Source organism: Corallococcus sp. AB011P (genome assembly GCF_003611605.1).
GTDB classification, from domain to species: Bacteria; Myxococcota; Myxococcia; order Myxococcales; family Myxococcaceae; genus Corallococcus; species Corallococcus coralloides.
In genome coordinates this window covers 284,143-341,813 of record NZ_RAVX01000004.1, presented here as the reverse complement: position 1 = coordinate 341,813, position 57,671 = coordinate 284,143, and the positions used below count along the sequence as shown (strand labels likewise).

Genomic DNA, 57,671 nt, shown 5'->3' with positions numbered 1-57,671 from the left:
CTGGTCCACAGGCACCGCGCTGACAGGGAGGGAGAGTGTGCGGGGCTCGCCGTCCCGCGCGCTTCAGGGAGGGGTGAGCGCGAAGTCCGCGTACACCGCGCCGTGGTCGGAGCCGCCGTAGCCGCCGGTGGGCTCACGGGCCACGCGGAAGGAGCCCGGCACATAGCTGCCGCCCTCGTTGGGCGCGAGGTAGAGGTGGTCGATGGCCTGGCCCCTGCCGGAATAGAAGTACGTCCAGGTGTCGCTGACCGGCCGGTCCCTGGCGACGCGCAGCAGGGCCTGGTCCAGGGCGTTGATGGGATCCGAGCCGGGGATGTCGTTGAGGTCTCCGCCGAGCACGATCAGCGCGCCGGGGAACTCCTTGGCCGATTCGAGGAGAATCTCCCGCGAGGCATTGGCCTCCGCCATGCGGCGGCCCGGATCGTCGTCCACCTTGGAACGGAAGTGCGCCGCGAAGACGATGACCCGCGAGCCGTCCATGTCCACGTGGACCTCGAGCAGGTCGCGCGAGAAGCGGGTGGCGGAACCATCTGGCCTGTAGATGTATTGGTTCCGGTGGCTGCGCACTTCCGTGATGGTGTGGCGGGAGAGGACCGCCACGTCCACGGACGCCTTGGTGTAGGTCTCCCCGAGCTTTGAATGGGGGAACTCCGGGACCTTCTTCAACAGCCCATCCAGCGAGTTCTGCGTTTCGACTTCTTCCAGCAGCACGATGTCCGCGTCGAGCGCGGTGATGGCCCGGCCGAGCTGGCCCACCTGCGCTTCGAACTCCGCCTCGGTGGGCAGCTCCTCGTAGTTGGAGCCTCCGCAGGAGCCCGTGTCGCAGACGGTGTCGAAGAGGCGGTGCACGTTGAACGCCGCGATGCGCACGTGGGTGCCGGACTGGACCGGCGCCGTTCCGCTGTCGGGCTGCGGGCAGTTGCCCTGGACGCAGGACCCGGCGTCCGGAACCGGCGGGGTTTGAGAAGGCAGACCGTCACAGCCCGCGAACGCGAGCACCAGACCGCACAGAACGAGGGTCGAGCGGGGACGGAAGCGGAAGGGGAGCCGCGGCGGGGGGGCCATCGGGGCGGCAACCTAACATCGGGGCGCTCCCGGGTGCTGCGCGGACCGCCCTGGAGTGTCCGCCGACGCGGTGCGGCTCGCGGCTTCGTCCAGGGGGGCGGACTCCCGGTCCCGGTGATGCGGACCCCGGGTGGGGCTGTCCCGCCGCTCCAGGCCCGGGCCGTGCCGACCGGCCACGGAAGGGCCAGCGCCGTTCGGCGTGGCTCCGCGACCGCTCGCCCCCGAGGCCCCCAGACGTGCCACCAGGCGTGTGCATCCTGCCGTCGTTCCGGGTGCTGACGCGCCCGCGAGGTGCCGACGCCATGACCCCGTCCGTTCCCCTGTCTCCGCTTCCTCCTTCTCCCGCTTCCACTGTCGCGGCCCCGGTCCGGCCGCTGCTGCCGTGGGTGCGCGCCCCACGCCGGACGCTGGCGGCTTCGCTGGCCCTGGGTGTGCTCGCGGAGGTCCTGTTCGAAAAGGCGCGCTGGGGCCTGGGCTTCCCGTTGCTGGTGGCGGCCCTGGTGGGCGCGCTCGCGTGGCTGGGCGGACGTGAAGGCTGGCAGCGCGCGCGGCCCAACGCGTGGCTGCTGGCGCCGCTGGGGTTGGTGAGCGTCTTCGTGGCGGTGCGGGACAGCTCCTGGCTCCTGTCTCTCAACGTGATGACCGCGGCCGTGCTCCTGATGATGCTGTCGCACTTCTGGGCCGCGGGCCGCGTGGAGCGGCTGGGTTTCGCCGACTATGTTGTCGTCTTCTTCGGCTCCGCCGCGCAGAGCCTGCTCTACCCGCCGGTGCTCGTCCGGGACAGCGTGGACGTGCGCGGGCTCAAGACCCACTCGCGCCTCCTGGGGGCGCTGTCGCGAGGCCTGCTGCTGGCGCTGCCGGTGCTGCTGGTGTTCGGGCTCCTGCTGGAATCAGCGGATGGGGTCTTCTCCTCCACCCTGCAGCGGTTCCTGTCGTTCGACCTGGACCTGGGCACGCTGATGTCGCGCGGCCTCGGCGTGGCGCTCGGCGCGAGCGTCGCGGCGGGCGTGCTGGGGCATGCGCTGCGCCGCCGCGCCATGAAAGAGCTGGGGGACGCGGAGGTGGCTTCAGCCACGCCGCGCCTGGGGCTCATCGAGGCGCTCACGCTCATCTTCGCCGTGAACGCGCTGTTCTTTGTCTTCGCGGCCTTCCAGGTGGCGTACCTGTTCGTCGGTGACGCGTCGTCGCCCGCTTCCGGCTACACCTTCGCGGAGTACGCGCGGCGCGGCTTCTTCGAACTTGTGGTCGTCGCCTCGCTGACGCTGGCGCTGGTGATGGCCCTGACGCGCTGGACGCGGCGCGAGACGCGCGTGGCGCAGACCGTCTTCCGCGCGAGCACGTCGTTGATGGTGGTGCTGACGCTGATCATCCTCGCGTCGGCGATGCGGCGTCTGTCGCTGTACGAGGACGCGTTCGGCTACACGCTGCTGCGCGTGCACACGCATGTCTTCATGGTGGCGCTGGGCGCGGCGCTGGCCTGGCGCGCGGTGACGCTGTGGTGGAAGCCGGAGCGCTTCGCTGTGGGCGCCTTCGCCACGGCCCTGGGCTCGGTGCTCGTGCTCAACTTCCTCAACCCGGAGGCCTTCATCGTCCGCCACAACCTGGAGCGGTATGCGCGCACCGGTTCGTTGGACACCGAGATGTTCTACGACCTGTCCGCGGACGCCGTGCCCGGGCTGGTCCTGGCGGACTCCATCATTGAAGAGGCGTCCCAGTGGCGGCTGGCGCCCGTCCTGAAGGAGCACCGGGAGCGGCTGTCCCAGGAGGACTCGGTGCTGGAGTGGAATGTCTCCCGCTTCCTCGCTCGCCGGGCGTTGCTGCGGTCAGGAGCCTGGAGCGCGCCCGGCCCTGACGGGTCAAATTGACAAAAAATGCGTCCGTTGTCACAGTGTCCGCATGGTGACGACGATGACGGAAGACGAGACCGCCGCGCGCCGAGCGAAGATCCTGCTCGCCGCGCGGTGGTGTTTCCTCAACTTCGGCTTCGCGAAGACGTCGTTCGAGGACATCGCCAAGCGGGCGCACCTCTCGCGCACGCTCCTCTACCGGGTCTTCAAGGACAAGGAAGACATCTTCAAGGCTGTCTTCGTGGACTGGCTGGTTTCGCGCCATCCCCTCGCGATGCAGGCGGCGAACGCACCGGACCGCACGCCGTATGAGCGCTTGCTCGACGTTTGCCGCGTGATGATGATCGAGCCCTGGGCGGAGATGGTCGGTACGCCGATGGGAGGCGAGTTCCTCGCGGCCTGCGAGCGGATCGATCCCGAGACCGATGCGCTCCATCGCAAGATTGCGCTGCGGTGCGTGGCCTCCATCCTGGGCGATGAGGCGAGCGCCGAGGTCTTCCTGCTCGCGCTCGACGGTCTCCTCGCGGACGAGCCCAAGGCGGCGGTGCTGGAGAAACGAACAGAGCTCCTCGCGGCGCGCTTCGCCCCTCCCGCGAAGGAGAAGGGGAGGCGGAAATGAAAGTCATCATCTTCGGTGCGACCGGAATGGTTGGAGCGGGCGCCCTGCGCGAAGCGCTCAGTGCCCCTGAGGTCGAATCCGTGCTGAGCATCGGGCGACAGCCGTGTGGCGTCGAGCACCCGAAGCTGCGCGAGCTGTTGCTGAACGACCTCTTCGAGTTCGCCGCCATCGAGGACCAGCTCGTTGGCTACGACGCCTGCATCTGGGCGATTGGCGTCAGCTCGATGGGACTCGACGAGGCGGCCTACGCCCGATTGACCGAGGAGCTGACGCTCGTCTGGGCGCGCGCGCTCCTCCGGCTCAACCCCGGACTCTCCTTTTGCTACTGCTCCGCAGGGGGCGCTGGCGGGCGCTCGATGTGGGCGCGCGTCCGGCAGCGCGTGGAGGGCGCGCTGAAGTCCATGCCGTTCCGGCATGCCGGCGCCGTCCGCCCTGCATTCATCCGGGCGGGGCCCGGGATCCGGAGCCGCACGCGGGCCTATCAGGTCGGAGTGGTCCTGATGAAGCCCCTGAACCCGATCATTCCGTTCTTCATCCGGGTCTTCCCGTTCTTGTTCACCACTTCCGAAATCCTCGGCCGCGCGATGCTCCGTGTCGTCGAGGGGAAGGCCGATCGCTTCATCCTTGAGTCGTCCGACATCAACAGGGTCGGCGCATGAGCGCGACGACTCGCTCGCTGCGAGTCGCGAGGCTTGGCGTCGTCGCGCTGGTGCTCCTCACGCTCGCGGGCGCCTGGTACTCCGACGTCTTCGCATGGCTCTCCGAGCCGAAGGTCCTGGCCCACACGCTCATCGAGATGGGGATATGGGGCTACCTCGCGTTCATCGTCGCGTACACGGTGCTCCAGCCGTTCGGTGTCCCCGGGTCGATCTTCATCGTCGCGGCACCGTTGATCTGGCCGTGGCAGACAGCCTTCGCGCTCTCGATGATCGGGACGATGTCCGCGAGCGTCGTCGGCTTCTCGTTCGCGCGCTTCGTGGCGAAGGACTGGGTTTCCGCGCGCATTCCCGCGCGGTTCCGCAAGTACGACGACGCACTGGAGAGGCGCGCCTTCCAGACCGTCGTGGTCCTGCGGTTGGTTCTCTGGATGCCGCAGGTGCTCCACGGGTTCCTTGGCGTCTCGAAGGTGGGGTTCTGGACCCACTTCTGGGGCTCGCTGGTGGGCTACGTGCCGCCGCTGCTCCTCGTGAGCTACCTCGGCAACGAGATGTTCGACGCGTCGGGGCGGATGCAACCCGGCGCGTGGCCCATCCTCGCCGGCCTGCTCGTCGCTTCAGTTCTCTTCGCCGCGCTTGCCCGGGCCTGCGAGCGCGGGCGTCACCTACGCAAATTCTGGAGCAACTCATGACGCAGGACCTCGCAGGCAAGGTGATTCTCATCACCGGAGCGACAGACGGAATTGGCAAGGCGGCGGCGACGGACTTCGCCAGGCGCGGAGCGACGCTGACCATCGTCGGTCGCAACAAGGAGAAGACCGCGCAGGTGCTCGCGGAGCTGAAGGCCGTGAGCGGCAACGACAACCTCGGCTTCCTCCTCTGCGACTTGTCGCGGATGGCCGACGTGAAGCGTGCCGCCGAGGAGTTCAAGGCCAGGCACGACCGGCTGGACGTCCTCGTGAACAACGCCGGCGCGACCTTCAAGGCGCCGGTGAAGGGCCCTGACGGCTTCGAGCTGACGTTCACCCTGAACCACCTCGCCTACTTCCAACTGACGACGTCGCTGCTGGAGCTCATCCGGAAGACTCCAGGCGCGCGCGTCGTGTCGACGTCGAGCTCCATGCAGGCGCGCGGGGTGCTCGACCTCGAGAAGACGCCGACCTCGCTGGAGGGCTCGGGCCCACGGGCCTACGCGGCGTCGAAGCTCGCGAACGTCCTCTTCACGAAGGAGCTCCAGCGGCGCCTGGAGGGCACGACGGCGACGGCGAACTGCTTCGAGCCGGGCATGGTGCGCACTCAGTTTGGCGGCTTTGGCTCGGACCAGGGGTTTCTGCTGAATGTCGTCTACACACTCGCGAAGCCCTTCTCGAATACGCCAGAGCAAGGCGCCGACTCCCTCATCTGGCTCTCCACTTCGCCGGAGGCGGCCCCGCTCAAGGGCGAGTACGTCTCGAAACGACGGCCAGTGAAGCCGCAGAATCAGGCTCTGGACCCGAAGCTCGCGGCCGGCCTGTGGATGCTGAGCGAGAAGCTCTGCGCCGAAGCCTCGGCTCGCGCGGCGGTCGTGTGAGGTCCAATCGCAGGGTGCACTCGCCGGTTTAGGGGACACGCTCTAGATTGCCGCGCCATGAGCGAAGTCGCCGGACGCCGTGTCTCCGCCTTGCCCCCCATTCCCGCGGTCCTCATCGCCGTGGTGAGCGTGCAGGGGGGCGCCGCGCTCGCGAAGGGGCTCTTCCCCGTCCTGGGCTCGGTGGGGGCCGCGGGCCTGCGGCTGGTGCTGGCGTCGGTGATGCTGCTGGCCTACTTCCGCCCGCCGCTGTTGCGCTACACGCGGGCGCAGTGGGCGGCCGTCGTGCCGTATGGCGTGGCGCTGGGCGTGATGAACCTCACGTACTACCTGGCCATCGCGCGCATCCCGCTGGGGCTCGCGGTGACGCTGGAGTTCGTGGGGCCCTTCGTGCTCGCGGTGGTGGGCTCGCGCAAGGTCTTGGACTTCGTGTGGGTGCTCTTCGCGGCGACGGGCATCGTGTTGATTACCCCGTGGACGGCGAAGCCCGGCGGGTTGGATCCGCTGGGCGTGGTGCTGGCGCTGACGGCGGGCGCGTGCTGGGCGCTCTACATCCTGGCGGGCGGAAGGCTGTCGCGCCGCGTGCCGGAAGGGCAGGGCGTGGCGGCGGGCATGGTGGTGGCCATGCTGACGGTGCTGCCCTTCATGCTGCGTGAGGGCCACCTGGAGCGGATGACGCCGGGACTCTTCGCCGCGGGCGTGGGCGTGGCGCTGTTGTCCAGCGCGCTGCCGTACTCGCTGGAGATGATGGCGCTGGGCCAGCTCTCCAGCCGCACCTTCGGCATCCTGATGAGCCTGGAGCCCGGCGTGGCGACGGTGGTGGGTTGGTTGTTCCTGCGAGAGCAGCTCACCCCCCTGCAATGGCTGGCGGTCGCTCTGGTGAGCGTGGCATCCGCGGGGGCGACGCTGACGGCGAAGCGGCCTCCTCCGCCCGTGGAGGTGTGAGGTGGTAGGTTTTCGCGGATGCGATGGCTCTCCGCGTTGAAGGTGCGCCTCATTGCTCGGCGGGCGCCGTGGTGGGCGAGTCCCTAACGCTGTTGAGCGACGATGAGTCCGCGTCGCACATCGACGGCGTAGAGCCCTCCGGCATCCGAGGCTGTGTCGTTCGGGTCGCAGACTTCGGTGTGCGCGTAGATGCCGACCAGGACGATGCCGTCCGGCAGCTGCTCCACCGACACCTGGTAGATGTCGCGACGGAAGAGGCACAGCTCGACCGGCGTGGCGTCCTTGGGGGGCTTGCGGTCCAAGGGGAGAAAGTCATCCATCGCGAGTTGGACGGCGGTCGCGATGTCCCCATTGAGCAGTGTTGTCCGGCCCTCCTGAAAGGGGAGGGCAGGGAAGACGAATTTCTGGGCCTCTTCGGGAGGCGCATGCGGTGGGCGCGTCGAGCGCTGGAACAGCGAGCACCCGCTCAACGCAACGAGCGATAGAACGAGGAGCGAGGCCCGACTCATCGGGAGCCCTCTGGCACGGGCTGAATGATGCCGTTCACTTTGTCCATGACGCGCCCGATGAGCACCCAGCGGCGACCCTCTCTCATATAGACCTCCCCAGGGCGTTCCTGCTCAAGGTACGGAATGTACATCTGCACGGAGCATGTGGCGTCCATCTGCACGCGGAACGAGTATCGCTGGCGAGACTTCCAGCGGTCTTGGATGGAAAGCGGCGAGTAACGCCACGGGTGGGTGTGGTAATCCGCGAGGATTGCCGTCCGCCCCCGCTCATCCACCACTCTTTTCGGCACGCGGCAGTCCTTGAAGTCGCTGTTCTCAGCGCTGGGGCGCCGCGTCTCCAGCGCAGCGGGCCAGGATGCATAGTAGCGACCCTCATAGGAGTAGATGACCCCGCAGTACTCCTGGCCATATTCGCCTCGCGGTGGCGCAGCGGCGGGCAACTCCATGAGCGGGGCGCACAGTTGGTCGATGATGGCATCTGCTTCGACGGAAGAGTCGATGACAGGCCACGGCCCGCGGACCCATGGAGTCTCGCGACCGTCGCGGGCCTCAATCCCGAAGTATGTCCCGTAGCCATCCCGGAGATAAGAATAGCCGCTGCACGCCGCGAGCAGCGTGAGCGCCACCAGCCAGCGCAATGGCGCCATGCCTTTCCTGGTTCCCTCTGCGCCGTGGGGAGCGCTCGCGTCGTGCAAGCGGTGGCGGGAGTCCGGCATGGGATGGCATGTCATCGAGCACAAAGAATCAAGTCAACCCAAGCAAGACATTCGCGACTGCAATCAGGACGTGTGTCCGGCTCGTGCTTCGCCGACTCGAGCGAAGAACCTGAGCCGAGCCCCGCCGCCCTTTCTGTCCGAGCATGGATAACGCAGCAGGCGGAGACTCCGGGCGGTGCGAGGTGCGGCTGATGCTAAAGCGAAGGCGCCCCGGAAGTGGCTGGCGGACCTCGCGACGCTCGCGGTGAGGCGGGGTCGGGCGGGTGGCGACGCTGACGGCGAAGCGGCCTCCTCCGCCCGTGGAGGCGTGAGGTGGTAGGGTTTCGCGGATGCGATGGCTCTCCGCGTTGAACATGCGCCTCTCCTGGATGCTCGGCCTGGCCAGCGTCCTTTTCGCGTCCAGGGCCTGGGCCCGGGGGGATGCGGACGGTCCGGGGCCGGCCTTCTTCGTGGGGGCCGCCGTCGTGGTGGTGGGGCTCGTCGCGGGAGGGGTGCTGCTCTTCCTCAACGTCACCGGCCGTCAGCGCAGGTACTCCCCCATCCTGGGGATCCTCACGGGGATTGGGACGGTGGTGCTGGGGATGGGATTGAGCGAGCCGCTCCTGTCGGGCGAAGACGATGGCGTCATGGAGGTCGCCCTCTGGGGCATCGTCATCGGCGGCGTCTGCGAAATCATCGCGGCGGGATGGGCGATGCTGCGCCCAGGCCGTGACCCGGGCGCAGCGCCGAAGAATCCTCAGAGCTGATGGAATGCTAGAGCGCGCAGGCGCCGTCGTACTTCAGAATGACGAGCCCAGCGTTGCCGCCGCCGATCGAGGACCGGCCCGCTTCCGCCGGCAGCGTCGTGGCGTTGGACCACGTATTGGCGCCCAGGCCTGCTGAACTCGCTCCGCCATTTCCGCCCGAAGAACCTCCAGAGGCTTGAGCCGCGGGGCCCGAACCTCCGCCACCTCCGCCGAAGCCACCGCCGCCTCCCGCGATGTTCTCGTGTCCCGCTCCACCCGCCAGTCCCGTTCCTCCTCCGGCGAGGTCGGTCGAGCCGCCCGCGCCCGCGCTGCCCGGCTGGGCCGGAAAGGCGCCGAAGAAGTCGGCTCCCGCCTCGCCGCCTCGATTGCTGCCACCTTCGGCTCCAGAACCGCCACCGTTTCCCCCCGCGGCGAATGCGACCAACTGGCCGGCGCTCAGAATCGCGCTGCTGCCACCACCGCCACCACCTCCCACACCATTGGGGGAGGTGCCTCCTCCTCCGCCGCCGAAGTACCCCGCGCCACCACCGCCCCTGCCTCCCGAGAGCCAGTATCCATACCCCCCGCCGCCTCCGACGAAGACCTCCAGGTTCTCCCCGGCGCCCCACGTGAAGCTGCCCGCCGCCGCGGCACCGGTGCCACCGGTCTCCAGGGTCACCCCTCCGCCTCCGCCGCCCACCATGCCGTAGGTCACATTCAGGGGCGTGGAGAAGTCATTCGTCGTCAAGAGATGGGAGGTGACGGCCTGGATGCAGATCTCCACCCGGACCGTGAACACCTGGGTCGTCCGCTGGCCGCTGGCGTCCTCGACCGCCAACGTGAGGGTCATGTCAGCACCTCCCGTATTCGCCGGAGGCATCCAGACGATCTCGCTTCGATTCGCGGTGGTGACGGGCGTGGCCAGGGTGCCTCCGCTGGCGCTCCAGGTGAACGTCAGGGCCGCTCCCTCCGGATCCGTCGCGGTGGCGAACAGGCGCAATGTCTCTCCGAACCGGGTCACGGCCGCTGACTGGAAGACCTGTCCGATGACGGGCGGCAGGGTCGGCACCTGGAGCTGGATGACATTGAGCCGCAGCGTGCCCGCGGTGCTACCGCCGCGGCCATCCGTCACCGCGACCATCACCTTGCACTGACCGCCCGTGGGCTCGGAGGCTGGCGCCGTCCAGACGCTGTGCGCAGCCGTGGTGGTGCTGAAGCCGCCGCCGCAGTCATCGCTCCAGGCGTAGGTGAGCGCGTCGCCATCCGCGTCCGTTGCCGTCACGTCCAGCGTCACGGTGCCACCGGGCGCCACCTGCCCGAACGGCGTGCCCTTCACCTGTGTCACCACGGGCCAGGTATTGAACGAGACCGCCACGTTCGCGTTCCCTGTGTCCTGGAGCACGGCGATCCGCAGCGTCACGCCGGACTGCGCGTCCCGGCCGTCGGAGACGACGACATCGAGTGAGTAGTTGCCAGGTGTCGCGGGCGCGGTCCAGGTGGGGTTCGCCACGGAGGCATTGCCGAAGGCGCCGCCATCCGCCGTCCAGGCATAGGTGAGCGCATCGCCGTCCGCATCCGAAGCCGAGAGGCTGAGCGTCACCGTCTGGTTCGCGCGCACCTGGTAGGTGGACGCGGAGATGCCGCCGATGCGAGGCGCGCTGTTCTCGAAGGGCGTGGGGGCGGTGCGCTGTTGGAGCAAGAGCACCACCACCGCCGTCTGGCCTGACTGGATGGTGACACCCGTCGCCTGGCCCTCATAGATGGCGGTGCCGCTCGCGTCGAAGGCCTGGGCGCTGAAGGTCCGGTCCGCGCCCGCGGGGATGTTGCCAATCACCCCGGTCCACTGAGAACCCGATTGCTCCAGCGTGGCGTTGAGGGGCGTCATGCCCGGCCCGGTGATGGCCAGTTCCACGCGAGCCACGTCGGAGGACGCCAGGTCCTGGGCGAGGGTGCTCACGTGGACGCTGCCCGTCGCAACCGGGCGCGTCTCCGAGGCGCAACCGGAGAGCAGGGCAAGGAAGGGCAATGCTACGCAGAGCAGCCAGGAACTGCCTTTTTGTTGCATGGATTTCTCGTGCGCCGTGGGGTGAGGCGAATCACTCTACCGGTGGTTTCGAGAAATACAATGCGGGTGAGTCAGGTCCTTGGTGTGTCTGGTTTGACTCTGGCTGCTGTCTACAGGCTGATTTCAAGGAAACGAATCCAGCGCCGCGAGCAGCCGGCCCACGTCCTCCGCCGTGTTGTAGTGGAGCAGCGATGCGCGCACCGCGCCGTCAGGCATGAGCCCCAGCGCCTCCGCGGCCATCGTCGCGTAGTAGTGCCCCGCCGCGACGCCCACGCCCTGTTCCGCCAGATGCTCGGCCACGGTGCGCGGCGACACGCCGGTCACGTTGAAGCAGAAGGTGGCCACGCGCCCGGCGGACGTCTTCGGTCCGTAGAGTTGCACGCGCGGGTGCCGGGACAGTTGCTCCAGCGCGGCCTCCAGCAGTGGCTGCTCCAGTTGCTCGATGCGCTGGAAGGCCCGCGTCAATCCCTCACGTCCCGGCTGGCCACCGCCCAGCACTTCACGCAGGTAGCGCAGCGAGCCCAACCATCCGGCCCAGCCTTCGTGGTTCGCCGTGCCCGGCTCGAACTTCTGCGGACCGTCATCCGGCATGAACCACAGCTTGTCCGCCGGAAGCCCCGCGAGCAGCTCGCGCCGCACGAACAGACAGCCCAGGTGTGGACCGAAGACCTTGTACGGAGAGAACACCGCGAAGTCCGCGCCCCAAGCGCGCACGTCCGGCAGGTGGTGCGGACCGGAGTGCACCGCGTCCACGAACAGCCACGCGCCCACGCCGTGCGCCACCTCCGCCGCCGCGGCCACGTCCGGCGTCGCGCCCACGGAGTTCGCCGCCGCTGACACCGCCACCAGCCGCGTGCGCGGCGTGACGAGCTTGCGCAGCTCGGAGGTCTCCAGCCGTCCCTCCGGCCAGCTCGCGCGCCAGGTCGTCACCTTCACGCCCTGCGCCTCCAGCGCGCGCCACGGGGCCGCGTTGGATTCGTGCTCCAGCTCGGAGATGACCACCTCGTCGCCCGCCTGGAAGAGGCGTGAGACGGCCCGGCCCACCTGGAAGGTGAGCGCGGTGGCGCTGGGCCCGAGCATCACCTCGTCGGGCCGGCAATGGAGGAACTCCGCGGTCTCCTCGCGCGCCCGGGCCTTGAGCGCCGTGGCCACGCGGGAGGCGGGGTAGGGCTGGCCCACATTGCAGCTTCCACCCGAGAGGAATTGATGGATGGCGTCGATGCAATGCGTGGGCACCTGCGCTCCCGCAGCGTTGTCCAGGTAGCTGAAGCCGGACCGCAGGGCGGGGAAGTGCTCGGCGAAGGGGGAGGGCATGGGACGCGAAGCATAGCCCTCCACCCTTCAGGAGGAACTACGGCGTGCCGAAGTCCTGCGTCCAGTACGCGCGGTACGTGCTGGAGGGCGCGTTGTAGTAGCCGATGCCCGTCTGCGTCAGCGCCCCGTCCATGATGTTGTTGCAGTGACCGGTGCTGGCCATCCAGCCGTCCACCACCGCCTGCGCGGTGCCGTAGCCCGCGGCGATGTTCTCCGCCGCCCTGCGGTAGCTGTAGCCCGCGGACGCCATTCGCTGCCACGGCGTGGAGCCGTTGGATCCCGTGTGGCTGAAGAAGTTGTTCGTGCCCATGTCCTTGGAGTGCTTGCGCGCCGCACAGCGAAGCTTGTCATTGGTCGTGAGCGCGCCCACCGCCGGCTTCGCCACACCACCACAGGTGGCGCCCGCGGCGCGGCGCTGGTTGATGAGCGTGAGCACGTCCGTCTCGAACTTCACCCAGGCCGGGTCCCACGTCGTCACGTCGTCGCAATACGCGGCGCTCGCGCTCAGCCCGTTGCCGGCGACCTCCGTCTGCGCCGGCGGCACCACGACGCCCTCACCCCGCGGCGTGGGCGCCTCCTCGCCTCCACAGCCGCCGAGCAGGGCAGCGGCGCTCAGCAACGTCAGACACAGCGAACGGGGCGAGGGCTTCATGGACAGACCTTTCACCGGCGGGGGCCGGTCAGGGGGAGGGGTTCAGCGAGATGCATTCTTGTCGGTTATTCCTGGTTTCCGCCATGGACCCTCCGTGCATTGTGATTGACGCGTGAAACGACAGGGTTGTGTCCGCGGTGTTGGTGATGGAAAGTTCTTTCACCGTGAAGACGCCTTCCGCTGCGCCTGTCATTCGTTCCGTGGTGCTGGACACCAACGTGGTGCTGGACGTGTTCGTCTTTGACGACGTCTTCACGCGGCCGTTGGCGCAGGCGCTGCGTTCGGGCGCGCTGACGGCGTGGGTGGACCGGCACACGCTGAAGGAGCTGGCGCTGGTGCTCGCCTATCCCTCGTTCAAGCTGACGGCGGACGCGCAGCGGATGGTGCGCGACGCGTACGGCGCGCTCGTGCGTATCGCCGACGGTGAGGGCACTCCGGTGGAGCTGCCTCCGTGCCGGGACCGGGATGATCAGAAGTTCCTGGAGCTGACGGCCCGCGCGGGCGCTTCATGGCTGGTGAGCAAGGACCAGCGCGTGCTGTCCATGAGCGGCGGACGGCGGCTGCCCTTCGACGTGCTCTCGCCTCGCCGTGCCTCGCAGGTGCTCGAAGCGGAAGGCTTCACACGGAGCGATTGAAGCAGGCAGGCAGGGGTGCGCACGCGCAGTCAAAATCGCGCTCCGCGCTTGGTGACCCGGGCATCTCGGGCCATCCTGCGGCCCGGTGCGTTCCTCACTCCTGATCCTCCTGTTCTGCGCCGGCTGCGCCGCGCGTGTCGTCACCCCTGTCCCGGCGCCCGCTCCGGCGCCGGCCCCGGTGCAGGCCTCGCCCGCGACGCCGCCCGTGGAGACGCCGGCCGCGACGCCGCCCGCGCAGGCCCCGGCCGCGGCCGAGCCCCAGGCCACGCCCGCGGTGAGCGCGTCCGGGGCCCCTGTCGCGATGCCCTCCCCGGCGGAGGTCGCCGCCGTCGTCACCGCCGCCGCCGTGCGGGAGAACCCCTGCCCGGTGGACGCGGAGGAAGAGGACGACGAGGCCACCGCGGCCACCGACGACGAAGGCGTGAGCGAGGAAGGCGAGATGCAGGCTCCGCTCGCGCCCGCCGCGCCCTCGGGGCCGCTGTACACCGCCGACCTGTCCGACGAGGCACTCACCGAGGCGTGGAAGAAGGACCCGGCCACGCTGGGCTCCATGTCCATCGGCTTCGTGGAGAGCGGCCGGCAGCTCAACAGCGTGCGCGTGCCGGATGACAAGGATTGGCTCGTGGTGTCGCCGGACATCGCCTACGGCACGCAGGAGACGGTGGACTACGTGGCCGCCGCCATCCGCGCGGTGCGCGCGCAGTACCCGAACGTGCCCACGCTGCGTGTCAACCGCCTGTCCACCAAGGACGGCGGCTACCTGCGCCCGCACAAGAGCCACCAGAACGGCCGCGATGTGGACTTCGGCTTCTACTACCCGACCGCGGAGCCGGTGCGTGAGCGCGAGCGGGAGCGCTACATCGACGTGGCCATGAACTGGGCGCTGGTCCGCTCGCTGGTGGTGAACACCGACGTGCAGATGATCCTCGTGGACAAGCGAGTGATGAAGGTCCTGTACGACTACGCGCTGTCCATTGGCGAGGACAAGGTGTGGCTGGATTCGCTGTTCAACGCGGGCTTCAACTCACTCATCAAACACGCGCGCCGGCACCGCGATCACTTCCACGTGCGCTTCTTCAACGGCCGCGCGCAGGAGCTGGGCCGCCGGGTGGCGCCGCTGCTGGCGCTCCAGCCGGACCAGAACCTCATGATGTACAAGGTGCGCAACGGGGACACGCTGGGTGGCATTGCGTTGCGTCACAACTCCAGCGTGGTGGCCATCAAGAAGGCCAACCGGATGCGCAACACGTTCCTGAGCATTGGCCGGCGGCTGGTGATTCCGCTGAAGGGCCCGTGCACGCACTGCCCCATCCCCCCGCCGGTGCAGCTGCCGGCGCGCCGGCTGCCTCCCCAGGCGCAGGCCCCCGCTTTGGTGAACACGGCGCCCGCGGCTTCGGGCAAGCTGCCCAACCCGTGCACTCCCGCCGCGCCGGCACCGACGCCGGTGGCCGTTCCCACGGGTGTTCCCTCCGGTCTGTCGACCGGGCGCTGAAAGGCTTCTGCTTCCATGGCAACTCCGCACATCTCCGCGTCTCCCGGTGACTTCGCTGAAGTGATCCTCATGCCGGGCGACCCCCTCCGAGCTCGCTACATCTCCGAGCGCTTCCTGGAGAACGCGCGCTCCGTCACGGCGGTGCGCAACATGCTGGGCTACACCGGCACCTTCCGGGGCAAGCGGCTGTCGGTGATGGGGCACGGCATGGGCGTGCCGTCCATCTCCATCTACGCGACGGAGTTGGTGAAGAACTATGGCGCGAAGGTGCTCATCCGCGTGGGCAGCTGCGGCGCGCTGCGCACGGACGTGAAGCTGCGCGACGTCATCGTGGCGATGGGCGCGGGCACGGACTCCAACGTGAACCGCATGCGCGTGATGGGCCACGACTTCCCGGCGGTGGCGGACTTCACGCTGGCCCGGCGCGCGGTGGAGGCGGCGGAGAAGCGAGGCAAGCCGGTGCGCGTGGGCAACGTCTTCACCTCGGACCTCTTCTACCACCCGCAGGAAGCGCTCAACGCGACGCTGGAGAAGATGGGCATCCTGGCGGTGGAGATGGAGATCGCCGGCCTGTACGGCGTGGCCGCGGAGTTCGGCGCGCGGGCGCTGTCCCTGCTCACCGTGTCGGACCACATCCGCACCGGCGAGCACCTGTCGCCGGAGGACCGTCAGACGACGTTCGACGAGATGATCGAACTGGCGTTGGACGTGGCCGCCTCCGAGGCGTGAGGACCTGAGCGCATGGCCTTGCCTCCCCGCAGGGGCCCGGGTTCCCCGCTGGCGCGCAAGGCCGCGCAGCGCACGCCGGGCCATCACTACAACGCGAGCTTCCTGAACTCGGCGGACCGCGCGGAGATATTGGCGTGGCTGGGGACGCTGCACCCGCTGTGGGAGGAGCGCTACTCGAAGCACTTCCCACCGCCGGAAGGCCAGCAGCAGCGGCGGTTGCTCAGGCCGGTGTACTGGCTGGGCAACTGGCAGTTCGCGTGCCTGGACTACTACCGGCCCCCGAAGGGCGTGAAGAACCGCTGCGTGAAGGCGGAGCCGTTCCCGGCGGTGCTGCAGCGGCAGATTGAGAAGGTGGAGGCGCTGGCGCGGCGGATGTTCCGGGGCCCGGACATGCCGCAGGGCTGGCACCTCAACACGTGCCTGGTGAACTTCTACGGCAGCAGGTTGGAGGACGGGCGCTGGGTGGACACCGCGCGCGTGGGCGAGCACAAGGACTTCGAGCCGGGCCCGGTGGCGTCGCTGTCCCTGGGCGAGCGCGCGCTCATCCAGTTCGTCACCTCCACGCGGCCCGGAGAGCGGGACGCGGTGGTGCTGGAGCAGTGGCTGGATGACGGAGCGCTGCAGCTCTTTGGTGGGGCGCAGTGGAAGGAACAGACGTTCCACCGGGTGCAGCGGGTGGACACGCGCGCGGGGCACGTGATGCCGCCGGAGCTGCCGGACTTCCGCACGCGGCGCATCAACCTGACGTTCCGGTACGTGCCGGACGCGCACGTGACGCCGTTCGCGGCGCTGAGTCCGGAGGCCCGCGAGGACGTGCGCCCGTACATGGAGACGCTCGCGAAGGGCAGCCGGTTCTTCCGTGAGGAGCTGTCGCGCGAACAGCCGCCGGTGAAGGCGGAGTAGGGCGCGGCGCCTCCCGGCCGGCGCGGTTCAAAACCTGTCCGACAGTCGGACAGGTTTTCGCGGTCCGGCTGTCGCCGGGGGATCCGACCACGGCGGGTGCCTGGGCCTGCCTCGCGTCCTCCAAACCTGTCCGACTGTCGGACAGGTTTTCGCGGTCCGGCCGTCGCCGGGGGACCCGACCACGGTGGGTGACGGGGCCTGCCTCGCGTCCTCCAAACCTGTCCGACTGTCGGACAGGTTTTCGCGGTGCGCCGCTGGCGGGGAGGCCCGGCAGGGGGCTCCCCCGACCGAAGGCTAGGAGGAGCCCGTCTCGGGGTTCGAGGACGAGGCCGCGGGCGGACGGGCCACGTAGCTCACCTGGGGCGCGGAACCCCGGGACGCACGTCCCGCGCCGCGCTCCGGGCCCTGACGGGGCATCCGGGGACCGTTGTTGGGCAGGTTGCCACGCGCCTCGCGGGGACCCGAGCCCGGACCCCGGCCATTCTGGCGCGGCTCGCCGGTCTGCTGCGGGGCGCCGTCCTGGAAGGAGCCGTTGTTGCGCGGAGGCCTGCTGTTCGTGCGCGACTGCGCCCCCGCATCTTCCTGGCGAGGCCCGCCGTTCTGCTGCGGACGCCCATTCGCGCGCCACTCGTTGCGAGGCGGCCGACCGTTGCCGTTCTGCGGTTGCGACTGGCCGTTCACACCCGACTCGCCGCCGTGAGGCTGGCCGTTCACTGCCGCCTCGCCGACATACCGTTGATCGTTCTGGCGCGACGGACCATTCGGGCCCGACTCACCGCCACGAGACTTGCCGTTCATGCGCGGAGGCCGGCTGTTCTGCTGCGACGCCTGAGCGTTCTCGCCAGAGGGCTGCCCGTTCATGCTCGGCTGGCCGTTCATGCCCGCCTCACCGCCGCGGGACTTGCCGTTCATGCGCGGTGGCCGGGCATTCTGCTGCGACGCTTGAGCGGTCTCGCTAGAAGGCTGCCCGTTCGTGCGCGGCGGCCGGCTGTTCTGCTGCGACGCTTGAGCGGTCTCGCTAGAAGGCTGCCCGTTCATGCGCGGCGGCCGGCTGTTCTGCTGCGACGCCTGAGCGTTCTCGCCAGAAGGCTGCCCGTTCGTGCGTGGCGGCCGGCTGTTCTGCTGCGACGCCTGAGCGTTCTCGCCAGAAGGCTGCCCGTTCGTGCGTGGCTGCCGGCCGTTCTGCCGCGGCGCCTGGGCGTTCTCGCCTATCGGCTGACCGTTCATGCGCGCCTCGCCGTTGGGCTGGCGCGGCGGACGTCCATCGCTGCGCGGGTTGCCGTTGCGCGGCCCGCCCTGCTGCGGCCGGCCGTTCATGCGCGCATCGCCCTGCGCCACCGGTGCACTCGCGCCCTGCGCCGGAGCGCCGTTGCGCGGCCCGCCCTGCTGCGGACGCCCGTTGTTGTTGCCGCTGGGCCGGTTGTTGCCGCCACCCTGCGGCGGGCGCGCTCCCGCGTTCTGCGGGGGCCCACCGTTCCCGGGCCGCGGCGCATTGCCGGTGCGCGGCGGCGGCTTGCCACCAAACCCACCGCGCCGGCGCCCATCGCGCGGGCTCGCCGTGACGATGGGCCGCCCACGCTCGCCGCCACCCTGGCGCAGCACCAGCGCCTCCAGCGCGCGCAGCTCCGCCTCCTCCGCGCTGAGCCCTTCCTCCACCTCCACCACGGGCGCCGGAGCCGGACGGACCTCGTTGCGCCGGGCCTCCTCTTGCTGGAGGAACCGCTCCTGCCGGGAGGACTGACGGCCCGTGCCACCCTGCCGGCGCGGCGCCTCGCGGAACGCGCCCGACGGCACGTACTCCGGCGTCAGTTCGCGCCGCACGTACGCGTTCCAGATTTCGCCCGTGTCACCCGCGCGGCCCGCCAGCCGGGTCGAGACGCCCTCCAGGAACTGCCGCACGTTGTCCAGGTCGCGGCGGAAGTAGAACTCCGCCTGGCTGTTGCGCGCCGCCGCCACCGTCTGCGGAAAGTCGATGATGGTCGGGCCGGACCCGCTCATCAGGATGTTGTAGGGCGACAGGTCCCCGTGAATGAGGTCCGCGCACAGGGTGCGAACCACCTGGGCCCGCAGGTCCATGTAGAGGGCCTCGGCCTCCTCGGGCGTCTGGGGCGGAGCCTCCACCAGCCGGGGCGCGGGCTGGCCTTCCGCGTCCCGCACCAGCTCCATGAGGAGGATGCCCTCGTAGAACAGCACCGGCGTGGGAACGCGCACGCCTTGTGCGTGCAACTTGTAGAGCGAGTCCGCTTCCGCGTTCTTCCACGCCTCTTCCGCGGCGGCCTGCCCGAAGCGGCTGCCCTTCTCCATGGCGCGGCGCGTGCGCGAGTTGCGCACCTCGCGGCCTTCCTTGTAGCCGGAGTTGTTGCGGAAGTTGCGCTCGTGGCGCTCCTTGTACAGCTTCGCTGCGACGACCTGGCCGGCGTGCTGGACGAGCCACACCTCCGCCTCCTTCCCCGTCTTCAGCTGGCCGATGACGGCGTCGATGATGCCGTCGGCGAGGAGGGTCTCGAGGGAGTCATTCATTCTTAAGCAAAAGGCCGGAACGGCACGGGGCGGGGAGCAACAGTCGCTGCGCACACCGGCGGCCCCTGCTCGCCATGATGCACGTTGGAGATGAGAACACCGGGTGGCTCCTGGTTTCCATCGCCGTTGCGCTGAACGTCATCCAGAAAGCCCACGTACCGCTTGCTAGCAGCTTGGGAAGCAGGGGGCCAGGGGTGCCCCCGTGCCTATAGCCTGTTCGGCGCCCACCGCTGCCCAGGGACCGGATTGACGTCCGCCCGGCGTCAAACGGTTTTCACGAAAGGAGCATTCCGCCCATGAAGATCCTGCTCGCGTGGGGTGTCCTGTTGGCCTCGCTGTGCGCCCACGCGGAAGACCGGGTCGCGACGGCCCGCAAGCGCCAGACGGCCGGCCTCATCCAGACGTTCAAGGAGGCGGGGCTGTCCTGGCCCCCGGAGGAGCTCTACCTTCGGGCCTTCAAGGTCGAGCGCGAGCTGGAGGTCTGGGCGGGCAAGCCGGGCCAGCCGCTGGTGAAGGTGCGCACCTTCCCCGTCTGCGCGGCCTCCGGCGACGTGGGCCCCAAGCGGGCCCAGGGCGACCTGCAGGTCCCGGAGGGCTTCTACACGGTGGACCTCTTCAACCCGAAGAGCGCGTATCACCTGTCCCTGCGGGTGAGCTACCCGAACGCGCTGGACCGCAAGCAGGGGGCCGCGAAGCCCGGGGGCGACATCTACATCCACGGCGACTGCGTGAGCATCGGCTGCCTGGCCATCGAGGACGGCCCCATCGAGGAGCTGTACGTGATGGTGTCCGAGGCCCGCGCGCGCATGGGCCGCGATGTGCCGGTGCACCTCTTCCCACGCCGGCTGGACGCGGCGGGGCTGGCGGCGCTGGAGGCCCTCTCCGGCGTCACCGACGCGCGCAAGGCCTTCTGGCGCGGCCTGGAGCCGGGCTACCGCCTCTTCGAGGAGTCCCGGCGTCCACCGAAGGTGAAGGTGGATGACTCCGCGTCCGCCTACGTGGTGTCGCCGGCTCCCCAGGTCCGGGCGCGCTGAGGAATTGGTAGAACCGGGTGCATGGGAGGGCCGCGCCGCCGGGGCCGGCCTCAGGGGGGAGTGCACGCACATGAAATCATCCGTTCCGCTTCAGGAGTCCGGACTCGCCGGGGGCGCACGAGCGCTCGAATCCCTCACGACGACGGAGCTGGCCGCCGCCCTGCGCGAGCGTCACGTCACCGCGGTGGAGGTGCTGGACGCCTTCCTCGCCCGAGCACGAGCGCACAACCCCGCGCTCAATGCCTTGGTGACGTGGGACGAGGCGCAGGCCCGGAAGCGGGCGGAAGAGGCGGACGCGGCGCTCGCTCGGGGCGAGCTGTGGGGCCCGCTGCACGGCGTGCCCTTCACGGTGAAGGACGCGTTCAGCACCGCCGGCCTGCGCACGACGTCCGCCCACCCGGCCTTCGCGGAGTACGTGCCCGCGCAGGACGCGACCGTGGTGGCCCGGCTCAAGGCGGCGGGGGCCATCCTCTTCGGCAAGACGAACCTGCCGCCGTTCGCGGGGGACTTCCAGACGGACGGGCCGCTCTGGGGCCGGACGAACAACCCGCATGACCTGGGGCGCACGCCGGGCGGCTCCAGCGGTGGTGCGGCGGCGGCGGTGGCGGCGGGGCTCACCCCATTCGAGGTGGGCAGCGACATTGGCGGCTCCATCCGGCAGCCGGCGCACTGCTGCGGCATCGTGGGCATCAAGCCCACGGAGCACCGTGTCTCCACCTTCGGCCACATCCCGGACCCACCGGGCGGGCCGCGCCACGTGCGCCACATGGCGTGCGCGGGGCCACTGGCGCGCTCGGTGGCGGACGTGCGGCTCATCCTGTCCCTCATCGAGGGCGCGGATCCGCGCGCTCCGGAGGTGCCGCCCGTCGTGCCGGTGGGGGCGGCGAAGCCCCGGGCCTTGAAGGGCCTGCGGCTGGCGTGGGCGGACACGCTGGGGCCCTTCCAGGCCGACCGCGAGACGCGTGAGCTGTTCCAGCGCTTCATCGCCGCTGCCAGCGCGGAGGGCGTCGTGGTGGAGCAGGCCGTGCCGCCGGGGCAGGACTTCGCGGACCTGGTGGAGGTGTGGGGGCTGATGGAGGGCGCCGAGGTGGGCGCGCCCCTGCCTCCGCCCGTGCGCGAGGGCTACCAGCAGCAGTTCCTTCCCTACGAGCGCGACCTGCTGGCGAAGGCCATCGTGCAGGGCACCCGCGTGGACATGACGGGCTACGGCACGGCGCTCAGCCGCCGGGACGTGCACATCGGACTGCTGGAGGACTTCCTGTCCGGCTGGGACGCGTGGCTCGTGCCGGTGGCGATGACGGCCGCGCCGCCGCACACGCCGTTCGGGGCGCCGTTGGACGTGGACGGCGTGCCTAGTGACTACCTGGAGGCCTTTGGCGGGTTCACCTGCCTGTTCAACGCGACGGGGAGCCCTGTCGTGGTGTTCCCGCTGGGGCGCACGTCGGCGGGCCTGCCTGTGGGAGCGCAGCTGGTGGGGCGGCGGTGGGCGGACGGGGCGCTGCTCGACGTGGCGGAGGCGCTGCTGCCCCTGGGCGGAGGCGTGCGGTGGCCGGCGGCGTTCACGCCCTGAGTCAGTAGACGCGCAGCAGGCGCGAGCGGCATTCGAAGTGCGGGTTGCGCACGTCGATGACGTAGACCTCGCCGGTGGTCTCATCGAAGTTTCCGGCGAGCAGTCCCGCGGCGGCCAGGGCGGCGAGGTAGACGTTGTCCGTGCCCTTCTTCATCTCGCTGACCTTGCGCACGTAGACGACGCGGCCCTCCACGGCCCACACGCTGCGGATGCCGTCCGTGTGCACGCCCATCGCGTCCGGTGGCGGGGGGGCGGACTTCCCCAGCGCGGGCGGGACGGCCTGGAGCACGTAGTCGTCGTAGGCGCGGTTGCCGCTGCGGCTGATGAGCTTCACCTCGCGCAGCAGGCCGTCCGGGCCCTGGAGCAGCTCCAGCGTGACGGTGAGCTTCATCGTGCTGACGCCGTGGGCGAAGTCCTGGAGCTCCTCGCCCGCCTGGGAGAGGCCGCGCAGGCGGTTGTAGCCGGGCTCGTCGCGGGCGCGCTTCGCGAGGAGTTCGCCCGGCTTGGGGGGCTTGCGAGGCCCGGGCATGGCTCCCGGGGAGCCGCTGGCGCCGAACTGCCGGGCCTTCTCCGCGTAGGAGTACAGCAGCTGCTTGGGGACGCTGGGCATGTCGAAGAGGGGCGGGGCGTCCATCTGCTTCTCCAACTGTGCACGCAGCTGGCCGAAGTAGGGATGGATGCGGCCGGTGTCCACGCGGTCGCGCGCGCGGCGTTCGTCGACGATGCCCTGCACGCGATCCGACACGCGCGCGTGTTCCTCGGCGGAGAGGGATTCGGCGGACAGGCTGGGGTCGCCGGGGCGCAGCGTGCGGCCTCCGCCCCGGGAGTTCTCCGGCGTCGTGATGATGACCCCCTTGCTCGAGCCGGGGGAGGGGAGCAGGTTCTGGGGAAGGGTGCCCGGAGGCCGGTCCCCGTCTGGAGCGGGCGCGCGGGTCGCGATGTCCAGGCGTGGAATGTCGTCCGCCGACGCGCGCGGAGCGTCTTCGGAGGGAGCGGGCTCGCGCGTCGCGACGGGAGGCGGAGGCGGCTCCGGGGGTTCACGCGTCGCTACGGGAGGCGGAGGCGGCTCCGGGGGTTCGCGCGTCGCGGTCGCTGGAGGTGGCTCGGTCGGCGCGTCCTTCACTGGCGCGCGCGGTTTGACGGGCGGCGGTGCGGACTCCGGCGCCTCGCGTGTCGCCACGGGGGGAGTCGGCGTGGGGACGCTCTTCGGCGGCGCACGCGTCGCGATGCCAGACGGTGGCGTGGCGGGCTCCCGGGCCGGAGGCGGTTGGACCGCTGGTGGCGCCGGAGTGACGGAAGGGGAGGTGATGATCTCCACCTCGACCGCTTTCTCGCGCAGCCGGGCCGTGCGTCCGGTGGGCGACGGATGAGGGTCCAGCGTCCACAACAGCCCGAAGATGAGGGCGTGCAGCGCCAGCGATATCAGTCCGGCCCATCCGAGACGTCGCAACCGCCGCATGCTCGGACACTTCCCAGAAAGCGCCCCCTGTCTCAACACGTTGAGGCGCGTGCGTTCGCGAACCGACGTCCCACCCGCCGAGCAGGCAACCCTTCAACGCAGGAAACGTCCCGGGGGTGACTCGACGCCCGCCGTGACTCCTGCTGTGCTGCCGCCTTCCACGTGCCTCCCATGCCCCTCGCCTGTCTGGACGAACCCACGTTCATGGACCTCCTGCTCGGGACGCTGCCTCCCGACAGGGCCGCGCTCGTCGACGAGCATCTTGACACGTGTCCCTCCTGCCGGCGCATGGTGTCCGAGGCGCTGAAGGTGCAGCCGCCCACGGACTCCGGGCCTGCTGCTCCGGAGGAGGAGGTCCTCGACAGCCAGCTGGCAACGCTGGCCGTGGACCCGTGGCGCGGAAAGAAGCCGCGCCTGAGGCTGCCCACGCCGCCGCTCGCGCGAGGCACGGCGGTGGGCCGCTACCTCATCCTGGAGATGCTGGGCGTGGGCGGGATGAGCGTCGTGTACGCCGCCTATGACCCGGAGCTGGACCGCCGCGTCGCGCTCAAGCTCCTCCAGGTGGAGGCGCTGGGGCTGGGCGCGGAGGCCGGACGCACGCAGGTGCTGCGCGAGGCTCAGGCCATGGCCCGCGTCTCCCACCCGCACGTCGTCTCCGTCTTCGACGTGGGCACCTTCGGCCGGCAGGTCTTCCTGGCCATGGAGCTGGTGGACGCGCACACGCTGCGCAAGTGGGAGCACGACGGTCCACACCCGTGGCGCCAGGTGGTGGAGCTCTTCCTCGCCGTGGCCCGCGGGCTCGCCGCCGCGCACGCGGTGGGCGTCGTGCACGGCGACGTGAAGCCGGAGAACATCCTCGTGGGCCAGGACGGCCGCGTGCGTGTCACCGACTTCGGCCTGTCGCGCATCATGTTCGGCGCCGTGGTCCCGCCGGTGATGCCGGGGAGCCCCACGCATCCGCGCGCCATGGAGGGCGGCACGCCCGCGTACATGGCCCCGGAGCAGTTCCCGCCAGAGGAGCGCACCGACGCGCGAAGCGACCAGTTCGGCTTCTGCGCCGCGCTCTACGAAGGCCTCTACGGCGAGCGCCCCTTCGCGGGCGCGACGGTGGAGGAGCTGTCCCAGGCGGTGCACGCGGGGCGGGTGAAGAGCGTGCCCCGGCACTCCGGCGTGCCGCAGTGGCTGCGCAAGGTGGTGGTGAAGGGCCTGTCGGTGAAGCCCGAGGACCGCCACGCGTCCATGGAGGCGCTCATCGCCGCGCTGGAGTCGGACCCCGCGGCGCGCCGCACGCGACGGCTGCGCGTGGCGGGCGCGTCGCTGCTCATGCTGTCCGCGGTGGGCCTCACGCACGTCCTCCACGGCCGCGACGTCACGGGCTGCGAGGGCGCCGCGCGCGCCATGGACGGCGTGTGGGACGCTCCCCGGCAGCAGGCGGTGGAGGCGGCCTTCGTCGGCACCGAGCGCCGCTTCGCGCACGACGCCTTCCGGCACGTGCGCCGGGGACTGGACGCGTACACCGCCGCGTGGGTGACGACGCGCACGGCGGCCTGTGAAGCCACCCGCGTGCGCCACGAGCAGAGCGAAGCGGTGATGGCGCTGCGCATGCGCTGCCTGGACGCGCGGCTGGCGGACGTGGCCGCGCTCACGCAGTTGTTCACGCAGGCGGACCCGGACCTGGTGGAGCGGGCGCCCCGCGCGGTGGAGGGGCTGACGCCGCTGGCGGGCTGCTCGGACGTGGAGGCGCTGACGTCGCGCGGCCACGCTTCACCCGACGACCCCGCCGCCAGGGACCGCACGGTCGCGCTGCTCCAGGCGCTCGTGGACGCGAGGGCACTGCGCGCCGCCGGCCGCTATTCGCAGGGCGTGGCGCGCGTGGAGCCGGTGGCCCAGGCCGCGCGCGCCGCGGGGGACTGGGCCGGCGCCGCGGACGCGCTGCTGCTGCTCGCGGAGCTGAAGGACGGGGCCGGGGACTACCGGGGCGCGGAGGCCACGGTGCTCCAGGCCGCGTGGACCGCGGAGGCCGGCCGCAATGACGACGCCGCCGCCCGGGCGTGGACGCTGGCGGTGCGCGTGACGGGCGAACGGCTGGACCATTACGCCCAGGGGCAGCAGGCCGCGGAGCGCGCCAGCGCCGCGGTGGAGCGGCTGGGCGCCAGCAGGGAACTGGCCGGCGCGCTCGCCATGAACCTGGGCCGGCTGTTGTCGCGCCAGGGCCGCTACCCGGAGGCCCACGAGCAGCTCACCCGCGCGCTGTCCTTCCTGGAGAAGCGCTTCGGCCCGGAGGCCCTGGAGGTCGCGGACGTGCGCGTGGAGCTGGGCACCGTGCGCCGCTCACAGGGGCGCGCGGAGGAGGCCCTGGGCCTGTACGAGCGCGCCCTGGGCACCGTGCGCGGAGCGCTGGGCCCCGAGCACCCGGACGTGGCGCGCATCCGCCTGGAGCAGGCCAGCGTGCGCTGGCAGCAGGGCGACTTCGTGCAGTCGGAGCGGCTGGCCCGGGGCGCGCTGGCGCTGCTGGAGCGCTCGCTGGGCCAGGACCACCCGCAGGTGGCGGACGCGCTCAACAGCCTGGCGCTGGCGATGCAGTACCAGGGCAAACGCGAGGAGGCGCTGCCCCTGTACGAGCGCGCGCTGCGCATCGCGGAGACGACCGAGGGACGCGACAGCTCCACGGTGGCCATCATCGTCAACAACATCGGCACGCTGCTGGTGCACATGGGCCGGCTGGAGGAGGCCACCCAGCGCTTCGCCACGGCGCTCGAGCAGGTGGAGAAGAGCCTGGGCCCGGACCACCCCACGCTGGCGCTGGTGCTCCGGGGCATGGGCCAGACGCTCAGCTACCGCAACCAGCCGGACCAGGCCCTGCCGTACTTCCAGCGCGCCGCCGCGCTCCAGACGTCCCTGCCTGACGACGTGAACGGCGGCTGGACGGGGGCCCTGGTGGACCTGGGGCGCACGTACATGGTGCTCGGCCGTCCGCGCGAGGCGCTGGCCCCGCTGGAGCAGGCCGTCGCCGGTTGGGAGCGCGCCCGGCCCCGTCCCGCGGAGCGCCCCGCCGCGCGCTACATGCTGGCCCGCGCGCTGTGGGACGCGAAGAAGGACCCGGCCCGCGCCGTCCGGCTCGCCGCCGAGGCCCGCCAGGAAGCCGGAGCGCTCCCCGACGACGAGTCCTCCGTGCCGGAGCTGCGCCAGGCGATGGACCGCTGGATCGCCAGGCTGCCCCCCGCCGCGCGCAAGGACCTCAAGGCCGCCATGGCTACGCCGAAGCCCGCGGACCCCGCCAGGGACGCGCTCGTCCGGTAATCGCCTCGTCAGAAGTGGCAAGGCCCTGGAGCGAGCGCGAACGGGCCACGTTATACGGAGGGTGGAATGACGCTCCTCACGGACTCCCCTGTCGCCGCCCTTCCGCCGGAGGCCGGCGTGGACGCCCTGGCCAGGCTGCTGCGCGGACGCCGCGTCGTGGTGCTCACCGGCGCCGGAATCAGCACCGAATCCGGCATCCCCGACTATCGCGGCCCGGAGACGCGCCACAAGGTGCGCAACCCCATCCAGCACCGCGAGTTCCTGCACCAGCCGGAGGTGCGTCAGCGCTACTGGGCGCGCAGCCTGCTGGGCTGGCCACGCTTCACCACCGCCCGGCCCAACGACGCGCACTTCGCGCTCACCGCGCTGGAGAAGGCGGGCGTGGTGCCCGGGCTCATCACCCAGAACGTGGATGGCCTGCATCACGCTGCGGGCAGTGAGCGTGTGCTGGAGCTGCACGGCGCGCTGTCGCGGGTGCGCTGCCTGGCGTGTGGCGCGCAGGAGCCGCGCGCGTCGCTCCAGGCGCGGATGCTGGGCCTCAATCCGGACTTCGCGCACACCGTCGTGGAGCTGCGTCCGGACGGAGACGCGGAGCTGTCGCAGGAGGCCGTGGAGGGCTTCCGCGTCCCCTCGTGCACACGCTGTGGCGGGACGCTGAAGCCGGACGTGGTGTTCTTCGGCGACAACGTCGCGGCGCCGCTGGTGCAGGACGCGTTCGCGCTCGTGGAGGAGGGGGACGCGCTGCTGGTGGTGGGCTCGTCGCTGACGGTCTACTCCGGCTACCGCTTCGTCACCCGCGCGGCGGAGCGGCACATGCCCATTGGCATCCTCAACATCGGGGAGAGCCGGGGCGACGGGCTCGCGGATGTGCGCGTGGAGGCGCGAGCGGGGGAGGTCCTTCCCCGGCTCGCCCAGGCGCTGACCCGCACCTGACGGTCCTCCTCCCACACCGGGCGTGCAGCCGGGCGCCGGGGCTTCGGGCGCGGCACCGAATGGGCACGCCAGGGGAGGGGCCAAGTGTGCCATCATTCCCGGCTTCGCGAGGCACGCGCGCTGTGGCCGTGCCCGGGACGGAGACACAGGGCCGATGGACACCGGGCGCCCGCTGGGCGGCAGGTACGCGCTGGAGCGCAGGATTGGCGGCGGTGGCATGGGCGCCATCTGGCGCGCGGTCGACCTGCAGCTCCAGCGACACGTGGCCCTCAAGCTCATCGCCTCCGACGTCGTGGCGCGCACGCCGGAGGCCCACCGCCACTTCGAACAGGAAGCGCAGGCCGTGGCCCGGCTGCGCCACCCGCACGTGGTGCAGGTGCACGACTCCGGCGTGGACGGCGGCATGCCGTACATCGTCATGGAGCTGCTGGAGGGCGAGGACCTGGAGACGCGCCTCACCCAGCAGGGGCGCCTGTCCCCGGCCCGCGTGGCCGCGCTCGTCACGCCGGTGGCCCGGGCGCTGGCGGCGGCGCACGCGGCGGGGCTCGTCCACCGCGACCTGAAGCCCGCCAACCTCTTCCTCGCCCACGTGGACGGGGAGGAGGTGGTGAAGGTTCTCGACTTCGGGCTCGCGCGCTCGCTCATCCCCACGGGAGCGCCCGCGCAGGCGGAGGGGCTCACCGGCACGCTGCGCTACATGAGCCCGGAGCAGCTGCGCGCGGATCCGGACCTGGACGCGAGAGCGGACCTCTGGTCGCTGGCGGTGGTGCTCTACCGCGCCCTCACCGGCCAGTTCCCCTACGGGCCTGAGTCCGTGGGCCCGCTCCTGCGCGGCGCCTTCCACCCGCCCGCGGTGCCCGTCTCGCAGCTGGTGCCGGAGCTGGGCGCGGGCGGGGACGCCTTCTTCCAGCGCGCCCTGCACCCGAAGCTGGAGCAGCGCTTCACCTCCGCGCGCGAGCTGGCCGCGGCCTTCGTCGCGCTGGTGGAGGCGGGCCGCGCCGGGCAGTCCGCCACGGTGCTGGTGGTGGACGACGAGCCGGACGTGGAGCTGCTCATGCGCCAGCGCTTCCGCCGGCACGTGCGCGACGGCGTCTACCGCTTCGTCTTCGCGCGCGACGGCGAAGAGGCGCTGGAGGCCCTGCGCCAGCACCCGGACACGCACGCGGTGCTGTGCGACCTGAACATGCCGCGCATGGACGGGCTCACCTTCCTGTCGCGCGTGGGCGAGGTGGATCCGCTGGTGAAGGTGGTCATGGTCTCCGCCTACGGTGACCTGCCCAACCTGCGCACGGCGATGAACCGGGGCGCGTTCGACTTCCTGGTGAAGCCGGTGGACCTGGACGACCTGGAGTCCACGCTGGCCAAGACAGTGCGCCACGTGGCGGAGCTGCGCCGCGCGGTGCGCTCCACGGAGGAGAACGCGCTGCTGCGCATGTTCGTCCACGGCGGCATCGTGGACCGGGTGCTGCCGCTGGTGCGCGGCCCGGGCGGGCTCGCGGGCGAGCAGGTGGACGCCACGGTGGCCTTCCTGGACGTCGCGGACTTCACCGCCGTCACCCGCAAGCACCCGCCGGAGTCCGCGCTGCGCCGGCTCAACGCCAACTTCGAGGTCATCCTCCCGGAGCTGGAGTCGCGCGGCGGCGTGGTGGACAAGTTCCTGGGCGACGCCGTGATGGCCGTCTTCCAGGGCGAAGGCCACGTGGCGCGCGCGCTGGACGCCTGCCTCGCGGTGAAGCAGCGGCTGCAGGGTCTGGCGTGGAGCGGCGGTGATGCGTCTCCGTATGCCCACGGCGTGTGCATGGGCGTGGACACCGGGCCGGTGCTGTCCGGCAACGTGGGCGCGGCCGGGCGCGGGCGCCTGGACCACACGGTGCTGGGCGACGTGGTGAACACCGCGGCGCGGCTCGCCACCGTGGCCGCGCGCGACCAGGTGCTGGTGAGCGAGACGCTGGCCGCACGGCTCCAGGACGCCTTCGACTGCCGGCTCGCCGGGGACCGCCACCTGCCGGGGCCTGGAGGCCCGTTGCTCGCGGTGCGCGAGGTGGTGGCCCGCCACGGCAGCCAGTCCGCGTCCTCCGCGGACCGCACCTCCGAACAGGTGGCCCCCGCCGTCCTGGAATCGCCCGCATCCCTGCCCCGGCCAGGCGCCTTCACGGCCAAGGGGCCCACCTGAAGCCCGTCTAGCCCATGCGCGTCATCCTCAACCCAGGCCAGGTGGATGAACGGGTGGTGATGCTGCCGGAGGGCACCACCACCATCGGCCGCACCGAGGAGAACGGCATCCGCGTGCCGCACCCCAGCCTGTCGCGGCGCCACGCTCGGCTGGAGCGCGCGGGCGGGCGCGTGGTGCTGGTGGACCTGGACAGCAAGAACGGCAGCTTCGTGGGGCCGCACCGCGTGTCGCGCCAGGAGCTGGGCCACGGCCAGTCCTTCCGCTGCGGCGAGGTGTGGTTCCGGCTGGTGTCGCTGGACACGCCGCTGCCGGACGGCTGGGGCCCGCTGCGCACGCAGCCGTTGGAGACGCGCTTCTCCGGCGGGCCCACCATGGAGGCGCTGCTCGACACGAGCTCGCCGGACCGCACCCGCGACAAGCTCCAGGTGCTCCTCAAGGTGGGGCAGATTCTGTCCTCCCCGGGTCCGGTGGACGGGCTCCTGGAGCGCGTGCTCCAGCTCGTCTTTCAAATCTGGGCGGTGGACCGGGCGGCGGTGCTGCTGGTGGACCGCGACACGGGGGCGCTGGAGCCGCGTGTGTCCCGTGGCGTGCGGGGTGGGGCGCTGCCGGAGCGCTTCTACAGCCAGCACATCGTGGACTACGTGCACTCGCGTGGCGTGGCGGCCCTCTTCACCGACGCGCAGGACGACGCGCGGCTCGTGGGCGCGGACTCCGTCTTCCGCCAGTCCATCCGCGCCTCGCTGTGCGTGCCCCTGCGCACGCGGGACACGGTGCTGGGCGTGCTGTACCTGGACAGCCTCAAGCAGGGAGGCCTCTTCACCGACGAGGACCTGGAGTTCCTCACCGCCTTCGCCAACCAGGCCGCCATCTCGTTGGACCACGCGCACCTGGCGCGGCGCCTGGAGGAGGAGGCGGTGCTGCGAAACGCCTACCAGCGCTTCTTCCCGCCGGACGTCGTGCGCCAGCTGAAGGCACTGAGGGGCGTGCCGCTGGAGGTGCGCGAGGCGAACGTCACCATCCTCTTCTCCGACATCACCGGCTTCACCGCCATGTCCTCGCGCCTCAAGCCCCGGCAGGTGGTGGACATGCTCAACGCGTACTTCCCGGTGATGGCGGACGTCGTCTTCCGCCACGAGGGCACGCTGGAGAAGTACATCGGCGACGCGCTGATGGCCGTGTGGGGCGCTCCCTTCGCCCGGCCGGACGACGCGGACCGGGCCGTGCGCGCGGCCGTGGAGATGCAGCAGGCCCTGGCGGACCTCAACACCCGCTGGCGGGCGGAGGGCGTGCCGGAGATTCAAGTCCACATCGGGCTCAACTCCGGCCCGGTGGCCGCGGGCAACATCGGCTCGGAGCGCTACCTCCAGTACGCCACCGTGGGGGACGCCACCAACGTCGCGGCCCGCGTGTGCGGCGTCGCGCGCCCGGGCGAGGTGCTGATTACGGACGCCACGCGGGCGCTCCTGGACGCGGACGCCTTCGCGCTGGAGCCGCTGGCCCCGGTGATGGTGAAGGGCCGCGACGAGCCCCTGTCCCTCTTCCGCGTGCGCGGCTGACGGCTACTCCGCGTCCTGCCCCAGCCGCTCCGGCTGGAGGAGGATGATCTGCCCGCCCTCGAAGCTGAGCATCCCCTCGCGCACGTAGTAGCGCAGCCACTTGTTGACGCTCTCGCGGGTGACGCCGCACAGGTTGGCCAGCTCCGACTGCGTGAGCTTCGGGGTGATGACCAGCCCGTCGGGGGCCTGCTTCCCCTGCGTCTTCGCCAGCTCCAGCAGCACCCGCACCAGCCGGCTTCGCGCATCCAGGAACGCCGAGTCGTACACGAGCTGCGTCGTGCGCCGCACCAGCCGGCTCATGTTCGCCAGCAGCGCCAGGCTCACCTGCGGCCGAGTCTCCAGGTAGCGCCGGAAGTCATCACGCTGGAGCGTCAGGAGGTGCGCCTCCTCGCGCGCCATCGCGTCCGTGGAGCGCATCTCGCCGTCCAGCAGCGACAGCTCTCCGAACGCGTCCCCCCGGTCCAGCAGCGCCAGGGTGATTTCGCGCCCCTCGCTGGAGGAGAGCCGGATGGCCACCTGGCCGCGCCGGATGATGAACAGCGCGGTGCCCACGTCCCCCCGGTGGAAGATGACTTCCCCCCTCGCGAAGCGCCGGGGCTGGAGGAGCGACGACATGTTCTCCAGGTCCTCCCGGCCGAGGCTCTCGAACATGGGGATTTCGGCCAGCAGCTGCGCGTAGGACATGGGGGGAGGTCCATTCTGCCCGGAATCCCTGGATGCAGGTAGGGAAGCCTCCCATCCAGGTCCGGCGGACAAGTCCGGCGGGTGTGAACGCCTTCACACCGGGCTTGTGGGCCGCTTCACAGATCGAAACAGGGGGGCCCGGTACTGTTCCTTCATCGCAGCACGGGAAGCAGGGGGGCCCGCGCAGCAGCAACACGGTGAGTCACGGAGTCGGGGGACTTCTTAGCTCACCGCGGCATGCGCGGGAAATGGGGGGGACCGCAGGGGCTGGCACATAGAAGGGGGAAGCGTCGAGTTTCTGAGGGGGAATTCGACGCGAATACGAGTGCCGGCTCCCGCTGGAGCCTGAAAGCAATGGAACCCGGGCCTGAAGGCCTGTCGCTCCGGGGGGAGTGACGGCCTTCAAGTCCGGGTTGTTTTATTTGGCCAGGGCCACCGCGGGCGTGAGCGTCAGCGTGGCCTCGCGGTGCTGCTCCACGGCCTGGCGCGTGTGGAGCATGGGGTGGAACTCCACCTTGCGGTTGAGCTCCATCAAGTCGTCGCGGTGCTTGTGGAACAGGTGTTCCGACTGCCCCGGCGAGTGGATGGACACGGAGCGGGACAGGTCCGCCAGGTCGACAATCATTCGCAGCGCGGTGCCATGGACCACCTTGAACGGGTGGCTCCAGAGGAACGAGGCGCCGTCCACGGAGTAGTTGTCACCCCGGGCCGGCACCGGGCGGCTGTTGAAGACGCGCCGGATGGGGCCGGGGATGGCGGGCCCGCCCAGCATCTGGTGCGCGTACGTCAACTGGTGCACCTGACCCCAGGCCCAGGCCTCCGGCTTCGGGCCGTACGTCTTCGTGAGCCACGCGGTGGCCACGCCCAGGGCCGCGCGGAGGATGTCGTCGCGCGTCTCCTTCTCCGGCGTCTTCGGGTCATCCCACCAGGCGCTGTCCGGCTGGGACATCAGGCCGATGACGAAGGGCATGTGCAGGCTGCCGTGCCGTTCGTACTGGCCCATCAGGTATTCCTTCACCAGCGACGGCTCCAGCTTGTGCTGGAGCAGCTTGCGCAGCACTTCGATGTACCAGGCCTGGAACACCGTGGCGCCCACGGCCTCCGGCTCGAAGCGCAGGTCCCACGCCTTCAGCGCCTCCACCGACTGCCGCTGGATGTCGTCCGCCGGGAGCGCCGCCGCCAGGAAGTAGGGGCGCAGCGCCTCCGCGGGCAGCGAGTACGTCTGCGACTGGATGTCCCGCATGGACTCCACGGTGTGCTGCGTGCCCGCTTCAATCAGGTCGGTGATGCGCTTGGCGCGGTAGCCCGGGAACCAGTTGTGCGCGATGAGGTGCGGGTAGTCGTCGGACGTAATCTTGTTGTTCGCCGTGGCCGCGTAGCCCGCGGGCGGGTTGAAGGACGCGGGCAGCTCCTCGAAGGGGATGAAGCCCGTCCACTCGGACTCACCCGTCCAGCCCGGCATGGGGATGAGGCCCTGGTGTCCCTGGCGGATGGGAATCTTCCCCGTGGCCTGGAAGCCCACGTTGCCGGCCGTGTCCGCGTACACGAAGTTCTGTCCCGGCCCCTCCCAGAGCTTCATCGCGGCGCGGAAGGACTCCCAGTCCGTGGCCAGGTTGAGCTTCAGCACCGAGTTGATGAGCGGCTGGCATTCGCGGTGCGCCCACTTGAGCGACAGGGGCTCGCTGTCCTTCAGCTCCTCCGCCATGACGACGTTCATCAGCGGGCCGTGCCGGGTGCTCTTCACCTCCAGCACCACGGGCGCGCCGCCCTTGACGGGGATCTCCTCGCGGCGCACCTCCAGGTCGTGCCAGACGTCCTGGTAGAGGTACTTCTTGGGCGCCTTCGGGTCGTCCAGCTTCTCGATGTAGAAGTCCTGGGTGTCCGGCCCCAGGTTGGACATGCCCCAGGCCACCATCCCGTTGTGGCCGACAATCAGCATGGGCACGCCGGGCAGGGAGAAGCCCACGTGCTGGAAGCGGCCGCCGTGCAGGCCGTTCTCGTACCAGGTGGACGGCATGCTCAGGGGGATGTGCACGTCATTGGCGAGCAGCGGCTGGCCGCTCTTCGTGCGCTGGCCGTGCACCACCCAGTTGTTGCTGCCGGAGATGATGTTGGGGTCGCCCATCACGGCGTCCACGCTGTCCAGGCCGGACATCGCCTTCACGTCCTTGAGGCCCGGCAGGCGCGCCTCCTTCGGGACGATGAGGGGCGTCTCCGGCGCGTTCTGCGGCAGCAGCGCGTTGGCCACCTCTTCACCCACCGCCGCCACCAGCCGCGCGCGGAAGAGCTCCAGGCGGTGGTTGCCGCCCAGCATCATCGCCAGCAGGTTGCCGCGCGCGAGCGAGTCCACGGGCGTCCAGGGCGCGGGCGCCGTGGCCATCACGGTGAACTCGTAGGGCAGCGGCTCCGCGGCGATGCGCGCGTTGAGGCCCGCGCTGTAGGCCTCCAGGATGGCGCGCGCCTCCGGGTCCACCTGCTCCCAGGACTGCTCGGCCATGTGGCGCAGGCCCATGGTGCGCAGGAACTTGTCCGCGGACACGCCCATGGGGCCCAGCAGGGTGGCGAGCCGGCCGTCCACCAGCCGGCGGCCCATCTCCAGCTGCCACAGCCGGTCCTGCCCGTGCACGTAGCCCTGGGCGAAGAACAGGTCGTGCTCGTCATTGGCGAAGATGTGCGGCACGCCCCACGTGTCGCGCAGCACCTCCACCTTGCCGTGCAGGCCGGGCAGGGTGAGCGTGCCTTCCTCGCGCGTCCAGCGGCGGCGGGCGAGCCAGGGGCCCACGCCCGGGGTGGCCACGGCCATGGCGGACGGCAACATGCGCAGCATGCGCAGGACCTGGGTGAAGGCACTCATGACGCGGAGGCTCCAGCGGTGGGGGCGTTGGGAGCGGCGGTGTCAGGGGCGGCGGGCGGCGTGTCCGGGAGCGCGTCCGGCAGCTCCTTGTCCAGGTTGCGCAGCCGCGGGTTGAACCACCCGGCCGCGACGTTCGTGAGCGTCAGCAGGCCCAGGACGATGAAGATGACGGCGATGCCGCGCCCCGGACCCACGCCCAGCAGGCGGCCCATGGTGCCGGCGAGCGCGCCCCCCTCGCGCATGGCCGGCTCGAAGATGTCGTCCGCGAGCGGCCCCGCGATGAGGCTCGCGAGCGGCGACACGCAGAGGATGATCATCCGCTTCACGGCGGCGGCGCGGCCCTGGAGGTCCGAGGGAATCTTGCGCTGCCAGATGGACTGGATGCCCGCCATCACGGGCGGCATGGTGAACAGGTAGAGCGCGGCGGCCGTGGCGACGAGCATGACGCTGGGCGACGGCGCGGCCAGGAAGAGCACCACGCCCGAAAACGCATGGAAGCCGAGGATGCCGTACAGCGGGTTCTTGGGGCCGCCCCACACGCCCATGCCGATGCCGCCCAGGAGCGCGCCCACGCCCGCGATGGACGCGATGCGGCCCAGCGTGGAGATGTCCGTGAAGGCGAGCACCAGCGGGGTGATCAGCAGCACCACCAGGTCCATGCACAGCACGGCCACGCCGGTAAAGGCCATCAGGGACAAGAGCCCCTTGCGCGCGCTGATGAAGGCCCAGCCCTGCTTCATCTCCGCGAACAGCGACCCCTTGCCCTGCTGGCCCTCCGCGGAGGCGGTGGGCCGCGGGAAGCGGACCATCAGCAGGGTGGTGACGGCGATGAAGAAGCTGCAGACGTCCACCGTCAGCACGCCCACCAGGCCCACGCTGTCGATGAGCGCTCCCGCGATGATGGGGGCGAGGATCTGACTGGCGCCGCTGGCCACCTCCGCCATGGCGTTGGCGCGGCCCAGGTGCTGCTTGGGCACGATGAGCGTCACCGTGGCGAAGAAGGCCGGCCAGCGGAAGGCGCCGAAGCACGCGCCCAGGGAGACGGGCAGGTAGAAGTGCCAGGTCTCGAGCTTGAACAGTCCCCGGTCGCTGGCCATCAGCATGCCGAAGATGAGCATGGTGGTGAAGCCGTTGCCCAGGTCCGCCAGCAGCATGGCGCGGCGGCGGTCCCACCGGTCGATGAGCGTCCCCGCGATGGGGGACAGCACCACCATGGGCGCCAGCGCGAAGAAGGACAGCAGCGCGAACTGCGTGGTGGAGCGCGTGTCCAGGAAGACCTTCGCGCCCACGCCGAAGGACGTGAGGCCGGAGCCGAGGATCGAGATGAGCTGGCCGAACCAGGTGATCCAGAAGACCCGCATGGGCTGGGTGATGGTCAGGCGTTGCGCGAGGCTCATTCCACGTCTCTTTCTCCTGGGGGGCAGGAGGGTCAAGGGCCCGCGCACCGTACTACGGGAGTGCGCGCGGGCCCGGCGTTGCTAGGGGGATTTCAGCTCTGCTCCAGCTCCGCGAGCATGGCTTCCAGGGCTTCGGGGTCGAGCTGGCTGGCGCTCGCCTCCACGATGGCCACCGTCATCACCTCCACGGTGGGGGACTCGAAGAGGGCGCGCATGGACAGCTCGACCTGGAAGGCCTCGCGGATGCGCGACAGCAACTGCACGCCCAGCAGCGAGTGGCCGCCCAGCTCGAAGAAGTTGTCGGTGATGCCCACCGACTCCACGCCCAGCAGGTCCTGCCAGAGCGCGGCGACCTTCTCCTCGGTCTCGTCGCGCGGAGCGACGAAGGCGTTGGCCAGCGGGGGACGCGGGTGCTTGCCGCTGGCGCTTCCGCCCGCGCGGGAGGTGGAGGCACCCTCGCGAGCCACCTGCCGCCGCGCCTCCAGCGACCCGAGCGACGCGAGGAAGCGTCCACCGGTGGGCTGGGTGAGCAGCGCGCGCAGGAGGCGGAAGCCCTCGGCGGGGGGGATGACGGCGTCGGGCCGGAAGCCCTCGCCCACGCCCCACACGTCCCAGTCCACGGTGTACCAGCGGGTGCCGCCCAGCCGGGCCTGCCGTGCCGCCACCGCGTCCATGCCGGCGTGCGCCGCCGCCACCGCGCTGACCGCCATGCCGCCCAGCACCACGGTGAGTGAGGACTGCACCACGACGAAGTCCGGCTGCCGCGACGACAGGGCCTCCGCCAGCTGCGCGAGGCCTCCGAAGCGGCCGGCCAGCAGCGGGGTGGTGGCCTCTGGCGTGGCCTCGGCCACGGAGATGCGGGTGGCCATGCCGCCGTCGCCCGCCGCGTAGAAGACACCGTCGATGCGGCCGAACTTCGCCTCCACGACCTGGAGTGCCTTGTCGAGCTGACCGGGGACGCCCGCGTCCGCGCGCAGCGCCAGGACCTGTGCGCCCGAGCGTTCCAGCGCGCGCATGCGGTCGATGACCTTGGACGTCGCGTCCTGCGCGTCATGGCCCGCGCGCCACGCGTCCCATTCGCCGGGGGCGGGGAGCGTGCGGCGCGACAGCAGCACGAGCTTCGGCTTCACCGCCTGAGTGAGCTGCTCCGCGAGCGCGAGGCCCACTCGGCCCAGACCACCGACGATGACGTAGACCCCGCCGTCCTTGAGGCCGGTCTGTTCCGTGGAGGCCGGGACGTCGATGGTCTCGAATGCCTCGACGTGGCGATACGGACCGCGCAGCGCGACCACCGGGTCCTTGCCGGCGGCCAACTCCGTCACCAGCCTTTCCAGCCACGGGCCCGAAACGGACTCATCCGGCGCGGGCCAGGTGACGTCGACGGCGCGCACGGTGAGGCCAGGGTACTCCTGCGGCAGCACGCGGCTGGCACCGACAGCGGCCGCCTGCCAGGGCAGCAGCGGCTCCTCGCCCGTGACGTCCTGGGCGCCAGTGGTCACCACGTCCAGCGTCACGGGCGTCTTCGCCGCGCCCGGGCCCACGGCCTTCGCCAGCGCGAGCAGCCCGTGGAACGACGCCGTGAGTCCCGAATCCAGGTCGCGCGGTTCCTTCACCAGCGGCCACAGGTACGCGACGTGCGCGGGTGTCCACTCCTCACCGCGCAGCCGCTCCAGGTGTTCACCCACCGCGTCCGGGGATGACGGATCCACGGCGAAGCGCTTCGTCACCGGATCCGACGCGCCCTGTCCCGCGACGAGCGACACCACGTCCGCGCCCGCCTGGCGCAGCCGCTCCGACACGCGCGCGGCCACCGGCGTGTCCGCCTCCAGCACCAGCCAGCGCTGGCCCGTGAGCGACGGCACCTGGGGTGACGCGCGCGTGCGCGGCCACGCGGGCACGGTCAGCTCCATGCCCTGCGTCGTCGCGGTCCGCGCGGCGGCGGCGCGGGGCAGCGCGGGCGGCGGACCCTTGAGCAGGTCGTAGCGCTCGCGCTGGAAGGGGTAGGCGGGCAGGGGGACGCGGCGGCGGGCCTCGCCCTTGTAGACGCGGCCGGCGTTCGACTTCGCGCCCGCGAGCCACAGCTTCGCGAACGCGTCCGCGGCGTGCGCGAGCGCGTCCTGCTGGGCATCGCGCGGCGCAGGCAGCGTCGAGAGGATGGCCGGGAAGGTGCCTTCCTGCGCGTTGCGACGCACCAGCGTGGCCAGCGCGTTGCCGGGACCGACCTCCAGGAAGACGTGCTCGGGGTCGTTCAACAGCAGCGTCGCCGAGTCCTGGAAGCGCACGGCGTCGCGCAGGTGGCGGGCCCAGTACGCCGGGCTCACCGCGTCCTCGCGAGTCACCCAGGTGCCGGTGACGTTGGACAGGTAGAGGTCCTTCGGCTCCTTGCGCGCGACCTTCGCCACCGCCTGGCGGAACTCCTCCACGATGGGGTCCATCATGTGGGAGTGGAACGCGTGCGACGTGTGCAGCCGCGATACCTCCACCTTCTGGGCCTCCAGCTTCGCCTGGAGCGCGTCCACTGCATCGGTGGGGCCCGCCACGACGGTGAAGCCCGGTGCGTTGACTGCGGCCACGGAGATGCGCGCGTCCATCAGCGGCGCCAGCGCCTCCGGAGTCATCCGCACGGACAGCATGGAGCCCGAGGGCAGCGACTGCATCAACCGGCCGCGCGTGGCCACCAGCGCCAGCGCGTCGTCCAGGGTGAACACGCCCGACAGGCACGCGGCCACGTACTCACCGATGCTGTGGCCCACCATCGCCTGCGGCGTCACGCCCCACGACGCCCACAGCTTCGCGAGCGCGTACTCGATGACGAACAGCGCGGGCTGCGTGAGGGACGTCTGCTTGAGCTGCTCCGTCGCCTTCTCGCGCCCGTCCGCGGGCGGATAGAGCACGGTGCGCAGGTCCAGGCCCAGGTGCGGCTTGAGCTTCTCCGCGCAGGCGTCCACCTCCGTGCGGAAGACGGGCTCCTGCTCGTAGAGGCCACGGCCCATGTCCACGTACTGCGAACCCTGGCCGGAGAAGAGGAACACCACCGGCCGGCGCGTGTTGGTGCCGGAGCCACCCAACAGCCGCCGAGCATCCCGCAGCGCCGCCTTCGCGTCCGCCAAGTCCTTCACCACCACCGCACGGCGGTGCTCGTGCGCGTGGCGGCCCACCTGGAGCGTGTAGGCCACGTCAGCCAGGGACACGTTCGGGTTCGCGTCCAGGTGCGCGGCCAGCCGCTCCGTCGCCGCGTCCAGCGCCGCGGGAGTGCGGGCGGACAGGGGCAGCACGTGCCACGCGCGGTGGGACGGTGCGGGGGCGGCCGTCTTCGGGGCCTCCTCCAGGATGACGTGCGTGTTGGTGCCGCCGATGCCGAAGGCGCTCACGCCCGCGCGGCGCGGTCCGTTCGTGGAGGTCCACGGGCGCGGCTGCGAGGGCACGAAGAAGGGGCCCGCGTCGAAGTCGATGACGGGGTTGGCCTGCTGGAAGTGGGGGCTCGCGGGGATCTCGCCGTGCTCCATGGCGAGCACCGTCTTCACCACGCCCGCGATGCCGGCCGCCGCGTCCAGGTGGCCGATGGCCGCCTTGAGCGAGCCCAGCGCCACGCGCTTCTGACCCGTCTCCTTGCCGCCGAAGGCCTGGTTGAGCGCGGCCACTTCAATCGGGTCGCCCAGCGGGGTGCCCGTCGCGTGGGCCTCCACGTACTGGATATCGTCCGGAGTGACGCCGGAGATGGCGAGCGCCTCCGCGATGACCGCGGCCTGGCCCTCCACGCTGGGCGCGGTGAAGCCCACCTTGCCCGCGCCGTCGTTGTTCACCGCCGTGCCCAGGAGCACGCCATGGATGGTGTCGCCGTCCTTCAACGCGTCGGACAGGCGCTTGAGCACCACCACCGCCGCGCCCGCGCCGCGCACGGTGCCGTTGGCCTTCGCGTCGAACGCGCGGCAGTAGCCGTCCGGAGAGAAGATCATCCCCTCCTGGTAGAGGTAGCCCGCCGTCTGCGGGAAGGACACGGAGGAGCCGCCCGCGAGCGCCATGTCGCTCTCGCCGGACAGCAGGCTCTGGCACGCCAGGTGGAGCGCCACCAGTGAGCTGGAGCACGCCGTCTGCACCGTCGCGGACGGGCCTCGCAGGCCCAGCCGGTGGGACACGCGCGTGGCCACGTAGTCCTTGTCGTTGGCCAGCATCACGCCGAACGAACCGGCCGCGTCCATCAGGTCCGGCTGCCGCATCAGCGCGCGCAGCAGGTACGAGCTCAGGCTCACGCTCGCGTAGACTGCCACCGCGCCCTTGAAGCGGCCCGGGTCGTAGCCGGCGTTGTCCAGCGACTCCCATGCGCACTCCATGAAGATGCGCTGCTGGGGGTCCATCAGCTCCGCCTCGCGCGGGCTGTAGCCGAAGAGGCCCGCGTCGAACTCCGTGGCGCCCTCCAGCACGTAGCTGGAGCGCACCCACTGCGGATGGGCGCGCAGGGCCTGGGGAACGCCCGCGTCGTCCAGCTCCGCATCCGTGGGCACGCGACGCGCGTCGCCGCCGCGCCGGAGCATCTCCCAGAAGCCCTCCAGCGTCTGCGCACCCGGGAAGCGGCCCGACAGGCCGACGATCGCGATGCGCTCCTCGCCACCACCCACTGTGTCACTCATCCGCGTCTCCATCCGTTTCCACCCGACCGCGCGAAGCCCCCGCGCGGCGGTTGACCGTGCGTCGCGCCTCGGCACGGGAGCGGCCCGCCTGCGCCGCGTCCTCCGAGGGCGTGTCCTCCCGGCGCGACAGCCGCGCCGCCAGTGCCCGCACGGTGGGGTACTGGAAGAGGTCCGTGAGCGCCAGCGTCACGCCGAGCTCCGCCGTCAACCGGCGGTGCAACTGGAGCGCGAGCAGCGAATTGCCACCCAGCTCGAAGAAGGGGTCGTCCAGGCCCACCTGCTCCATGTGGAGCAGGTCCTTCCACGCCTGGGCGATCTGCTGCTCGATGGCTGTCCCCGGCGCCACGAAGGGCCGCGACGGATCCGCGCCACCTACTTCCGGCGCGGGCAGCGCCTTGCGGTCCGCCTTGCCGTTGGGGCTGAGCGGCATGCGCTCCAGCACCACGATGTTGGACGGGACCATGTACTCGGGCAGCCGCTCCAGCAGGTACGTGCGCAGCGCCGCGCCCTCCGGCTTCGCGTCCTTGCCGGTGACGTAGGCCACCAGCCGCTTCTGGCCCGGCCGGTCCTCGCGCGCGAGCACCACCGCCTGGCGCACCGTGGGGTGCTTCTCCAGCGAGGACTCAATCTCGCCCAGCTCGATGCGCAGGCCGCGGATCTTCACCTGGAAGTCCGCGCGGCCCAGGTACTCGATCTCGCCGTCCGGCAGCCACCGCGCCACGTCGCCCGTGCGGTACATGCGCGCGCCCGGCACCGTCGCATACGGATCCGGAATGAAGCGCTCGGCCGTCAGTGAGGGCCGCGCCAGATAGCCACGCCCCACCTGCACGCCGCCGATGTACAGCTCGCCCGCCGCGCCCTGGGGCACCGGCTGGAACTCCGCGTCCAGGATGCGAATCTGGGTGTTGTCCACCGGCCGGCCAATGGGCACGGAGCGGCGGCCGTCGTTTGCCTGGCACGCGTGGAACGTCACGTCCACCGCGGCCTCGGTGGGGCCGTAGAGGTTGTGCAGCCCCGCGCCGGGCAGCGTGCGCAGGCACAGTTCCTTCAGCTCCAGCGGCAGCGCTTCACCGCTGCACACCACGCGCTTCAGCGACGTGCACTCCGCCACGCCCGGCTCGTCCAGGAAGGCCTGGAGCATGGAGGGCACGAAGTGCAGCGTGGTGACGGACGCGGAGGCAATCAGCGCCTTGAGGTAGCCCGGGTCCTGGTGCCCGCCGGGCTTCGCGACCGCCAGCTTCGCGCCCGTCATCAGCGGCCAGAAGAACTCCCAGACGGACACGTCGAAGCTGAACGGCGTCTTCTGCAACACCGTGTCCGACGGCGTGAGCCGGTAGGCGGACTGCATCCACAGCAGGCGGTTCACCACCGGGCCGTGCGCGTTCATCGCGCCCTTGGGGCGGCCCGTGCTGCCGGACGTGAAGATGATGTACGCCAGCGAGTCCGGCGTGGCCGTGGGCGCGGGCGCGGTGGTGGGCTCGCGAGCAATCTCCTCCCAGCCCGTGTCCAGCTTCACCACCTTCGCGTCCGACGCCGGCAGCCGCGCCAGGAGCCGCTCCTGCACCAGGAGCACCGGCGGACGCGCGTCCTCCAGCATCCAGCCCAGACGCTCCTGCGGGTAGCCCGGATCCAGCGGCACGTACGCGCCGCCCGCCTTCAGCGTGCCCAGCAGGCCCACCACCATCTCCAGCGAGCGCTCCACGCACAGGCCCACGCGGACTTCCGGTCCCACGCCGTGCTTGCGCAGCGCGTGCGCCAGCTGGTTAGCGCGGGCGTCCAGCTCGCGGTAGGTGAGGCGGCTGCCCTCGAACTCCAGGGCCACGGCGTCCGGCGTGCGCGCCACCTGCGCCTCGATGAGCGACGTGAGCGTCGCGTCCTTCGGGTGCGTGACGGCGGTGTCGTTCCAGTCCTTCAGCACGCGCTGGCGCTCGGCGGAAGGCAGCAGCGGCAGGCGGGAGATGGGCACGTCCGGCTGCGCGACGATGCCTTCGAGCAGCGTCAGGTAGTGGCCCAACAGCCGCTCCGCGGTGGAGCGCTCGAAGAGGTCGGTGCTGTACTCTGCGATGACGCGCAGGCCCTGCGGCAGGTCCACCAGCAGCAGGGACAGGTCATACTTCGTCGTGCCGGTGTCCACCGGCTTCGCCTCCATCACCACGCCCGGGGCCTCCAGGGCCGGCATGGGCGCGTTCTGCAGGACGAACATCACCTGGAAGATGGGCGAGTGACTGAGGTGCCGCTCCGGCTTGAGCGCGTCCACCAGTCGCTCGAAGGGGATGTCCTGGTGCGCGTACGCGTCCAGCGTGGACTCGTGCACGCGGTTCAGCAGTTCCTTGAACGTGGGCTTGCCGGATAGGTCCGAGCGCAGCGCCAGCATGTTCACGAACAGGCCGATGAGCCCTTCCACCTCAGCGCGCGGACGGCCGGCGATGGGCGTGCCCACCACGATGTCGTCCTGCCCGGTGTAGCGGGACAGGAGCACGTTGAACGCGGACAGCAGCGTGACGAAGAGCGTGCGGCCCTCGCGCTGGCCCAGCGCCTTGAGCGCCTGGGTGAGGGCGGGGGACAGGTGCATCACCTGTCGCTCGCCCTTGGAGCTCATCAGCGCCGGACGCGGCTTGTCCTGCGGCAGCTCCAGCAGCGCGTTGGGGTTGATGCGGTTCTTCCAGTAGGTGAGCTGGCGCTCCAGCTCCGCACCCTGGAGCCATTCCTTCTGCCACGCCGCCCAGTCCGCGTACTGAAGCGGCAGGGGCTTGAGCGGCGAGGGCTGACCCTCCAGGCACGCGCGGTACAGCATGGCCAGTTCGTGCACGAGCACGCCCATGGACCAGCCGTCGGAGACGATGTGGTGCTGATCCACCAGCAGCACCTGCTCACCGTTGCCCAGGAGCATCAGCACCGCGCGCAAGAGCGGGCCCTGCTCCAGGCTGAACGGCTGCTGCGCGAGTGTGACGACGCGCCGCTGGGCTTCCGCCTCGCGCTCCGTCACCGGCAGTCCCTGGAGGTCCATCACCTCCAGTGGCACTTCACCCGTGGAGGCGATGACCTGCACGCCGCCGCCTTCGCGCTCCTGGAAGGTGGTGCGCAGCGTGTCGTGCCGCTCCACCAGCAGGGCCAGGGCGCGGCGTAGCGCGTCCGTGTCCACGGTGCCCGTCAGTCGCACCGCGGTGGGCATGTGGAACGCCGCGCTGCCGGGGCTCCACTTGTCCAGGAACCACATCCGCTCCTGCGCGAAGGACAGGGGCGCCTGCTTCGAGGCAGGGCGCGACTTGTCCTTCAGGAGCTGGGCCAGGCGTGCTCGCTTCTCTTCGGGCGTCATGTTCAGGCCGCGTCCTCGCTGCTGCTGCTGTCACCGCCGTCACCGTCGCCCGCGTCTTCCATCACCGCGAGCAGCTCCGCCACCTGTTCGTCCGACAGCTGGTCCATGTTCTCCAGCAACTTCTCCGCCTCCGCCGCGGTCACCTTCTGCTTCGCGGCGGGCGTGGCCACCGGCTGCGCGGCCACCAGGGGCTGCGTGGGCGTGGCGCCCTCCACGGAGTAGCCCAGCCGTTCAATCACCGCGTGGGTGGAGGCGTCGAAGGGGCGGGGCCATTTGATCCGCTTCCAGGACTCGCCCATCTTCTTCTCGATGCCCTGGTGCTGGAGGATGTTCGGGTCACCGAGGCCGCCCATCATGCGGTCCTTCTTGCCGTCGTACGGCTGGACCATGCGCTCGTCGAACTCGAGCCCCAGGAATTGGGCCACGCCGGTCATCACCTTCGTGGGGTCCGCGACCAGGTCCTCGTAGCGGACCCAGTGGCAGCGCTCGCGGCCGATGCCGTCGAAGAAGTTGAGCAGGTTCCGGTTGGACAGCGCCCACACCGTCTCCGCCACCACGTAGGGGTCCACGTCCGCGTCACCGAAGAGGCCGGCGGCGAAGAGGCGGTCGAAGCGCATGCGGAGGATGGACTCCATCACCGGGAGCGGGTGGCGGTAGAGGTAGATGTACTTGTTGCCCTCGAACATCCGCTCCGCGCGCTCCAGCGTCTCCACGTCCATGGCGTACGTGGGCGTCTTGTCCACGAGCAGCCGGGGCGAGGACTTCTCCTGGAGGCGGCGATAGACGTCCTGCGCGGACATGTCATCCGCGACCAGCCGGTCCACCAGCGCGGCACCCGCGGGCGAGTCCAGCTTCTCCAGCTCCATGAGCGCCCACTGCAGGCCGCCCGTGGTCCACTCCATCTCGCTGCCGAAGCCGATGTTCTCGCGCCACTCGCGCATGCCCTCGAAGAAGAGCAGGTTCACTTCCGGCGGGCAGAACAGCCGCGGGTGTCCCGCGAGCATCACGCGGAACAGCGTGGAGCCCGCGCGCGGGCTGGAGTGCACGAACACCATGGGCGGGTTCTTCTTCGCCGTGTTGGTGCGCTGCATGCCGGACGTCTGGGCTCGATAAGGCTTCAGCGGATACGCGGACAGCGGCTTGTTCTCCGCGAAGCGCTGCGGGTCCTGGAGCCGGTCCATCTCCACCAGCAGGTACTTGGACAGCTCCGGGATGGACGGATGCGCCTGCACCTCGTGCGGGTAGAGCTGGAACTTGAAGTCCTGCCGCAGGTCGTACTCCAGCTCCGCGCCCAGCGCGTGCAGGTCGTAGCCCTTGAGGCTGCCGTCGGCGGGCAGCTTGTCCAGCGGGATGCGCAGGCCTTCGGAGATGTGGTGGCGCAGGTACTCGGTGAGCAGGGCGGGGCGCTCGGTGGGGAACGCGGTGCGCAGACGCTCCGCGATGGGCTTCTCCGTGGAGGCCGCGCGCTTGCCCAGCTCCTGCTCCACGCGCCCGGCGACGCCCGCGACGGTGGGCGTCTCGAAGAGGCCGCGCAGCGACAGGTCCACCTTCAGCACCGCGTGGATGTGGTTGCGCAGCTGCGTGGCCAGCAGCGAGTGGCCGCCCAGCTCGAAGAAGTTGTCGTTGATGCCGATGCCGTCGATGCCCAGCACCTGCTCCCAGATGCCCGCGACGGTCTTCTCCAGCTCCGTGCGAGGCGCGGCGTAGGGCGTGAGGATGGAGGGCCGCGCGTGCTTGTTGCCCTTCGACGCGTCCTTCTTGCCCTTCTCCGTCTTCGAGGCCCGAGGTCCCTGACGGCGGCGCGCGGCCAGGTCACCCGTGGAGACAGCCAGCCGGCCACTCTCGCCATGTGACAGCGCGCGGCGCAGCGCCTCCAGGCCCTCGGCGGGCTGGATGGCGAACTGGGCCAGCGTGGGGGACAGCTCCGCCATGGCCTGCGCGTCCGCGAACTGCCACGCGTCCCAGTCCACGCTCAGCCACGGGTAGGCGAAGCCCTCCGTGCGCGCTTCCGCGAAGGCGTCCATGAAGGCGCTGGCGGAGGCCTGCGCCACCTGTCCCAGGCCACCCAGCACGGACGACAGCGACGACACGAGGAGGCAGAACGCGGGGCCTTCCTTCGGGAGCACCTGCTCCAGCACCCGCACGCCGTGCACCTGCGGGCGGAAGTGCCAGGCGCACTCGTCCGGGCCCGTCTCCGCGATGGTGCCCAGCGTGGCGCCCTGCATGCCGCCCGCCGCGTGGATGACGCCGTCGATGCGGCCGAAGCGCGCCACCGCCGCGTCCACCACGCCGCGCATGGACTCCACGTCGGTGAGGGACGCCGGCAGCACCAGCATCTCCACGCCCGTGCGCTCCAGGGCCAGCGCGCGCTGGATGCGGCGGGACACCGCGTCCTGCACGCCGTGCTTCTCCACCCACGCCGTCCACTGGCCGCGGCTGGGGAAGTCCGGAGTCTCCACCAGCGTCAGCTTCGCCTGGTGCACCGTGGCCAGCTCGGACGCCAGCGCATGGCCGATGCCGGTGAGGCCGTCGGTGATGAGGTACGCGCCGCCGTCGCGCAGCACCTCCGCGTTGGCCGCCTCCAGGCGCACGGGCTCGAAGGTCTGCACCCAGCGCTGGCGGCCACGCAGGGCCACCACCGCGTCACGCGGTTCGGAGCCGAGCTCCGCCGCCAACCGGTCCGCCACCGCGCCCGCGTCGCCGGGCACTACGTCCACGAAGCGGCACGAGAGGTTCGGGTACTCCTGCGGCAGCACGCGCGAGGGGCCCACCAGCAGCGCCTGCTCCGGCAACTGCGCGTCCGCCTGCTCCACGCGGGCGGAGCGGCTGGTCACCACGGACCAGGTGAGCGGCTCCAGGTGGCCCGTCTCGCTCAGGGCGCGGGCGAGGAACAGCTGGCTGTGGAAGCCCAGGTCCAGCGCCTTCTCCTGAGACACCGGCTCGCGCGACAGGCTCCACAGGTGCAGCACGTTGGAGAACGCGCGGCCCTGCTTCTTCAGCGCCTCCAGCACCGAGCAGAAGTCCTCGCGGCGCGCGGGGTCCACCGTGAACGTGCCGTCCGGACGCTGCTCGAAGCGCGCGCCGGGGACGACGCGGAAGACGTCCCCGCCCAGCTTCGGCGCCAGGGCCTCCGCCACGCCGGTGTCGTCCGCGAGCACCAGCCAGCCCTCGCCCGCCGCGTCCTTCGCCTTGGGCAGCGGGGACAGCTTCCACGACGGCGCGTAGAACCAGTCCGCCACGTCCGAGCGCTTCGCCAGCGACGCGGGCGCGTCCGCGCGGGCTCCACCGCCCAGCGGCTTCGCGTCGATCCAGTAGCGCTCGCGCTGGAAGGGGTAGGTGGGCAGCGGCACGCGGCGGCGCTGCTCGTTGGTCGCGAAGCCCTTCCAGTCCACCGTCACGCCGTTCAGCCACAACCGGCCCAGCGCGGCCAGGAGCACCTGGAGGTCCGGCGCCTGCTCGCGCGGGTGCCGCGTGGAGGAGATGAGCACGCGGCCTTCCGCGCCCGGCTGCTGCTTCGCCAGCGTGGTGAGCACCGTGCCGGGGCCCACTTCCAGCAGCGCCGCCTGCGGCCACTTGCGGGACAGCTCCTGGAGGCCCGCGGAGAAGCGCACGGCCTGGCGCAGGTGCGTGGCCCAGTAGCCCGGGTCCGTCGCCTGCGCCGCTTCAATCCAGGTGCCCGTCACGTTGGACAGGAAGGGCAGGGTGGGCGCGTTGAGCTTCACCTGACGCACGCGTGCGGTGAAGGTCGCGAGGATGGGGTCCATCATCGCGGAGTGGAACGCGTGCGACGTGTGCAGCCGCGACACCTCCACGCCCTGCGCCTCCAGCTTCGCCTGGAGCGCGTCCACCGCGTCGGTGGGGCCCGCGACCACGGTGAAGCCCGGCGCGTTCACCGCCGCCACGCTGACGTTCGCGGGCAGCAGCGGCTTGAGCGCGGACTCCTCCAGCTTCGCGGACAGCATGGCGCCCGAGGGCAGCCCCTGCATCAGCTTGCCGCGCGCGGCCACCAGCGCCAGCGCGTCATCCAGGCTGAACACGCCCGCGAGGCACGCGGCCACGTACTCACCGATGCTGTGCCCCAGCATCGCGGAGGGCTTCACGCCCCAGCCCGTCCACAGCTTCGCCAGCGCGTACTCCACGGCGAAGAGCGCGGGCTGCGTCAGCTCCGTGCGCGTCAGCGCCTGCGTCGCCGCTTCCGCCTTGGAGGCCTCCGGGAAGAGGACCGTGCGCAGGTCCAGGCCCAGGTGCGGCGTCAGCTTGTCCGCGCACGCGTCCAGGTGCCGCTTGAAGGTCGGCTCGGACGCGTACAGGTCTCGCGCCATGCCCACGTACTGCGAGCCCTGGCCGGGGAACAGGAAGGCCACCGGCCGCTCGTGCACGTCCGGCACGTTCGTCCACTGGCGGGGGCTGTTCTCCACCTCCAGCGCGGCCAGTGCGTCGTCGCGGTCGCGGCACACCAGCACGCGCCGCTTCGCCATGGCCTGACGGCCCGTCTGGAGCGTGAAGGCCACGTCCGCCAGCGCCTGCGCGGGGTGCGCCTTCAGGTGCGCGGCCAGGTTCTTCGTCGCCGCGTCCAGCGCCGCGTCGCTCTTCGCGGACAGCACCAGGAGCTGCGCCGGGCGGGACGCTCCGGACGCGGGAAGGACGGGCGCCTCTTCCAACACGATGTGCGCGTTGGTGCCGCCCACGCCGAAGGAGCTCACGCCCGCGCGGCGCGGGTGCTTGGGGTTCGCCTGCCAGTCGGCGAGCTTCGTGTTGACGAAGAACGGGCCGCCCGCGAACGGAATCTCCGGGTTCACCTCCGTTACGTGGAGGCTGGGCGGAATCTGCCGGTTCTCCAGCGTCATCACCGCCTTGATGAGGCTGGACACGCCGGCCGCGTTGGCCAGGTGTCCGATGTTGCTCTTGAGCGAGCCCACCGGAATCTTCGGAGGATTCGCCTTCGCCGCCGCCGAGCGGAACTTGAACGCCTTGTTGAGCGCGAGCACCTCGATGGGGTCACCCATCTTCGTGCCGGTGCCGTGCGCCTCCAGGTAGCCGATGGTCTCCGGGGCCACGCCCGCGGCGCCCAGGGCCTCGGTGATGACGGTGGCCTGACCCTCCACGCTGGGGGCGGTGAAGCCCACCTTCAGCGCGCCGTCGTTGTTGATGGCGCTGCCCTTGATGATGGCGTGGATGTGGTCGCCGTCCTCGATGGCGTCCGCCAGCCGCTTGAGCACCACCACGCCCACGCCGCTGCCGAACACCGTGCCCTCTGCCTTCGCGTCGAACGCGCGGCAGTGGCCGTCGGGGGACACGATGCCGCCGGGCACGAAGGGGTAGCCCTCCGGGTGCTTCACGTGCACGGACACGCCACCCGCGAGTGCCAGGTCGCACTCTTCATTCAAGAGGCTCTGGCAGGCCGCGTGCGTGGCGACGAGCGACGTGGAGCACGCGCTGGTGATGGAGTAGCTGGGGCCGCGCAGGTTGAGCTTGTACGCGACGCGGGTGGCCAGGAAGTCGCCGCCGTTGTTCACGTCGATCTGCACCTGGTCCATGCCGCTCAACTGGTCGAAGTTGGGGACCAGGTGGAACACCAGATACGTGTTGGTGGCCGCGCCCGCGAACACGCCGATGGAGCCGTCGAAGCCCTCCGGCGTGTGGCCCGCCTTCTCCAGCGCCTCCCACGCGCACTCCAGGAAGATGCGGTGCTGCGGGTCCATCAGCTCCGCCTCGCGGGGCGTGAAGCCGAAGAAGCCCGCGTCGAACAACTCCATGCCGGCCAGCGCGGCGCTGGCCTTCACGTGGCGCGGATCCTTGCGCAGGACGGGGTCCACGCCCAGCTTCTCCAGCTCCGCGTCGGGGACGGGCTGGATGGACTCCACGCCGTCGCGCAGGTTCTTCCAGAAGGAGTCCAGGTCGGGAGCGCCGGGGAAACGTCCGGCCATGCCGACGATGGCGATGGCCTGCGCGTCGATGTTCGATTCAGCGGACATGGGGTGTGCTCGGCTTCGAAAGGTGGAGGGAGGGGACGGCTACTCCTCGTCGGAGGCGCTGTCGCCCCGGCGGTTCGCGCGGCGCGCGCGGCGGCGCTCCCCGCGGCTGAGCGCCTCGGTCTCCTCGGGCGCGGCTTCCGTGTCCTCGCTGCCGCTGGCGGCCTTGAGCAGCTTGGCCAGCGCCCCCACGGTGGGGCCTTCGTAGAGGGTGACGGCCGGCAGCGCGACGCCGAACTGCTCGCGCACGCGGGCAATCAGCTTCACGCCGACGAGCGAGTTGCCACCCAGCTCGAAGAAGTTGTCGTGCACGCCGACCTGGTCGATGCCCAGCGTCGTCTGCCAGAGGCGGGCGATCTTCTCCTCCAGCTCGTCACGCGGCGGCACGTAGGCGTTCTGGAGCGCGGGCCGGGGCGTGGTGCCCAGGGAAGAACCCGCCTCCTGCTTCGCCTCCGCCTGCTCCTGAGCGGCGGCCGGCTGCGCCCACTGGCGCGCGCGGGCGCGCAGGTTGCTCGTGGACACGGCCACGTGGGACACGGCGCCCAACTGGAAGAGCTGCTCGAAGGCGTCCTCGCCCTCGGAAGCCGTGATAGCCAGCGCGCCGAACGGGCTCTGCGCGCCGCCCGCGCGGGACTCGTACTGCCACGCGTCCCAGCCCACGCTCATCCACGGCACCGGCGACGTCTGCGCCTGCTTCGTGGCGAACGCGTCCATGAAGGACGTGGCCGCCGAGTACGACGCGAGCCCCAGACCGCCCAGCACCGCCGCCAGCGACGACGACAGCACGCAGAAGTCCAGCGAGCGCCCGCGCACCGCCTCCTCCAGCGCGTACAGTCCGCGCACGCGGCCGTGGAAGGTGTCGCGCACGTCCTCGGGGCGGGTGTCCGGGATGGCGCGGAAGAGCGCCTGGCCCACGTCACCCGCCGCGAACACCACGCCGTGCAGCGCGCCGAAGTGCGTCAGCGCCGCGTCCACGGCCTCCTTCACCTGGACCTTGTTGCCCGCGTCCACGGACACGGTGTGGACCTGCGCGCCCAGCGCCTCCAGCTCCCGCACCTGACGGATGCGGCGGGAGACGGCGTCGTCCTCGCCATGCGCGGAGAGGTGCGCGTCCCACTGCGAACGCTCCGGCAGCGCCGTGCGGCCCGCGAGCACCAGCTTCGCCTTCGCGCGCTTCGCCAGCGACTTCGCGTGGGAGAAGCCCAGCGTGCCGAAGCCGCCGATGAGCAGGTACACGCCCCCATCGCGCAGCGGCAGTTGGGCAGCGCGCGGCGCGTCCGCCGGCACGTGCTCGAAGTGCTGCACCCAGCGGGCGCCGCCGCGGTACGCGATGACGGTCTCCAGCTTGGACGGCGTGGCGGCCTCGGACAGCAGGGCCTCCACCAGCACCGTCTCCTGCCAGCTGCCGGACGCCGGCAGGCGCACGTCCACGGCCTTCGCGGACAGGTGGCCGTACTCCTGCGGGATGACGCGCACCGGGCCCAGCACCGTGGCCAGCTCCGGGTTCGGGGCTTCGTCGCCCAGCGCCTGCATGCGGTTGGTCACCGCGACCAGCGACACGGGCCGGGTACCCGGCTGACGGCCCAGGGCCTGCGCCAGGGACAGCAGCCCCAGGAAGCCCTTGCCCAGCGCGGACTCGAAGTCCGCCTCGCCGTGCGCGTCACCCAGGCCCAGCGTGCCCAGGTGCAGCACGTGGTCCGGGGCGCGGCCCTGCGCGGTGAGCGCTTCCAGCACCGTGGCCTCGCCGCCCAGCGCGAGCGACCAGTGGTGTTCGTCGTGCTTCGCGGTGACGGCGGCCGGGGTGATGCGCACCACGTCCTGGCCGGCCTCGCCCAGCTTGAGCGCGAGCCGCGCGCCCAGGCCCTCGTTGGAGTCGTCCGGGAGCAGCAGCCACCAGGTGGCCTTCTTCTCGCTCCAGGTTCCCTGCGGCGACGGCAGCGCGCGCTGCCACGACGGCAGGTAGAACCAGCGGGCCACGGGCTGCTTCTGATCCGCGGACGCCCACTCGGCGCGCTCGCCGTCGGCGGCGGTCTCCTTGCGCGGATCCACCCAGTGGCGCTGACGCTCGAACGGGGACGTGGGCAGCGCGATGCGGCGGCGCTTCTCACCGCCACGGAACGCGTCCCAGTCCGCCTCCACGCCCTCCAGCCACAGCCGGCCCAGCGTGGCCAGCACGTGGTCCAGGTCCGCGACCTGCTCCTTGGGGTGGCGCAGCGAGTTGATCAGTGCGTGCTTCGCGCCCTTGTCCGGATGCTGCCGCGCCAGCGTGACGAGCGTGTTGCCCGGGCCCACCTCCAGCAGGATGGCGTCGGACTCCTTGAGCAGCTCGCCCACGCCGTCCGCGAAGCGCACCGCGCCGCGCAGGTGCTTCGCCCAGTAGTCGGGGCTCGTGGCCTGCTCGGTCGTCACCCAGGTGCCGGTGACGTTGGACAGGTAGGGCTTCGTCGGCGCCTTCCGGGCCACCTTGCGCACCGCCTCGCGGAAGGCGTCCAGGATGGGGTCCATCATCGCGGAGTGGAACGCGTGCGACGTGTGCAGCCGCGAGGACGCCAGTCCCTGGAGCTTCAGCGTCTCCACGAACGCGTCCACCAGCGGCGTGGGTCCAGCGACCACGCAGGTGGCCGGGCTGTTCACCGCCGCCACGGACAGGCCCTCCGGCAGCATGGGCGTGACGTGCTCTTCCGGCAGGGACACCGCGAGCATGGAGCCCGCGGGCAGCGACTGCATCAGCCGGCCGCGCGCGGCCACCAGCGCCAGCGCGTCGTCCAGCGTGAACACACCCGCGAGGCACGCGGCCACGTACTCACCGATGCTGTGGCCCACCATCGCGTGCGGCGTCACGCCCCACGACTCCCAGAGCTTCGCGAGCGCGTACTCGATGACGAACAGCGCGGGCTGCGTGAGGCCCGTCTGCTTGAGGCGCTCCGACGCCAGCTCGCGAGACTCCGCGGCCGGGTACAGCACCGTGCGCAGGTCCAGGCCCAGGTGCGGCTTGAGCTTCTCCGCGCAGGTGTCCACCTGGGCGCGGAAGGCCTTCTCCGTCTCGTACAGCTCGCGGCCCATGTCCACGTACTGCGAGCCCTGCCCGGAGAACATGAACATCACCGGACGGCCGCTGTTCTCCGCGCTGCCTGAGAAGACGCGGCCCGGCGTGCGCTCCGTCAGCGCGGAGGCCAGCTCCGCCGTGGTTCGCGCCACCACCGCGCGCCGCTTGCCGAAGCGCTTGCGGCCCAGCTGGAGCGTGTACGCCACGTCCGCCAGGTCCACGTTCGGGTTCTCGCGCAGGTGCGCGGCCAGCCGGTCCGTGGCGACCTCCAGCGAGTTCTCCGTGCGCGCGGACAGCAGCACCACCTGCGCGGGCAGGCGGGCCTTGTCGGTGGCGGGCAGCTCCGGCGCCTCCTCCAGGATGGCGTGCGCGTTGGTGCCGCCCATGCCCAGCGACGTGACGCCCGCGCGGCGCGGCGTCTCACCGCGAGGGAAGTCGCGCAGCTCCGTGTTCACGTAGAACGGGCTGTTGGGGAAGTCGCACGCCGGGTTGGGCGTCTTGAAGTTGAGGCTGGGGGGAATCTGCTTGTGGTGCAGCGTGAGGGCCGCCTTGATGAAGCCCACCGCGCCCGCCGCCGAGTCCAGGTGGCCGATGTTGCTCTTCACCGAGCCCAGCGCGCAGAAGTTCTTCTTGTCCGTGCCCTGGCGGAAGGCCTGCGTGAGCGCCGCGACTTCAATCGGATCACCGACCTTGGTCGCCGTGCCGTGCGCCTCCACGTAGCCGATGGAGTCCGGATCCACGCCCGCCACCGCCTGCGCCAGCGCGATGACCTCCGCCTGACCCGCGACGGCCGGGGCCATGTAGCTGACCTTCTGCGAGCCGTCGTTGTTCACCGCCGAGCCGCGCACCACCGCGTAGACGGTGTCGCCGTCCTTGAGCGCGTCCGACAGGCGCTTGAGCGCGACCACCGCAGCGCCGTGGCCGGCGACGAAGCCTGCGGCCTCCTCGTCGAACGTGTGGCAGTGGCCGTCCGGCGCAGTGGTGCCACCCTCGTGGTACAGGTAGCCCGCCTTCTCCGGGAAGTGGATGGACACACCACCGGCCAGCGCCATGTCGCACTCGAACGACAGGAGGCTCTGGCAAGCGTAGTGGATGCACGTGAGCGACGTGGAGGACGAGGACTGGACCGTGACGGCCGGGCCCTTCAGGTCCATGCGGTACGCCACTTCGGTCGTGAGGCTGTCCTTGTCGTTGCCGATGGACGCCTGGAGGCTCTCCACCGACGCGACGTGCGCCAGGTGCGAGTACAGGTTGGAGAGCAGGTACGTGTTCATGCTCATGCCGCCGAACACGCCCACTCGGCCGGGCTGGCGCTCCGGGCTGTAGCCGGCGCTCTCCATGGCCTCCCACGCGCACTCCAGGAAGACGCGGTGCTGCGGGTCCATCAGCGCGGCCTCGCGGGGGTTCATCCCGAAGAAGGCCGCGTCGAACTGATCCGTGTCGCCCAGCGTGCCGCGGGCCTTCACGTAGTTGGGCGCGCGGACCATCGCGGGGTCGGCGCCCTCCGCGATGAGCTCCTCATCGGTGAAGAAGGTGATGCTCTCCACGCCGCCGGTGAGGTTCTTCCAGAACTCGGAGATGGTCTTCGCACCGGGCAGGCGGCCGCCCAGCCCGATGACCGCGATGCCATCCACTTCGGGGGTGTCAGTGCTCATGGAGCCGTCCTTCGAAATCTGGGGGTGTGCCTGAAAGTCTTGGGTTACTTGCCACGGCCGCGCGCCTGCTGACGCCGCGCCTGGGCGGCCCGGCGGCGCTCCGCCTCGTCCTTGATCTTCTGGGAGGCCGCGCCCGAGTCCTCGCCCTTGTTCGCCAGGTGCTGGGCCAGCGCGCTCACCGTGGTGAACTTGAACATGTCCACTAGCGCGAGGTCCGCGCCCAGCTCCTCCTTCAGCCGCCGGTGGGCCTGCGCGATGAGCAGCGAGTTGCCACCCAGCTCGAAGAAGTTGTCGTTGAGGCCGACGCGCTCCACCTTCAGCACCGACGCCCAGATGGCCGCCACGCTGCGCTCCACCGCGCTCTGCGGCTGGGCGTAGGCGACGCCGGACGCAAGGCGCGCCCCTTCCGGCGCGGGCAGCGCCTTCGCGTCCACCTTGCCGTTAGGCGACAGGGGCAGCGCGGACAGCGGCACGTACGCGGACGGCAGCATGTACGGGGGCAGTCCTTCCGCGAGGAAGGTGTTCAGGTCCGAGTGCGTGGGCGCGGGCTCGCCCAGCACCACGTAGGCCACCAGGCGCTTGTCGCCGGGCGAGTCCTCGCGCGCCATCAGGAACGCGTCCTTCACGGCCGGGTGGCGGCGCACGGCGGCCTCCACCTCACCCAGCTCGATGCGGAAGCCGCGGATCTTCACCTGATCATCCGCGCGGGACAGGAACGTGAGCACGCCGTCCGGCAGCCAGCGCGCGCGGTCGCCCGTGCGGTACAGGCGCTCGCCGGAATGGAACGGATCCGTGACGAAGCGCTCCGTGGTCAGCTCCGGCCGCTTCCAGTACCCGCGCGCCACGCCCAGGCCGCCGACGTACAGCTCGCCAGCGACGCCGACGGGCAGCAGGTTGCGCTCCGCGTCCAGCACGTACACGTCCGTGTTGATGACGGGCCGGCCGATGGGCACCCACGCGTGGCCCTGCAGGTCCTCCACCTCCATGCGGTGGTAGGTGGAGCACACGGTGGTCTCCGTGAGGCCGTAGCCGTTCACCACCGGCACCGTGGCGAGCAGCTTCTCTACGTCGCTGGCCACCAGCGCCTCGCCGCCGGAGAGCACCAGCTTGAGCGGCGGCAGCTGCTCCAGGCGCGCGTTGAGCCCGGCGATGACCGCGGGCACCGTGCTCACGATGGTGACGGTGTGGCGCGTGATCAGCTGGAACAGCTTCTCCTGGTCGAGGATCTCATCCTCGGTGGGCAGCACCAGCGCGCCGCCCGTGCACAGGAGCGGGAGGATTTCGCCCACGAAGCTGGCGGAGGCCACCGACGTGAGCGGCAGCATCCGGTCCGTCGCGCCAGGCGCGTAGGACTCCACGAACGAGCGCACCAGGTTCGCAAGGCCCCCGTGCTCCAGCATCACGCCCTTGGGCTGGCCGGTGGATCCGGAGGTGTAGACGAGGCACGCCAGGTCTCCGGCCGCCACCGTCGCGGCGGGAGCGGAGGACAGCGCGCCGTCCAGCGGCTGGTCCACGAACAGCGTGCGCGCGGACGTGCCGGAGGGCAGCGTGCGCTGGAGCCACGACTGCGTGATCAGCACCGGCGCCTGCGTATCGCCGAGGATGAAGGCCACGCGCTCGGACGGGTAGGCCGGGTCGATGGGCACGTACGCCGCGCCCGCGGCCATCACGGCCAGCACGGACACCAGCGTCTCCACCGAGCGCTCCAGGCAGACGCCGACGATGTCGCCCGGCTTCACGCCCGCGCCGCGCAGCCACGCGGCGAGCTGCCCCGCGCGAGCATCCAGCTCACGGTAGGTGAGCTGCGCGTCCTTGAAGAGGACCGCGACGTTGTCCGGCGTGCGAGCCACCTGCGCCGCGAAGAGGGCAGGGAGCATGTCCGCCTGCGTGAGCGGCACGCGCGGACCCTTCCAGGTCTCCAGCAGCAGCTGCTGTTCAGCCTGCGTGAGCAGCGGCAGCCCCGCGAGCGCGCGGCCCGGCTGGGCGGCGATGCCGGACAGGAGCGTGGCCAGGTGCCCGGCCATGCGCTCGATGGTGCCGGCCTCGAAGAGGTCGGTGTTGTACTCGAAGGAGGCCACCAGCTCGCCGTCCGCCTCGCCCATGGTGAGCGTGAGGTCGAACTGCGCGCCGCCGTGCGACAGCAGCAGCGATTCAATCGGCAGACCCGCCACGGTGGACTTCGCGCCCGGGATGTCCAGGGCGAAGGGCGTGAGGCCGCGCTCGTCCAGCTTGGAGGCGCGCTGGTAGACGAACATCACCTGGAACAGCGGCGAGCGGCTCTGGTCACGCACCGGCTGGAGCCGGTCCACCAGCGCGCTGAACGGGTAGTCCTGGTGCTCCAGCGCGCCCAGCATCGTCTGGCGCGTCTGGGCCAGGTAGTCCGTGAAGGACAGCGTGGGGGACGGCCGCGTGCGCACCACCAGCGGGTTGACGAAGTAGCCCGTGATGCCCGCCAGCTCCGCGCGTCCGCGGCCCGCGCTCACCACGCCCAGCGTGAAGTCCTGCTGGCCGGTGTAGCGGTGCAGCAGCACCTGGAACGCCGTCTGGAGCACCATGTTCGGCGTGGCGCCGTGCTCGCGCGCCAGCGTCTTCACCGCGCTCGCGACGTTCGCGTCCAGCCGGGTGGTGTGGACGCGGCCGTTGAAGGTCTGCGCCGGGGGACGCGGGTGGTCCGTGGGCAGGTCCAGCACCGGCAGCGTGCCGGACAGCTGCTCGCGCCAGTACTTCTCCAGCGCCTGGCCGCGAGCGCCGGTGAGCATCTCCGCCTGCCAGCGCGCGTAGTCCGCGTAGGTGCGCGCGGGCTGCGCCAGCGTGGGCCGCTTGCCCAGCTTGAGCGCCGGGTAGAGCGCGTCCAGCTCCTCCGCCATCACCGCCAGCGACCAGAAGTCGGTGACGATGTGGTGCATCGAGATGAGCAGCGCGTGGTCCTCCGCGGACCGCGACACCAGCCGCACGCGCAAGAGCGGACCCTTCTCCAGGTCGAACGGGCGGCGGGCCTCGGCGGACAGGTGCTCCGCGACCTGCTCGTCGCTCCAGCCCTTCGCGTCCGTGGTGGTGAAGTCCAGCGGCAGCTCCGCGTGCACGCGCTGCACGGGGCCGGTGGCCGCCATGACGAACGTGGTGCGCAGGGCCGGG

The 57,671-nt window shown here is 71.0% G+C and carries 33 protein-coding genes (1 of these 33 running past the window's edge); 17 read left to right on the top strand and 16 right to left on the bottom strand.

Annotated elements, in window-relative coordinates; all coding sequences use genetic code 11:
- Positions 1–63: 63 nt before the first annotated feature.
- Positions 64–1,065, bottom strand: coding sequence for an endonuclease/exonuclease/phosphatase family protein (locus D7X30_RS14630; protein WP_120563526.1), 1,002 nt, complete (start codon positions 1,063–1,065; stop codon positions 64–66).
- 302 nt (positions 1,066–1,367) lie between these two features.
- Between D7X30_RS14630 and D7X30_RS14625 the strand changes: the two genes are divergently transcribed.
- The 6 genes from D7X30_RS14625 to D7X30_RS14600 are packed head-to-tail and all read left to right on the top strand — an operon-like array spanning position 1,368 to position 6,699.
- A complete protein-coding gene (locus tag D7X30_RS14625; RefSeq protein ID WP_147443189.1) occupies positions 1,368–2,930 on the top strand; it encodes a DUF4153 domain-containing protein in 1,563 nt (520 codons plus the stop codon).
- 31 nt (positions 2,931–2,961) lie between these two features.
- The gene (locus D7X30_RS14620; protein ID WP_199724309.1) at positions 2,962–3,531 is read left to right on the top strand and encodes a TetR/AcrR family transcriptional regulator; all 570 of its coding nucleotides are present in this window, start codon (positions 2,962–2,964) and stop codon (positions 3,529–3,531) included.
- Positions 3,528–4,190, top strand: a complete 663-nt coding sequence (locus tag D7X30_RS14615; RefSeq protein WP_120563524.1) for a hypothetical protein — start codon at positions 3,528–3,530, stop codon at positions 4,188–4,190. Before D7X30_RS14620 ends, D7X30_RS14615 begins: the two co-directional genes overlap by 4 nt.
- Positions 4,187–4,879 (top strand): TVP38/TMEM64 family protein, encoded by a 693-nt coding sequence (locus D7X30_RS14610; RefSeq protein WP_120563523.1) that lies wholly within the window; start codon positions 4,187–4,189, stop codon positions 4,877–4,879. The genes D7X30_RS14615 and D7X30_RS14610 overlap by 4 nt, the downstream gene beginning before the upstream one ends.
- Positions 4,876–5,757: an SDR family oxidoreductase gene (locus D7X30_RS14605; RefSeq protein WP_120563522.1), complete on the top strand. Its 882-nt coding sequence runs from the start codon at positions 4,876–4,878 to the stop codon at positions 5,755–5,757. The genes D7X30_RS14610 and D7X30_RS14605 overlap by 4 nt, the downstream gene beginning before the upstream one ends.
- A gap of 57 nt (positions 5,758–5,814) precedes the next feature.
- Positions 5,815–6,699, top strand: coding sequence for a DMT family transporter (locus D7X30_RS14600; RefSeq protein WP_120563521.1), 885 nt, complete (start codon positions 5,815–5,817; stop codon positions 6,697–6,699).
- An 83-nt stretch (positions 6,700–6,782) separates the two neighbouring features.
- Here the strand turns inward: D7X30_RS14600 and D7X30_RS41645 are convergent, their stop codons facing one another.
- Entirely contained in the window at positions 6,783–7,001 is a 219-nt protein-coding gene (locus D7X30_RS41645) for a hypothetical protein (protein ID WP_147443188.1), read from the bottom strand.
- A 203-nt stretch (positions 7,002–7,204) separates the two neighbouring features.
- Positions 7,205–7,855 (bottom strand): hypothetical protein, encoded by a 651-nt coding sequence (locus D7X30_RS14590; RefSeq protein WP_120563519.1) that lies wholly within the window; start codon positions 7,853–7,855, stop codon positions 7,205–7,207.
- Positions 7,856–8,253: 398 nt separating this feature from the next.
- On the opposite strand from D7X30_RS14590, the gene D7X30_RS41955 reads away from it, so the two are divergent.
- Entirely contained in the window at positions 8,254–8,670 is a 417-nt protein-coding gene (locus tag D7X30_RS41955) for a hypothetical protein (RefSeq protein WP_158619267.1), read from the top strand.
- Between the two features lie 7 nt (positions 8,671–8,677).
- Here the strand turns inward: D7X30_RS41955 and D7X30_RS14580 are convergent, their stop codons facing one another.
- The 3 genes from D7X30_RS14580 to D7X30_RS14570 all read right to left on the bottom strand — a co-directional run bounded on the left by D7X30_RS14580 (position 8,678) and on the right by D7X30_RS14570 (position 12,680).
- On the bottom strand, positions 8,678–10,606 hold the full coding sequence (locus D7X30_RS14580) for a hypothetical protein (RefSeq protein ID WP_120563518.1): 1,929 nt from the start codon (positions 10,604–10,606) through the stop codon (positions 8,678–8,680).
- A gap of 231 nt (positions 10,607–10,837) precedes the next feature.
- Positions 10,838–12,028, bottom strand: coding sequence for a cysteine desulfurase-like protein (locus D7X30_RS14575; RefSeq protein WP_120563517.1), 1,191 nt, complete (start codon positions 12,026–12,028; stop codon positions 10,838–10,840).
- Positions 12,029–12,065: 37 nt separating this feature from the next.
- On the bottom strand, positions 12,066–12,680 hold the full coding sequence (locus D7X30_RS14570; protein WP_120563516.1) for a CAP domain-containing protein: 615 nt from the start codon (positions 12,678–12,680) through the stop codon (positions 12,066–12,068).
- A gap of 164 nt (positions 12,681–12,844) precedes the next feature.
- Between D7X30_RS14570 and D7X30_RS14565 the strand changes: the two genes are divergently transcribed.
- From D7X30_RS14565 to D7X30_RS14550, 4 genes are all read left to right on the top strand, one after another.
- A complete protein-coding gene (locus D7X30_RS14565) occupies positions 12,845–13,315 on the top strand; it encodes a putative toxin-antitoxin system toxin component, PIN family (protein WP_233591556.1) in 471 nt (156 codons plus the stop codon).
- A gap of 85 nt (positions 13,316–13,400) precedes the next feature.
- Positions 13,401–14,807 (top strand): LysM peptidoglycan-binding domain-containing protein, encoded by a 1,407-nt coding sequence (locus D7X30_RS14560; RefSeq protein ID WP_120563515.1) that lies wholly within the window; start codon positions 13,401–13,403, stop codon positions 14,805–14,807.
- A gap of 15 nt (positions 14,808–14,822) precedes the next feature.
- Positions 14,823–15,536 carry a purine-nucleoside phosphorylase gene (gene deoD / locus D7X30_RS14555; protein WP_120563514.1) on the top strand — a complete coding sequence of 238 codons (714 nt, stop codon included), beginning with the start codon at positions 14,823–14,825 and terminating at the stop codon, positions 15,534–15,536.
- Between the two features lie 12 nt (positions 15,537–15,548).
- The gene (locus D7X30_RS14550; RefSeq protein WP_120563513.1) at positions 15,549–16,439 is read left to right on the top strand and encodes an alpha-ketoglutarate-dependent dioxygenase AlkB; all 891 of its coding nucleotides are present in this window, start codon (positions 15,549–15,551) and stop codon (positions 16,437–16,439) included.
- 294 nt (positions 16,440–16,733) lie between these two features.
- Here D7X30_RS14550 and D7X30_RS14545 read toward each other — a convergent pair whose 3' ends face one another.
- A complete protein-coding gene (locus D7X30_RS14545) occupies positions 16,734–18,959 on the bottom strand; it encodes an RIO1 family regulatory kinase/ATPase (RefSeq protein WP_120563512.1) in 2,226 nt (741 codons plus the stop codon).
- A gap of 296 nt (positions 18,960–19,255) precedes the next feature.
- Here D7X30_RS14545 and D7X30_RS14540 point away from each other — a divergent pair, with 296 nt between their 5' ends.
- Together D7X30_RS14540 and D7X30_RS14535 are read left to right on the top strand one after the other, a co-directional pair.
- On the top strand, positions 19,256–19,993 hold the full coding sequence (locus D7X30_RS14540; protein WP_120563511.1) for a murein L,D-transpeptidase family protein: 738 nt from the start codon (positions 19,256–19,258) through the stop codon (positions 19,991–19,993).
- 70 nt (positions 19,994–20,063) lie between these two features.
- Entirely contained in the window at positions 20,064–21,563 is a 1,500-nt protein-coding gene (locus D7X30_RS14535; RefSeq protein WP_158619266.1) for an amidase, read from the top strand.
- Between the two features lies 1 nt (position 21,564).
- Here the strand turns inward: D7X30_RS14535 and D7X30_RS42855 are convergent, their stop codons facing one another.
- Positions 21,565–23,022 (bottom strand): TonB C-terminal domain-containing protein, encoded by a 1,458-nt coding sequence (locus D7X30_RS42855; protein WP_233591555.1) that lies wholly within the window; start codon positions 23,020–23,022, stop codon positions 21,565–21,567.
- A gap of 171 nt (positions 23,023–23,193) precedes the next feature.
- Between D7X30_RS42855 and D7X30_RS43605 the strand changes: the two genes are divergently transcribed.
- The 4 genes from D7X30_RS43605 to D7X30_RS14510 all read left to right on the top strand — a co-directional run bounded on the left by D7X30_RS43605 (position 23,194) and on the right by D7X30_RS14510 (position 30,984).
- Positions 23,194–26,322 (top strand): tetratricopeptide repeat protein, encoded by a 3,129-nt coding sequence (locus tag D7X30_RS43605; protein ID WP_120563509.1) that lies wholly within the window; start codon positions 23,194–23,196, stop codon positions 26,320–26,322.
- A gap of 66 nt (positions 26,323–26,388) precedes the next feature.
- Positions 26,389–27,255 (top strand): NAD-dependent protein deacetylase, encoded by an 867-nt coding sequence (locus tag D7X30_RS14520; RefSeq protein WP_120563508.1) that lies wholly within the window; start codon positions 26,389–26,391, stop codon positions 27,253–27,255.
- Between the two features lie 154 nt (positions 27,256–27,409).
- A complete protein-coding gene (locus tag D7X30_RS14515; RefSeq protein WP_120563507.1) occupies positions 27,410–29,428 on the top strand; it encodes a protein kinase in 2,019 nt (672 codons plus the stop codon).
- 14 nt (positions 29,429–29,442) lie between these two features.
- Positions 29,443–30,984, top strand: coding sequence for an adenylate/guanylate cyclase domain-containing protein (locus tag D7X30_RS14510; RefSeq protein WP_120563506.1), 1,542 nt, complete (start codon positions 29,443–29,445; stop codon positions 30,982–30,984).
- A 3-nt stretch (positions 30,985–30,987) separates the two neighbouring features.
- On the opposite strand, the gene D7X30_RS14505 is transcribed toward D7X30_RS14510, so the two are convergent.
- The 8 genes from D7X30_RS14505 to D7X30_RS14470 form a co-directional block, all read right to left on the bottom strand.
- Complete coding sequence (locus tag D7X30_RS14505) at positions 30,988–31,668, bottom strand: Crp/Fnr family transcriptional regulator (protein WP_120563505.1); 681 nt, start codon at positions 31,666–31,668, stop codon at positions 30,988–30,990.
- A gap of 418 nt (positions 31,669–32,086) precedes the next feature.
- Positions 32,087–34,522 carry a penicillin acylase family protein gene (locus D7X30_RS14500; protein WP_120563504.1) on the bottom strand — a complete coding sequence of 812 codons (2,436 nt, stop codon included), beginning with the start codon at positions 34,520–34,522 and terminating at the stop codon, positions 32,087–32,089.
- Positions 34,519–35,919: an MFS transporter gene (locus D7X30_RS14495; protein ID WP_120563503.1), complete on the bottom strand. Its 1,401-nt coding sequence runs from the start codon at positions 35,917–35,919 to the stop codon at positions 34,519–34,521. Before D7X30_RS14495 ends, D7X30_RS14500 begins: the two co-directional genes overlap by 4 nt.
- A gap of 92 nt (positions 35,920–36,011) precedes the next feature.
- Positions 36,012–40,547: a type I polyketide synthase gene (locus D7X30_RS14490; RefSeq protein WP_158619265.1), complete on the bottom strand. Its 4,536-nt coding sequence runs from the start codon at positions 40,545–40,547 to the stop codon at positions 36,012–36,014.
- Positions 40,540–43,863: a non-ribosomal peptide synthetase gene (locus tag D7X30_RS14485; protein ID WP_120563750.1), complete on the bottom strand. Its 3,324-nt coding sequence runs from the start codon at positions 43,861–43,863 to the stop codon at positions 40,540–40,542. Before D7X30_RS14485 ends, D7X30_RS14490 begins: the two co-directional genes overlap by 8 nt.
- A gap of 2 nt (positions 43,864–43,865) precedes the next feature.
- On the bottom strand, positions 43,866–49,838 hold the full coding sequence (locus tag D7X30_RS14480) for a type I polyketide synthase (protein ID WP_120563501.1): 5,973 nt from the start codon (positions 49,836–49,838) through the stop codon (positions 43,866–43,868).
- A gap of 39 nt (positions 49,839–49,877) precedes the next feature.
- A complete protein-coding gene (locus D7X30_RS14475) occupies positions 49,878–54,536 on the bottom strand; it encodes a type I polyketide synthase (protein ID WP_120563500.1) in 4,659 nt (1,552 codons plus the stop codon).
- Between the two features lie 44 nt (positions 54,537–54,580).
- On the bottom strand, positions 54,581–57,671 hold the 3' portion of the coding sequence (locus D7X30_RS14470; RefSeq protein ID WP_158619264.1) for a non-ribosomal peptide synthetase. Its footprint extends 2,285 nt past the window's final position; the window shows 3,091 of its 5,376 coding nt (coding positions 2,286–5,376); its start codon lies off the right edge, out of view; it ends in the stop codon at positions 54,581–54,583.

Coding starts and splice junctions, on each gene's coding strand:
- D7X30_RS14630 (WP_120563526.1), bottom strand. CDS start 1,065: ATGGCCCCCCCGCCGCGGCTCCCCTTCCGCTTCCGTCCCCGCTCGACC.
- D7X30_RS14625 (WP_147443189.1), top strand. CDS start 1,368: ATGACCCCGTCCGTTCCCCTGTCTCCGCTTCCTCCTTCTCCCGCTTCC.
- D7X30_RS14620 (WP_199724309.1), top strand. CDS start 2,962: ATGGTGACGACGATGACGGAAGACGAGACCGCCGCGCGCCGAGCGAAG.
- D7X30_RS14615 (WP_120563524.1), top strand. CDS start 3,528: ATGAAAGTCATCATCTTCGGTGCGACCGGAATGGTTGGAGCGGGCGCC.
- D7X30_RS14610 (WP_120563523.1), top strand. CDS start 4,187: ATGAGCGCGACGACTCGCTCGCTGCGAGTCGCGAGGCTTGGCGTCGTC.
- D7X30_RS14605 (WP_120563522.1), top strand. CDS start 4,876: ATGACGCAGGACCTCGCAGGCAAGGTGATTCTCATCACCGGAGCGACA.
- D7X30_RS14600 (WP_120563521.1), top strand. CDS start 5,815: ATGAGCGAAGTCGCCGGACGCCGTGTCTCCGCCTTGCCCCCCATTCCC.
- D7X30_RS14590 (WP_120563519.1), bottom strand. CDS start 7,855: ATGGCGCCATTGCGCTGGCTGGTGGCGCTCACGCTGCTCGCGGCGTGC.
- D7X30_RS41955 (WP_158619267.1), top strand. CDS start 8,254: ATGCGATGGCTCTCCGCGTTGAACATGCGCCTCTCCTGGATGCTCGGC.
- D7X30_RS14575 (WP_120563517.1), bottom strand. CDS start 12,028: ATGCCCTCCCCCTTCGCCGAGCACTTCCCCGCCCTGCGGTCCGGCTTC.
- D7X30_RS14570 (WP_120563516.1), bottom strand. CDS start 12,680: ATGAAGCCCTCGCCCCGTTCGCTGTGTCTGACGTTGCTGAGCGCCGCT.
- deoD (WP_120563514.1), top strand. CDS start 14,823: ATGGCAACTCCGCACATCTCCGCGTCTCCCGGTGACTTCGCTGAAGTG.
- D7X30_RS14550 (WP_120563513.1), top strand. CDS start 15,549: ATGGCCTTGCCTCCCCGCAGGGGCCCGGGTTCCCCGCTGGCGCGCAAG.
- D7X30_RS14545 (WP_120563512.1), bottom strand. CDS start 18,959: ATGAATGACTCCCTCGAGACCCTCCTCGCCGACGGCATCATCGACGCC.
- D7X30_RS14540 (WP_120563511.1), top strand. CDS start 19,256: ATGAAGATCCTGCTCGCGTGGGGTGTCCTGTTGGCCTCGCTGTGCGCC.
- D7X30_RS14535 (WP_158619266.1), top strand. CDS start 20,064: ATGAAATCATCCGTTCCGCTTCAGGAGTCCGGACTCGCCGGGGGCGCA.
- D7X30_RS42855 (WP_233591555.1), bottom strand. CDS start 23,022: ATGCGGCGGTTGCGACGTCTCGGATGGGCCGGACTGATATCGCTGGCG.
- D7X30_RS43605 (WP_120563509.1), top strand. CDS start 23,194: ATGCCCCTCGCCTGTCTGGACGAACCCACGTTCATGGACCTCCTGCTC.
- D7X30_RS14520 (WP_120563508.1), top strand. CDS start 26,389: ATGACGCTCCTCACGGACTCCCCTGTCGCCGCCCTTCCGCCGGAGGCC.
- D7X30_RS14515 (WP_120563507.1), top strand. CDS start 27,410: ATGGACACCGGGCGCCCGCTGGGCGGCAGGTACGCGCTGGAGCGCAGG.
- D7X30_RS14510 (WP_120563506.1), top strand. CDS start 29,443: ATGCGCGTCATCCTCAACCCAGGCCAGGTGGATGAACGGGTGGTGATG.
- D7X30_RS14505 (WP_120563505.1), bottom strand. CDS start 31,668: ATGTCCTACGCGCAGCTGCTGGCCGAAATCCCCATGTTCGAGAGCCTC.
- D7X30_RS14500 (WP_120563504.1), bottom strand. CDS start 34,522: ATGAGTGCCTTCACCCAGGTCCTGCGCATGCTGCGCATGTTGCCGTCC.
- D7X30_RS14495 (WP_120563503.1), bottom strand. CDS start 35,919: ATGAGCCTCGCGCAACGCCTGACCATCACCCAGCCCATGCGGGTCTTC.
- D7X30_RS14490 (WP_158619265.1), bottom strand. CDS start 40,547: ATGAGTGACACAGTGGGTGGTGGCGAGGAGCGCATCGCGATCGTCGGC.
- D7X30_RS14485 (WP_120563750.1), bottom strand. CDS start 43,863: ATGACGCCCGAAGAGAAGCGAGCACGCCTGGCCCAGCTCCTGAAGGAC.
- D7X30_RS14480 (WP_120563501.1), bottom strand. CDS start 49,838: ATGTCCGCTGAATCGAACATCGACGCGCAGGCCATCGCCATCGTCGGC.
- D7X30_RS14475 (WP_120563500.1), bottom strand. CDS start 54,536: ATGAGCACTGACACCCCCGAAGTGGATGGCATCGCGGTCATCGGGCTG.